Below are 57671 nucleotides of genomic sequence, written 5' to 3'. Positions count from 1 at the left end.
ATCGACGGTTTCGACCTTGTCGCACAGCAGGCGCGTCAGTCGTTTCACGTCGCGCATCGGCTGGGCCAGGCCGACGCGTATGGCCTCTATGCGGTTGTCAGTGCGGGTAAACAGCAGGTCCGCCTGTTTGACGCCCAGCCCCTTGCCTTCCAGCGCATCGCACAGCTGCCGGGCCAGCTTGCCGGTATAGCGGGCGATGGTTTCGGGCGCCCCGATCGGCTCGGCGAAAAGCCGCCTGACCTCTGTGACATCAGGCAGATCAACCGGGTCGATCGGCTCATCGAGGCGGCCAAACATCTGGTCGAGCCGCCGCCCAAGCATCGGGCCAAAGCGATGGATCAACGGCGCGCGTGGCTGCGCAACCAGGTCGCCGACGGTCTCGAAACCCAGAACGCGCAGGCTTTCGGCCATGCCGGACGGCAGCCGTAAAGCGCCGATCGGAAGCGACGGCAGGGCGCGTCCGCCCGTATCCTTCGGCAGGACCACAACGGGCTTGGAAATAAACCGCGCCAAGGCATGGGCAGCCCCCCAACTGTCCGCAACAGCGGCGCGCGCTTCAAAGCCCTTGTCGGCAAGCGCACGGATCAGCCCCTCCAGCAGGGCCGCTTCGCCGCCGTGCAGATGCGCCGCACCACTGATCTCCATGATAATGCCATTGGGCGGATCGGCAGCGACCAGCGGCGAATAGGTACGCAAGGCCCAGCGCGCCAGCGTTTCCAGGTCGGTCATATCCGCCACCAGATCGGCGTCATGGATGACGAGATCCGCGACCAGGACCTGCGCCTTGGCAACCGGCATGCCGATGTGTATGCCCAGGGCCTCTGCCGCGCGATCGGCCTCCAGCACGACGCGCCTGCGGCCATCCGAGCCTTTCAGGATCAGCGGAACCTCAGGAGGCAATACGTTGCGCCCTATCTGCCGCCGCAACCGGTCGGTGGACCAGCGGGGCAAATAGAGCGAGATGACCCTGGCCATCGCACGCCTCCACATCGAATTCAGCGGTTTCTCCGCCCTTGCAGCGCAGCAGTTGCAGCCGCCAGCGCGCCCGCCCGATCCCCGGTACGGGCAATGGCGCCGATGGCAGGGCCGTCACCCGCCAGCGCGTCATGGCCGCGGTCGGCAGTCCAAATTGCGCAGCCCCTTTTTCCGTGTCCCAACGCCGCACCATCAGGGCCAGGGTCCGCGCCCCTTCGGCGGCCAGTTGCAGCCGGCGCGACGCCATCATCGATAGGCGCGCCACCTCACCGACGACCGCGCCCAAGCCACCATGACGCAAAGCCTCCTCGCAGGCCGCCAGCACGCCCGTGTCGTCATCGGCTTCGACATGGATCACGCGTCCTGGCGAAAGGCCGCCCTGCGCCAGTCCGGGCGCGAACAGGTCGCCCTGTCTTGCACACCACATCACCAGACCTTCTGAACGCGCGGCAATACCGGCGGCAAACAGTCCCGCCACCGCGCCATCGACCGCCCCCCGGCCTGAGCCAGAAATTTCATGCAGGGCGCCCAGGGCCAGCCCGCCTTTTGGCAGGCGGCTGTCGATCGCCTCCAGCCCGAACGGCAGGATACCCGCGACGCGGCGGTGCCCTTCCAGCTTTGAGATGTGCTGGCGAAGCTGGTCTATGTCCGCAGGCAGCGTCTCGGGCATGGCTCTCATCCTTTTTATGCCGAATTCTTCGACATTATGTTCACTTTTTGTTCCATTTCGGACCGCGTGTCAATATCTCTGCGTTCGAGAATACGGAAATTGGCCGGTTGGCTCTTAACGAGGCGTCAGAAGCGCCTCGCCAATCGTGATACGTTCGCTCAGATGCGCCATGGCATCGTTCGGCAAAGCCTCGGCCCCATCATCGCGCAAAATGCCGCTTTCGGGAATCATCCGGTCAATGACCAGCGGACAGCCGCGATAGGTCTGCCCATGCATATCAAGGCACAGCTCTTCCAGCTGCTGAGTATCGAACTGCGCCGCGAAAGCCATCAGTTCCGCATAGTCATCCGCGGTTATATCGATTTCCAAGATCTCATGAGCTTCGCTATGCGCCTGGTTGATACCAGCATCCAGTCGTTCGAGAATGGCCATAATACCCTCCTGTGCTTATAGTAAAGGTAAGCCGCCCAGACTAAAGACGCTATATGGACCGGCGTGATCTAGCGGGCTGCCGCGATCAAAACCGCTTGATCGACAAGGTCTCGAAGGTCTGCTTCAGCGTCGTCGTCGAACGCTCGTAATCGGCCAGGGCCAGGGCAGCGATCAGGGCGTCGACGACGCAGAGCTGGGCGATGCGGCTGGTCATCGCCTCGGTGCGGAACAGGGTCTCGCGCGCCATGGTCGCCAGCACGACATCGGCATAGGACTGTATGGGCGAGCGGGCGAAGTTGGTGATCACCACCGTCCTAGCGCCGGCCGCCTTGGCCAGGCGCGTCGAGGTGACGGTTTCGTGCGTGGCGCCCGAGTGCGACACGGTCAGAACCGCGACATCCGGCCCTGTGCGCGAGGCGCTGATCGCCTGGACATGACTGTCGATGACCACCTTGGCGTCCAGCCCGATGCGCAGCATGCGGTAATGTGCGTCCTCGGCGATAGGCGCGGCCGAGCCTATGCCATAGATTTCGATACGTTTGGCGGCGCGGAAGATATCGACGGCCTGGCTTAAAGCGCCGGGATCGAGCACCGACAGCGTGTCGTGCAGCGCCTGGACACCGGCGTGGAAGATCTTCTGGCAAACCGTTTGGACATCATCGTCGCGATCGAGGTCTTCGTGAATGAACTGGACAGGTCTGACGGTTTCCTGCGCCAAGCTGAGCTTGAGTTGCTGAAACCCCGACAGACCCAGCTTGCGGCAGAAATTGATGACGCTGCCTTCGGATGACTCCGTGACTTCGGACAGTTCCGTAACCGACATCTGCACGACGCGGCCAGGCTGGGCGATGATGTAGTCGGCAATACGGCGCGCGCCCTTCGCCAGTCCGGCATAGGCAAGATGGATGCGGGCCAGGGCATTGTCGACCGGAGCGGGGCTGGGGGAGTCAGGAAGCGGTTTCAAGCAGGTATCGGATCAGAATATAGCCCGGTGGGAGGATACGGTTAGTTTGATTCCCGGCTGGGTGCGCATGAAACTTCGGTGACCGCCATTTCACAAAACCGCCGCGGAACTGTAGCGCACACGCCATGAGATGCGGTTCATATAGCGCAACTCAAAGTGAGGCAATTTCATTTTTATGAATTATAAAAACTGAGTAAATTTCATTAACGCGTCATTAATCTGGGACGATTCTGTCACAAGCCGTCTCTAGTTTCCCCAACCAGTCAGCCGTCCCCGACCTCCCAGGTGCGGCATGTGACATCATGGGGTAAGATCATGTTCTTGAAGTCAAAACGTTATCACGCGTCCCTGCTGGGGCTCGTGTCGCTGGGCTGCGGCCTGGCGGGCGGCGCCTTTGCCGACAATGCTGCCAACAACGCGGAGGCCGATGCCGAATCCGTCGTTACCGTCACCGGCAAGCGCTCGACCGCCTCGACCACGGCCAAGGAAATGTCGGCTTACGGCACCGAGGTTCAGGTCATCACCGCCGAACAGATCGACCAGTCGGGCTCGATCAACTTCGCCGAAGCCGCCCAGTTCCTGGTCAAGGGCGTCAATGTCGGCTATTCGCCCGATGAAGGCGAGTTCACCATCCGTCTCGATGGCGGCGGAGATCGCGACACCCTGGTGACGCTGGACGGCGTGCCGCTCTACGACCGTGGCCCGGCTCTGGAAAACATCTGGGGCGCCACGACGATCGATCCGCACATGATCGAGAATATCGAAGTCTATCGCGGCGGAAACAGCCTGTATTTCGGCTCGAACGGCGGCATCGGCGTCGTCAACGTCGTCACCAAGAAGCCGGACGGCACCCGCAAGGGTGAGTTCGGCGTCTCCTATGGCTCTTTCGCCACCCGCGAACTGTGGGGCAATTATTCCTTCGCGCTTGATGACGCCGGCAAGCACTCGTTGATGTTCTACGGCGCCATGCTGGCGACCGACGGCCCGCGCATTTTTGACCCGGCCAAGTTCACCGATAACGTCGCCCTCTCCGGCGGCATCCAAGACTATCCGCTCAACAAGAATGACATCGGCGCCAAGTACCTGTGGAAGATCGACGACAATACCGAGCTGCGCGCCAATGTCATCTACACCGAAAGCTGGTTCCAGGACGCCTTCCCGTCGGGTGAGAGCTATTCGCCGAACACCCTGCGCTACCCGATCGCCGACGTTTCCTTCACCAAGCGCTTCAGCGACAACGTCCTGATCGAAGCCTCGGCCTACTATTCCAACCCGGAACTGTGGAACGCCGAAGTCTATCCGGAAATCTGCAAGATTGCCGCCGGCTGCGTCGATCCGAACAACCCGACCAAGCCCCTGATCCCGCGCGGTGCGTGGACAGGCGCAGTCGAGCCGGCGCTCGGCCACGGCTTCGGCACGTCCAACCAGTTCCGCAGCGGCTTCAAGGAAACGGGCGCCACGGTCCGCACCACGCTCAACCTGAACCGTTATCTCGAACTCGTCGCCGGTGTCCAGTACGTCTCCTACGCCGACGACTCGGACCAACGATTCGCTACCCCGGACAACGACTCGACGACGACCGGCGTCTTTGTCGACTTCCACCCGAAGCTGCCGTTCAGCCCGCAGACCAACATCTCGGTCGCCATCCGCCAGGACTTCTCGGAAGCCTTCGACAGCAAGACGGTGTGGAAGTTCGGCTTCAAGCATCCGGTCGGCAACTTCTATGTCCGCGGCAACGGCGGCACCTCCTACAGCCTGCCGCAGACCAACGAACTGTACATCAACAACCCGCGTCCGCCGGAAACGGCGTCGTCCGTTCCTTACACGGTCATCGGCAACCCGTCGCTGCTGCCGGAAGAGACGCAGACCTACAATTTCGGTCTCGGCTATCGTCATGTCGCCGGCAGCCTGACAGTCTCGGGTGAAATCGGCGCCTTCGACACCGAAATCTCGAACCGCATCCGCACGACTTCGGGCCAGCCAATTACCATTGACGTCAACGGCACCCCGACCAAGGTCGACAGCTACTACAACGACACGGCCATCACCAAGATCAAGGGCCTGACCGCCGACGCCGACGTCAACATCGGCAGCCAGTGGTCGTTCGGCTTCTCGTACACGGCCCAGGACGCGGCGCCCGCCAGCGGCCCGCGCCAGGGCATCCAGATCAACGAAACACCGGAATGGTTCGTCATCGGCCGCCTGAACTGGGAATCGAAGGGCGGACGCATCAAGGCGCAACTGCTGTCGCGTACCCAGGGGCCTGAATGGTCGACAGGCGGTCCGGCTGAAAAGTTCCGCTACAACTTCGGTGACTACACCGTCGTCAACGGCACGCTGACCTACCTGGCCGGCAAGAACATGGAGCACCGCTTCCAGCTGCGCGTCGCCAACCTGTTCGACACCTACTATGCCGAACGCTACGGCTTCGGCAACAACCTGTACGGCCAGGCCTTCAACCGTGGTGAATACACGAATACGGACGACCGCTACTTCTACGGCTATCCGTTCGAAGGCAAGCCGCGCAGCTTCTACCTGACCTATTCGACGAAGTTCTAAGCTTCGTTGAACTCAGCGAGGGCCGGTTTCCCCAGCCGGTCCTCGCACCTTTTCCTCCTATCGCTCCCTCTAAAACCGAAGTCCGTCCGAAGGATATCCGACATGACGCAGACCGACCGCCGTTCCTTTCTGAGCCTGATGGGCGCGGGCGCCGCCATGGCCGCCACCCCGTTCGCCAGCGCCATTGCCCAGGCCGCCAGCCTGCCGGCCAAGCGCGTCACCGGCACCATCAAGGACGTGAAGCATATCGTCATCCTGATGCAGGAGAACCGGTCCTTCGACCACTATTTCGGCACGATGCGCGGCGTGCGCGGCTTCGGCGACCGCTTCCCGATCCCGATGAGCGCCGGCCCGGTCTGGCAGCAGTCGGACGGCCAGAAGGTCATCCCGCCCTACCACCTCGACACCCAGAAAACCAACGCCATTGCCGTGCCTGGGACGCCGCACAGCTTCTCAGACAGCCAGGCGGCCTGGAACCAGGGCAAGTTCGGCTTCTGGCCGAAGTACAAGAACCCCTATTCGATGGGCTATTACCAGCGCGATGACATCCCGTTCCAGTTCGCCCTGGCCGAAGCCTTCACCATCTGTGACCACTATCATTGCTCGATCACCACCGGCACCGACCCGAACCGCATCGTCTTCTGGTCGGGTTCGAACCACGATCCGAAGCTGCGCGCGCAGGGCATCAACGGCACCGAAGCCGATTCCGAGCCCAACAATATGCGCTGCTGGGTCAAGGGCGCCCTGCCCGAGCCCGGTTACCAGTACCAGGGCTCGGCGTTTCCGTGGCTGACGCTTCCGGACGTGCTGGAAAACGCCGGCGTGTCATGGCGCATCTACCAGGACCCGAACGACAACTGGACCGGCGCCATGCACGGCGGCCTGGCGTTCGAGAGCTTCCGCAATGCCAAGCCGGGCTCGCCCCTCTATGAAAAGGGCATGAGCCACTGGTCGCTGGAACAGCTTGCCGAGGACGTGAAGAACGACACCCTGCCAGCCGTGTCCTGGATCCTGCCGCCGAAGGAATGGTCGGAACATCCCGGCGCCTCGACGCCTTTGCAGGGCGCGGAATTCACCGCCGGCATTCTCAATGCCCTAACGGCCAATCCGGATGTCTGGGGCTCGACCGTTTTCTTCCAGACGTTTGACGAGAATGACGGCCTGTTCGACCACCTGCCGCCGTCGGCACCGCCCTCCTATGCGGCCGATGGCACGCTGATGGGCAAGTCGACGGTCGATCTGAAGGGCTTCTACTTCAACGATCCGCAGCGCAAGTTCCTCGACCCGTCCGACACGATCAGCGGCACCGTCCGCCCCTGGGGCCTGAGCGCGCGCGTGCCGATGTACGTCGTCTCGCCGTGGTCAAAAGGCGGCTGGGTGTCGTCGCAGGTCTTCGACCACACCTCGGTCGGCCAGTTCCTCGAAAAGCGTTTCGGCGTCACCGTGCCGGCGATCAGCCCATGGCACCGCGCGGTGTGCGGCGACCTGACCTCGGCGTTCGATTTCTCACACGTCGAAGACCCGGCCTTCCCCGGCCTGCCCGATGCCTCGGGTTCGGAAAAGGCCGTGCTGTCGCAGATCCACCGCAAACGGATCGAGCCGCCGGTAAAGCCGGAGCCTCTGGTGCAGGAAAAGGGTTCGCGTCTCTCGCGCGCCCTGCCCTATGCGCTCGACGTCAAGGCGGCCGTCAAGGCTGGCGCTATCGAACTAACCTTTGTCAACACGGGCACGGCGGGCGCGGTCTTCCACGTCTACGACCGCCTGAATTTGGAGGCCATTCCGCGCCGTTATACGGTCGAGGCGGACAAGACTTTGAGCGACAGCTTTGCCGGTGCACGCCACGACCTGTGGGTGCTGGGGCCGAACGGCTTCCACCGCGCCTTTGTCAGTCGTGCGGAAACGGCCGGGATCGAGGTCACGGCAACGACCAGCGCGACGCCGGCCGCGCTGACGATCCAGATGCGCAATCGCGGTTCGGCTTCGGTTACGCTCACGCTTGATGCAGAGGTCTATGGCCAGGGCGTGAAGACGGTAACGCTGGCTGCCGGCGCTTCGCAGAAAGCTGTGTTTGAGCTGAGTAAGCAGGGCAACTGGTACGATGTGACGGTAAGCAGCGAAGGCTTCGAACGCCGCTTTGCCGGACGTTTGGAAACCGGCGCCCACGGCATCAGCGACCCGGCGATGGCGGCTGTCAATGAGCCGACACCCGCCACAAAGCCGGAAATGCGCCTGCCGAAATTTTAGGCCAGCACTCCCCATAAAGTGAAGGGCAGAACGCCCTGGCGTTAACGAATCTTAAGGCGTCGTTCACCATACTGTCCGGCATGGAACAACTGGTGCACCTTGCCCGCAATGTCGACCCGATGCGCGTCTTCGGTCGGGTCGCCGTGGTCAACGGCCTGCTGATCGAAGCCAAGGGCGGCCTAAGCTATATGCAGGTCGGAGCGCGGTGCGAAATCATCCGTCGCCACGACACGCCCCTGCCCGTCGAAGTCGTCGGCTTCCGCGAGGACCGCGCCTTGATGATGCCCTTCGGCCCTGTCGAAGGCATCACGCCCGGGGCCGAAATCCGCATCTCCTCCGAAGGCGCCAAGGTCCACCCGACCACCGCGTGGCTGGGGCGCATCATCGATAGCTTCGGCGAACCGATCGACGGCTTCGGCCCCCTGCCCCAAGGTCCTGAAGGCTATCTCCTCAAGGCTTCGCCACCGTCCGCCCATTCGCGCCAGAAGGTTGGCGAACGCCTCAATCTCGGTGTCCGCGCCATGGACGTCTTCACCACCTGCTGCCGCGGCCAGCGTCTCGGCGTCTTCGCCGGTTCGGGCGTCGGCAAATCGGTCCTGCTGTCCATGCTGGCCAGAGAGGCCACCTGTGACGCCGTCGTCGTCGGCCTGATCGGCGAACGCGGCCGTGAAGTGCGCGAATTTGTCGAAGAAACGCTTGGCCCCGAAGGCCTCAGGCGCGCCATCGTCGTTGTCGCCACCTCGGACGAGCCGGCGCTGAAACGCCGCCAGGCGGCCTATATGACCCTGGCGCTATCCGAATATCTGCGCGACCAGGGCCTCGAAGTCCTGTGCTTGATGGACTCGGTGACGCGCTTCGCCATGGCCCAGCGCGAGATCGGGCTTGCGACCGGCGAGCCACCTACGACAAAGGGCTATACGCCGACCTGTTTTGCCGAACTGCCCAAGCTGCTGGAACGCGCCGGCCCGGGTCCGATCCTGGCCGACGGCACGCGCACCGGCCCGATCACCGGGCTTTTCACCGTGCTGGTGGACGGCGACGACCACAATGAGCCGATCGCCGACGCTGTGCGCGGTATTCTCGACGGCCATATCGTCATGAGCCGGGGTATTGCCGAACGCGGCCGCTTCCCGGCGATCGATGTGCTTAAAAGCATCAGCCGAACCATGCCCGACTGCCAGACCATCCCGGAACGCGAGATCGTCCGCCAGGCCCGCAAGGTCCTGTCAAGCTATACCAACATGGAAGAACTGATCCGCATCGGCGCCTATCGCACTGGCGCCGATCCGGACGTCGATCGCGCCATAATCCTTAACCCTGCCGTCGAAGATTTCCTGCGTCAGGGTAAGGACGAATACACACCTCTTGACGAGTCCTTTACACTTTTGGGTCAAATTTTGAGTCAGTCCTGATCGTCAGGATTAACCAGTTCCGAATGCATAGCATTCGGCAAGGGCGACCGCCCGCCGCGCATGCCTTAGAAGCGTCCTAACGCTTCTTGAGGACCGCGCGTAAAAAGTGAAGGGTACTGTTATGACCAAGTGGGCAAAGTCTCTGATCCGTCTCTCGACCTTCGAGGTTGAGACTCTGCAGAAACGCCTCGCCGAAGTCGTCACCCGCCGCACCCACATCGAAATGCGCGTTGCGACCCTGGATGCCGAGTTCGAGCTGGAATGCGTTCGCGCCTCGCAGGACGCCAGCCTGGCGCACGGCCTTAGCGCCTACAAGCACGGCTACAAGTTCCGCCGCGACACCGCCGTCGCCGAAATGGACCTGATCTCCCAGGAAGAAGCTGGCATCCGCGATTCCCTGAGCAACGCTTTCGAAGACCTGAAGAAGTTCGAGCACGTCGCCGAAGTCACCAAGCTGAAGCAGGTCGCCGCCGCCAAGCGCGTCGAAGACGCCATGCTGGACGAAGCGGCTTTGCGCATCGCCGGCAATGCCGCCAAGGCCCAGCGCCGCGCCTGATCATATGAAGCTCTCGCGGCGAAACCTCATCGCGGGCGCTTCGGCGCTCCTCGCCGCCCCTGCCTGCGCCAAACAGGACTATATTTCCATTCCGCCGCTGAAGTCGCTGCTGGCTACGCCCCTGGGCGTGGCCGTACGCGACCTGCAACTCGACGATCCGGAGTGGACGAAGCTGGCGACCACCCACTTTTCGCGCCTGACGGCCGAGTGGGAAAGCAAGATGGAATACGTGCTGAAGCCCGACGGCACGCTGCAATTCGACCGCGGCGATCGCCTGGCAAGGTTCGCCCGCGACAACGGCATGAAGGTCCACGGCCATACGCTGGTCTGGTACGAGCAGGACGGCGAGCCGTTCCAAAAGCTTAAAGGCAACCGCGAAGCGTTTCTCACCTTCTATGCCGACTATATCAACGCCGTCATGACGCGCTATCGCGGCGGCGCCACCGGCTGGGACGTCGTCAACGAGCCGATAAAGTTCGAGGGCGAAGGGCTGCGCGACTGCCTGTGGCGTCAGGTGCTGGGCGACGACTATATCGGCCTGGCGTTTGCCGCTGCCCATGAGGCCGATCCAGATGCTGTGCTGTTCGTCAACGAATACCATCTCGAACACCGGCCGGTGAAGCGCAAAACCCTGCTGAAACTGGTCGAAAACCTGCTGAAATCCGGCGCGCCGATTTCCGGTATTGGCACCCAGACGCACATCTCGGCCGACATCAAGCCCGGCATGATTACCGAGGCCATTCGCGACATTGCCTCGCTAGGCCTGAAGGTCCATGTGTCGGAAGTCGATATCGCCATTTCGGATTACAAGCTGGGTAGCATGGCCGAACCGCGCCTCGACCAGATCCGCGCGCTGGAAGAGATCGTCACCGCCTACAAGGCTATACCGGCCGGCCAGCAGTACGGGCTGACCTTCTGGGGCCTGCGTGATTCCGATTCGTGGATCAATGCACCGCGCGAAACCAATGGCCGCGACGAACCCTTGCTGTTCGACAAGCTGGGCCGGCCCAAACCTTTGACAGCAGCCCTGGCGAAGGTACTCGCCTAGCTATTCTTTTCGCGCTTTCTATCCAAAAACCGCTGCACACTTTTTGGAAAGCGCTTATTGCTCAGCTTTGCCGAAGCGCGGGCGGAAGAACGGGTCTTCCAGGATATTGCCGGTTTCCGGCTCGACACCTGCTGGAGCGTCCGACGACGGCACTTCGAAACGCAGGGGATCGGGACGCGCGGTCGCCGGCTGAACCGTAGACGCGGGTTGCGGTTGAGCCGCGGCCTCGGCCTGCGGCGCCATATAAGGCGATTGCGGCCGCGAAGCCGGGGCCGGTTCCAGCTTTTCCTGGTATTGGCGCAAGACTCGCAGGTCATCCGCGATGCTGAGCACCGCCATGTAGAATTCGCAGAAGGCGCGCCACAGCATGATGCCGATCAGGACCATCAGCCAGCTGACGATCAGCACGCCGAAGGACAGCAGCATGCCCCACATCGACGGGTCCTTGATCACCGAACCAACGGCAACGCCCAGGAACCCCATGGCGGCGATGAACAACAGACCAAGGCCCAGCCAGTAGACGATATGGACAATTGGGCGCGCGGTCAGCCGGTCGAAGGTCAGAAGCGTCCGCGTGATGTCCGAGGGCCGGGTGCTGCCGAATGCCTGACGGATGATCTTGCTCATGATGTCCCTAACCTGATCGTGTCGCGAAGCGTATTATACACGCAATTGCGCCAAAAAAACGAACTCTCACCGTCTGTTTCGTTCAAAAGGGACTTTGGCACAAAAATGTCAAGTCCTCGAAATCACACCTGTCCGACGGTCTTGAGCCTGACCTTCGGATGAATCTCGTTCTGGCTCATCACAACCGTGTTAGCGCGGAAACGCTCAACGATTGATCGCACAAACGGACGGATGTTTGGCGAGGTCAGCAGCACCGCCACTTCACCCGTCATCGACACGCGCTCAAAGGTGTCGCGCACCGTGCGGATAAATTCCTGCAGTGCCGACGGCGCCATGGTCAGTTGCCGGTCCTCGCCCTGGCCCACCAGCGACGAGGCAAAGGCATTTTCCCAGTCGTGCGACAGGGTGACGATCGGCAGCGAGTTGTCTTCGGAGCGGTTCTGCCAGCACAGCTGGCGCGCCAGGCGCGAACGGACGTGTTCGACCATATTTGTGATCGACTTGGTGTGGGCGGCGGCTTCGCCCAGGGCTTCCAGGATAGCCGGCAGGTCGCGGATCGACACGCGCTCCTTGAGCAGGGCCTGGAGTACGCGCTGGACCGTCGCCGTCGTCACGACGCTCGGGATCAGGTCTTCGGCCAGCTTCTTCTGGTCGGCCGGCAGGTCGCGCAAAAGCTTGGTCAATTCCGAATAGGACAACAGGTCCGCCATGTTGTCCTTGAGTATCTCGGTCAGGTGCGTGGTGATGACGGTCGCCGGATCGACGATGGTGTAGCCGAGGAAGGTCGCTTCTTCGCGCAGGTTCTGGTCGATCCAGGTCGCGGGCAGGCCAAAGGCCGGCTCCTTCATGTGCTCGCCCGGCAAATCCACCTGTCGCCCCGACGGGTCCATGGCCATCAGCGAACCGATACGGACCTCCCCCGAACCGGCTTCCATCTCCTTGATGCGCAGGCAGTAGCCCTGATTGGGCAGGCGCATATTGTCGAGGATGCGCACGGACGGCATGATGAAACCGTATTCCTGTGCCAGGGTCCGGCGCAGGGCCTTGATCTGGTCGGTCAGTTTGCGACCATCGAGGTCGTTGATGAGCCCGAGAAGACCCAGGCCCAGCTCCATCTTGACATCGTCGATGGCCAGCGCCGCCGAGATTGGTTCTTCTTCCGGCGGCAGGTTCTCCTGCTCTGTCGCTCTCATCTCCTCAGCCGTTGGCGGCGTGGGCTTGGTCCCCATCTTGTAGGCCAGGAAACCAGCGCCCAGCGCCACCGCCGCGAACGGCAGGATCGGCATGCCGGGAACGAGGCCGAGGACGCCCGAGGCTGCCGACACCATGCCCAGCGCCACCGGATTGGTTGCCAGCTGCGCGACCAGCGCCTTGTCGGCGGAACCGTCGACGCCGGCCTTCGAAACCAGGAAGCCCGCGGCCATCGAAATGATCAGCGCCGGGATCTGGGTGACCAGGCCGTCGCCGACCGTCAGTTCGATGTACTTCTGCGCCGCCTCACCAATGGGAAGTTGGTGGCTGAACATACCGATCAGGATACCGCCGACGATATTGATGGCAGTGATGACCAGGCCCGCCACGGCATCGCCGCGCACGAACTTCGAGGCACCGTCCATGGCGCCGAAGAAGCCTGATTCCTGCTCGACCTCCTTGCGGCGCCGCTTGGCTTCGTCGGTGTCGATCAGGCCCGACGACAGGTCGGCGTCGATAGCCATCTGCTTGCCCGGCATCGAGTCGAGGGTGAAGCGCGCGGCGACTTCGGCGATACGGCCCGAACCCTTGGTGATGACGACGAAGTTGATCAGGATGAAGATGGCGAACAGCACGATACCGATGATGAAGTTGCCTTGCATCAGCAGTTGACCGAACGCCTTGATGGTCGCGCCGGCAGCGGCCTCACCCTCATGGCCGTGGCTGAGGATCAGGCGGGTCGAGGCCACGTTCAGCGACAGGCGGAACATGGTGGTGACCAGCAGCACGGTCGGGAATGCCGAGAAATCCAGTGGCTTCTTGATCAGGATGGCGGTCATCAGGATCAGAATCGACGAGGTGATCGACAACGACAGCAGCACGTCGAGCATGATTGCCGGGATCGGGATGATCAGGAAGACGATGATCATAATGACGCCAAGCGCCATCACGACTTCACCGCGCTTCAGCCAGCCCATCACGTCATTGAAGGAAATCGCAGGTCCATTGCCCGCGGCCGCTGCAGCCACTTAGACGGCCTCCGGTAACACAAATTATGACTGGATTCGACACGGGCCTACGGCGCGGTCGCTAGGCAAAATTTACCCGGAAGGTGGTGAACAAGGTGTTAAGATGCGTGCATTCGCTGCATCGGGCAGCGCCAGCTTTCATCGACCTGACGACCGCTATATTGACGGGCCTCAGAAATCTCCCCGTGGCGGGCGACCATTGGATTGACCGAGCCGGAATAGGCGGCATCACGCTTAAGAATGGTCTCGCGCATAGTGTCGTAGCGGCCATCCTTGCGCAGGATTTCGAACTGGTCGTGGGCGTTGAAGACAAGGGCCGGCACTTCAAAGCGGCGCGAGGCGCGGCTGGAGTTTGGATGCAGTCCGACAACGAAAAAGGCTTCACCGCCGAAGCTCAGCGAGAAGCTGGCGTCTTCAGGGTCGGAACTGACGCGCGGATCGTAGGGCTGACCACGCGTGGCATCTATACCTTCAAGAGATTCAAGCCGCGTCCACAGCGCTTTTTCGAAGGCTTCCTCGCTCAAACTGTCGTGCATGTCGAACAGTACGATAAAGGTCTGAAACGGCTCAGGCGACTGTTTGAAACCTTGCGCAAAGTCGCGGATAGCTTCGTAAAGGGCGGCATCGTCACGGGGACAGCGGATATCTCCCGCGACAAAGAACTGCATCTGGTGCTTGGCGAGGGCCGACTTGGCGCCGACACAGGGGAAGTCTTTGGCACGGATATGGGATTCGAAACGTTCAATCAAAGCGCTTTGTGCGCGGGTCGTTTCTTCTAAAACCTGGGGTACGGGATACACGTTACGCTTCCTCTGCTGGGAAGCTGAACCTATCCACTTGTCGGTAAGATCGAACGATGTAAGCCAAGGTTGCCGGACAAGGAGCCCATAAGCCCGCTTGCTGGCTGGATATTTACTCAAATCCACATGGTTTCGAATGACTTGCGCCGCATTTACAGAACTGCTGAGGCTTCATATGCCGTCCTTACTTCGCTTTGCCTATGGTGGTGGGAGCTGTTCAGGAGACACCATGACCATCGAAATCCCGCCGCGCTCGGGCGCCGCCTTCAAACTCGCCAAGGGTCAGCGCCTGCGCGTTATCGATCCGAACGGCGAGCAGGTTTCGGATATGCTGGCCTTCAACGCCGATGACACTAATGAAGTGATATCCTCGGGCCGAACGCTTGATTACGCATCCAAGCTTTTCCTGAGCGTCGGCGACCCGCTCTATTCCAACCGCAGCAATGTCATGCTGAAGATCGTCGAGGACACGGTTGGCCGCCACGATTTCCTGCTGACGCCGTGCTCAGCCGACACGTTCCGCATCATCTATGGCGATGAACATCCGCACCACGGCTGTTTCGGCAACCTGTCGCACGCGCTGGAGCCGTATGGCATCCAGCCCGACCAGATCCCGATCGCCTTCAACATCTTCATGAACGTCCAGGTCAATGGCGAGACCGGCGAACTGCGCGTCGATCCGCCAATGAGCAAGGCCGGCGACCATATCCTCTTCGAAGCCGAGATGGATCTGATCGTGGCCCTGACGGCGTGTTCGGCGCTTCAGTCGAACAACTATGCGTTCAAGCCGATCCATTACCGGGTGGAAGAGGCGGAGCCAGTAGCTTAGCCTTCTTCGCCTCCCCTATTTATGGGGGAGGTGAATTTGAGCGCGTTTAGCGCTCAAAGACGGAAGGGGCCCAGCCGTAGATTAAGACGAACGCAGGAGATTGGCGTTGACCAAGAAGGCCCCGCCCACCGCCTTCGGCGGTCCCTTCGCTTGCGAAAGCTATACTGTCGCCGCGCTCACCCCATAAATGGGGAGGGCGAAGATCAATCTGCCTGTCTTGGTATCAGGCCGCGCTGGCACCCGATTGCGGCGCCGGAACGGACAGCCCGGCAGCCGAATATTCATTCAGCTTATTGCGCAGGGTCCGGATCGAGATGCCCAGAATATTCGCGGCATGCGTCCGGTTGCCGAAGCAGTGGCTGAGCGTATCCAGGATCAGCTTCTGTTCGACTTCGGCCACGGTCGATCCCACAAAGGTACGCGCGGCACTTTCCGCCGCCAGGCTGATACGGCCGACATAGTCGGAACCAATCGGCGCCACCGGATTGAGCGGTTGTCCATCCGGCAGGCGGATCGCTTCGGCGTCAATTTCCGAACCTGACGACAGCAGGACGGCACGGTGCATGGCATTTTCCAGCTCACGGACATTGCCCGGCCACGGATGGGCTTGAAGGCGGCGCTTGGCTTCCAGGCCAATCGGCTTCAGTGCAATGGCATTGGCTTCGGAGTACTTCTTGGCGAAATATTCCGACAGGGCCAGAATATCGGCTGGACGCTCACGCAGCGGCGGCACGGCAAGGTTGATGACGTTCAGGCGATAAAGCAGGTCTTCGCGGAAGGCGCCGTCCTTGACGGCCTGGACCAGGTTCCGGTTCGAAGTCGCCAGCACACGGATATTGACCGGCACCGGCTTGGCGCCGCCGACGCGGTCGATGACCCGCTCCTGCAGCGCACGCAGCAGCTTGGCCTGCAGACGCACATCCATTTCCGAGATTTCGTCGAGCAGAAGCGTGCCGCCGTCAGCCTCTTCGAACTTGCCGATACGGCGGGCCATGGCGCCGGTGAAGGCCCCCTTTTCGTGGCCAAACAGTTCCGATTCCAGCAGGTTGTCGGGAATGGCGGCGCAGTTGACGCTGATGAACGGCTTTTGGGCGCGGCGCGACTTTTCGTGCAGGTAGCGCGCCATGACTTCCTTACCGACACCGCTTTCGCCGGTGATCAGGATGGAGGCGTCGGACGCTGCCACCTGGTCGGCCAGCTTGACGACCGACTGCATGGCCGGGTCATTGGTGATCAACGGGCGGGCATCATCCGACACGGCGGCCAGCACGGCAGCGATCAGCTCGGCGTCGGGCGGCAAAGGAATGAATTCCTTGGCGCCGGCGGTGATCGCCTGGGCCGCCTTGCGCGGATCGGGATTGACGCCGCAGGCGACGATATGAACCGAGATATGCTCGCGCTCATTGGCCTCGATCAGGCCGGCGATATCCAGCTCGTAATCGACCATGAGCAGATCGGCGCCCTGCCCCTTGCGCAGGGCTTCGGTCGCCTGCGCCACGGTTTCGACGTGGGCGACCTTGGCGCCGGTGTCCATGGCCATCTTGACGGCGACCGATAACTGGCCGCTCAGCTTTCCAACGACTAAGAGCCTCATGATCCGGCGTCCTCGCTTTTGATGATTTCCGTCATGGTCACGCCCAGGCGGTCGTCCACGACCACCACTTCGCCGCGCGCCACAAGGCGGTTGTTGACATAGATATCGATGGCTTCCCCGACCTTGCGGTCCAGTTCCAGCACGCTGCCCTGACCGAGCTTGAGCAGCTGCGACACCGACATGTACGATTTTCCGAGCACGGCCGAGATGTTGACCGGCACGTCGAAGACAGGCGCCAGATCGGCGGCCGCCTTGTCGCCACCGTCGTCTTCCGTGAAGGACGGGCCGGCGCTTTCGTCAAAATCTTCCAAACCGAGATCGGCCATGGGAGTAAACCTTTACTGGAGCGATATGCCAAAACGACATATCGCGGGAAAAATCAGTGCGCCGCCCCTTGCGGGTTTGCGGCACGGGTAGCGTGATACGCCTCGGCTTCAAGCGCTTCGTGAAGCGCCTGGCTGAGCGTGTCGAAAACCTGTTGCGGGTCGAAGCTGGCGCGGCCATCGGACCAGACGATCTCAAACGCGCCCCTTGGCATTTGCGGCGTGTTGCGGAACTGGATCGCCCCGGCGAAGCCCGCCATGTGCGCGGCGTCCTCGGCTGCAGCCTTGATGGCCTCGTCAGGATCATTGGCCAGAAGCACCAGCCGCGTCGCCTTCTCGATTTCCATGCCCATGGTTTCGAGCGCAGCCTTGACCGGCGCCTGCGGAAAACGATCGAGCGCCTCGGCGGCGATCTTCTGGGCGCAGACGAGCGCCAGTTCGACGCTGGCCTGCTTGTGGGCGTGGATCGCCTGGGTCAGGCCGGACAAGCCCTGTTGGGCGCTGCCTGCCAGATCCTGAATCGCGGCGGTCTGCGCCATCTGGGCGCGCGCCATGGCCGAATTTTCGCCTTCGGCGTAGGCTTGAGCGCGGATGGCTTCGACCTCTTCGGGCGTGAAGGCCTTCTTTTCGCGCTTGGGCTGGGAGACAACATTGCCGCTGTCGCCGAAGACTGTGCCGAATTCGAACTTCTTGTGCTGGACGGAGGTCATGGGGCTCGCTCCGCCAAAGCAGAATGAAACAACGGAGCGAAGCGACTAGCGCCGTTGAGACGCGCAGCCTGCTTGGCGCCAGGCGAGCGAAAGCGAGCTGAACGCAAACTAGTAAATAAGCTCATCATCGCCCCCCTGACCGGCAAGCATGATTTCGCCCTTGGCCGCCAGGTCCTTGGCGATCTGGACCATCGACATCTGGGCGACGTCGACGTCCTTGAGGCGCACAGGGCCCATGCTTTCCATGTCGTCGCGCATGATCTTGGCGGCACGTTCGGACATGTTGGACATGAACATGTCGCGCAAGCTGTCCGACGCGCCCTTGAGCGCCAGGGCCAGCTGGTCCTTCTCGACCGCACGCAGCAGGGTCTGCACGCCACCCGGATCAAGCTTCGACAGGTCCTCAAACACAAACATCAGGGCGCGGATACGTTCAGCGGATTCGCGGTTGCGTTCTTCCAGGGCGGCGACGAAACGGCTTTCGGTCTGGCGATCGAAATTGTTGAAGATTTCGGCCATGAGCTCGTGGCTATCGCGCTTGGAGGTCCGCGCCAGGTTCGACATGAATTCGACGCGCAGGGTCTGCTCGATCTTGTCGAGGATTTCGCGCTGCACCGGCTCCATGCGCAGCATGCGCTGGACGCACTCCAGCGCGAAGTCTTCCGGCAGGGAGGACAGGACGCGCGCGGCATGGTCGGCCTTGATCTTGGACAGGACAACGGCGACGGTCTGCGGGTATTCATTCTTCAGATAGTTGGCCAGGACGCCTTCGTTGACGTTGCCCAGCTTGTCCCACATGGTCCGGCCGGCCGGACCGCGAATTTCCTCCATCAGGGATTCGACTTTTTCCGGCGGCAGGAAGTTGCCGAGCAGACGCTGGGTCTGCTCGAACGACCCCATGATGGTGCCGGAATTGCTCATGCCCGAGACGAATTCGACCAGCAGTTCTTCAACGACATTCGACGCCACCGTGCCGAGGCTCGACATCGCCTGGGAGATTTCCTTGATCTCTTCCTCGTCCATGGACTGCCACAAGGCGACGTGATCTTCGCCCAGCGCCAGCAGCACGACCGCGGCCTTTTCGACCCCGCTCAGGCGTTTCGGATCATCGATGACGTTCTTGCGTGCCATGCGTCAGCCTCAGGAATCGTGAAGCCAGGACCGGAGAATCGATACCGACTCTTCCGGATGGCGATCGACGAATTCCGACACCTTCTTGACCGACGAGGCCTTAACCTGACCTTCGATGCGGGCGATGTCGATGCGCGCCTCGGCCTCCGCCATGGGGGCCATGGCCGTGGATGCCGGGCCGGAGATTGCGGATGCCGGCGCACCTGGCGCGGCGCCTGCCATGGCGACCTGAGGCATGCCGGGCGCGGCACCCGCCATAGCCAGCTGTCCGCCATTGGCTGCCGAAAGGTAGGTGGTCGGGCCGGAATTGATGAACTTCATCAGTGGCTTGGCGACAAAGAACAGGGTCAGCAGCGCCACGATCAGCAAGACGGCGATTTCGGCGCCGCGCATGATGTCATTCTTGTCGAAGTCCATCAGCGGCGCCTTGGAGGCCTCGCCGCCGACCGTGCCGCCGATATCATGATTGAAGCGGACATTGACGACCTGGACCTGGTCGCCGCGCGCCTGGTCGTAGCCAATGGCGGCTTTCACCAGGGCGTCGATCTTTTGCATGTCCTCGGCCGAGCGCTTGGCATAGGCGTCGGGCGCCTTGCCGTCCTTGGAGGGCGTGACCAGGTCATCGACCGCGACCGAGACCGCCAGCTTGCGGATATCGCCGGGGCCGGTGACGGTCGTCGTCTTGGTGGTCGAGATTTCGTAATTGGTCGTTTCCGACGTCGTGCCCGACTGGGTGCCGCTGCCGGTTACGCCCGGGGTCTGGGCACCGCCGGGGATATTGGCGGCGGCGGTCGTCACGCCGTTCGGATCGGCTTCGGTCGAGCGGTCGTTCGATTCCTCAGTGCGGGTCGAGCGAACCACCTGGCCATCGGGATTGTATTCGACCGACTCACGCGTCGTCGAGGTCTTGTCGAGGTCAGCCGTGACCGTGACACGGGCCGCGCCGGAGCCGACGACACCTTCGACGATTTCCTTGACACGCTTGCGCAGGCCTTCTTCGACGTCGCTCTTGTGCGCCGCGCCTGCGCCGCTCATGGCCTCTTCTTCGCCGGCCGCAGCCAGCAGTCGGTTGCGGTCATCGACGACTGTTACCTTGTCAGGTTTCAGGTTCGGCACTGCGGAAGCGACCAGGTTGCGGATGGCGCGGACCTGTTCGGCATTGAAGTCGCCGCCCGTAATACCCAGCACGACGGAAGCGGTCGGCTGCTGTGCCACGTCGTCGAACAGCTCGCGCTTGGGCATGACCAGTAGCACGCGCGCCGAGGTAATGCCGCGAATGGACCTTATGGTTCGCGCCAGTTCGCCCTCCAGCGCCCGCTGGTTGTTCAGGTTCTGGACGAATTCGGTCTGGCCCAGCGCCGGAGCATTGTCGAAGATCTCATAGCCGACGCTGGCAGCGGTCGGCAGCCCCTTGGAGGCCAGCATCATGCGGGCATTGGCAACTTCGTCGCGATTGACCATGATGGTCGATCCGTCGCCCTTGACCTCGTGCTTGATCCCGGCCTGATCCAGCGCCAGGCTGATTTCACCTGCTTCCTTAAGGTCAAGGTTGGAGAAGAGCAGCGCCTTGGGCTGGGCGGCGAAATTAAGAAAGACCATGGCGAGGACACCGGCCACGCCGGCGGCGATGCCAAGGATGGTCATCAGGCGGCCGAGACCAAACTTCTGTAAACCTGAGAAAAACGAACCCACGCCGGCTCCATCACCATTATAAGCGAGGTTTCGACCTCACCGCACTAGGCAGTAATTTCCCAGTGGTGAGTTAATGCCCGCTTAATTTTCACGGCAATGTGAGGTGATTTTTAAGATTCGACTTTGATTATAAGCCTATAAAATAACAATGGTTTTAGAAATTTGGTTAAAGTCGGTTAACGAATGCATCCCGGGCGCTGGATGCCGGATGCGTGAACGCCTTTAGCGGACCTGAGCCAAAGCCCAGATCCGTTAAAAAGTGTCAGTCAATTCCCATCGAGATAACTCATCGGGATTTTTCCTGTAGCTTTCACACGCCGAGATGACACAGGGTCACCTCACGCGGGTAATCAGCGATATTGCTGAATGCGCGTCGTGCGCAGACCGGCCATGCCGTGGTTTTCGATCGCCTTCTGCCACGCCAGGAATTCCTCCGACGTGATATTATAGCGCTCGCATGCCTCGTCGAAGGTCAGAAGCCCTCCACGTACGGCAGCCACAACCTCCGCCTTGCGGCGGATAACCCAGCGCTCCGTTCCCGGAGGCGGCAGGTCGCCCAGTGTCAATTTAGCCCCAGTCGGACCAATCACGTATTTTTCGCCTTTACTATCGCGGCGTTGCTGTTCTTGAAGCATGGCATTTTGCCTTTACTACCATCACCATATCGATGAATGTAGCGCACCTCTCTCAACATCCGCTTAATCGCCATAGTAAATATGGCATTAATCTTTGCGAGGAAACCATATTAAACTTTCGTTTAACGTGATCTTGAGGATGCTTCTTTTTATTAACGCCGGTTAATGAGTGTAAACACATTGCGAAAAACAGAAATATATTTCGCAATACTCTTAAAGAGGTAGTTATTGCTTTATGCTTAACAGCTCCTGCAGCATTTGATCGGCGGTCGTAATGATACGCGACGATGCCGAATAGGCCCGCTGGGTGGTGATCAGGCTGGTAAACTCCTGTGACAGGTCGACCGTCGAAGCCTCCAGGCTGGCGGGGCTGAGCAGGCCGGTGCCGCCAAGGCCCGGCGTTTTCAGCGAATAGGTGCCGGAGTCGCGGCTGACCGTGTAGGCATTGCCCGACACCGGCGACAGACCGTTGGGGTTGATGAAGCTGGCCACCGCGACCTGAGCAATGTTGCGCGTGACGCCGTTGTCAAAGATGGCGGTCACCATGCCGTCTTCACCGACCTGGATCTTCGACAGGTTGCCGAAGGCCGTACCGTTCGAAGTCACCGACTGGGTCACCGAATCGTCGTCATATTGCGTCAGGCCCGACTTGGCGCCTGAGAACGCCATGGTAACGGTCTGGCCCGCGACACCGAGGGTCGAATCCCAGTGGGGCGTGGTGGTCGCCGCCGAGGCGCCGACAACCAGATCCGGCGAGAATGCGCCGGCCACACCGGTCGTCAGATTGACGCTGGTCGAGGCCGCTTCATCGAATTCACCCGAAGTCGTGAAGGCCAGGGTTCCACGCGCGATCTGGCCCAGGCCCCCTGTTGCAATGGTGTCGCCGGCGGCGTCGGCGATATTCGGCGACCAGATTTCGTAGGCCCAGGTATTGGCGCCGGTCTTGAGCAGCGACATGGTGACGGATTGCTGACCACCCTTGGAATCCGACACCGGGATGGAAATTTCAAAGTCGGGACGCGTACCGGGCGACGAACCTGATGACGGATCATAGACCGACATAGACGCCGTAGGATCGGTCGGGTCATAAGTCCCGGCCGTCACTGCGGTCGATACCGGCTGGCTGGATTTCAGGTTGCCGTTGAGAGCGACCTGGGTCGTCGCTTCGGCCGTACCACCGATGTTCGAGATATTGATCGGCTCCAGCTTGGTCAGGTCGGACGAGTCACTCGACACCGAGCCATCGGCGTTGACCGGCCAGCCCTGCAGATAAAAGCCCGCCGAGTTCTTGAGCTTGCCCGTCTTGTCCGCGACGAAAGAACCATCGCGTGTGAACAGGACGTTGCGCATGGCCGCGTCATCTTCCGGCGAACCCGATACGACGAAAAAGCCCTGACCGTCGATGCCAAGATCCAGACTGGAATTGGTCGCCGCCAGCTCACCCGTGGTCGAGATATTGTTGCGGAAGGCCGCGTTGACGCCACCGCTGTTAAAATGGCTGTTGGTCGTCGAACCGGTGACGATCGACTGAAAGTCGGTCGAAACGCGCTTGTAGGCCGTCGTGTTGACGTTGGCGATGTTGTTGGAGATGGTCGTAAGCGCAGCCGAATTGGCGGCGAGCCCCGTCACTCCGGTTTGCATGGCGCTGTTGATGCTCATGGGATTTCCTTCTGGAAGAAAGCTTGAATTTTTAAGAGACCTTGGTGACGGCGGACATCGGCACGCGGGTATTGCCGACCTTGAGCACGATGGTGCCGTCGATGTTTTCTGCAGACGAGACGACGCCGGACAGGCTGATCGAACTGTCGATCTTGGCACCGCTGGCCGTCTTGGCCTCGACCGTCAGGGTGTAGTTTCCTTCGGGGGCGGCCTTGCCGGCACTGTTCTTGCCGTCCCAGGCGAAAGTGTTGGTCCCCTTGGCCAGACCGGCGCTGGCGGCATCGCCGGTCCAGACCACCTTTCCTGTGGAATCGAGCACGCTTAGCTTGGCTGAACCGGCGGTCGTTCCCAGATCATAGTTCCAGCTGGCCGAACCATCCTTAAGTGTAGCGGCAGAGGTCGCCACCGACACCGATTTGCCGATATAGCTGACAGCGGCGTTCATCGATCCTGCGGAATTGTTGCTGGCGATCTGGGCCAGGTACTGGTTGCCCTTGAGCTGCTGCTCGACCGAGGAATATTGGACCAGCTGATTGGTCCACTGGGTCGTGTCCATGGGCGACAGTGGGTCCTGGTTGCGCACCTGAGCCGTCAGCAGGTTCAGGAAGGTCGAATAGTTGGTGCCCAGCGACGATGCATCGGTGATCGAATTGCTCGACTTGGACGTCTTCGACGGATCGATCGGCGTATAAGTGGCGGTATCAGAGATGGTGTATCCCATGTCAGGTCCTAAACGATCAGATTGAGCGCAAGCGTCGATGCGCCGGTACGCATGGCCTGCATGGCCGTATTGAGGGCGGCATTGAGGTCGCTGTCATCGGCGACCTTGTTGGCCGCCTGCAGCGCACGACTGGCCTGGCGAGCCTGCGACTGTTGCTGCTGGTCTTGCGCCAGCGCCGAACCGAAGCTGCCGCCGCCCCCTTGTGAAGAACTGTCGCGCGAGGAAAAGGACAGGCTATCCTTGTCGACCGACAGGCCGGCATCGGCCAGTTGCTGGCGCAGTTCGGGTTCGCTGGCGCCGAAGCTGGCGGCGGTAACGGGAGAATCGAAGGTCAGATGCGCGGTCGTCTTGCCGTCGCGGCCGATATGCAGCGCCACCTCGACCTTGCCGAGATCGGCGGGATAGAGCTCGATGGCGAACTTGGTCGAGCCTTGCTCCAGCTTCTTGCTGATCTGCATCGACAGGGCCGACAGCGTTTCCACGGCTGCCCTGGACATGTTCGACCCTGCCGTCGTGCTGGCGCCGGTGGCTGAATAGCTGCCCTGGGTGTCGCTGATCGCCTGCAGCGAGAAGGCTTGCGGCTGAGTGGAGGATTGCGCATCGGGCGCCGCAGCGCTGACGACGCGCGGATCGACGGCGGCCTGCGCCGGTTGTGAGTCCGCCCCCGTCACCGCATCGCGCACCTTGGCCAGCGCCGGCCTAGGGTCGGCCTTGGCGGCGGCGCGGACCGGTTCCGCGCTTGTCTTCGCGATCGCATCCATAGAGTCTTGGGGATCTGGGGTATCCGCCTCACCAGGGTCCTTGTCATTGCCGGCGGCCGCCGACAGCGGAGCGGACTTCTCCGGCTTGGCCTTCGAAGCCTTGGCATCGATGGCGATATCGGGTTGAGACAGTTCGGGAGCAGCCTCAGCGGTCCTGGCCTGCGGCTGAATCGCGGACGCGGCCACCATGGCCATCTGCGCGGCAATGGGCGCGGCTTCGGTGGACTGGGTATCGGCTTCCGGCAGCTCTTCCTCAGGCTCGGCGACCTCCAGGTCGTCCATAAATACGGCTGCGCTTAAATCGGCCTTGGCGACGGGCGAGGTGACGGCTTCGGGAGCCGGCGTTTCAGCGGCGATCTGCTGCAGCAGGATATCGAAGACGGACACCCCACCCTCAGGCAGGGCGCCCAAGGCCACGACCGACGCCGCATCCGCAGATGCGCCGACAGGTGTGGCGGCAGAATTGGCCGGCAAAGGTGCGGACAGCGACATGGGAACTCGCGCGAAACACTTGAGTGGCCCATCGCCGCATTTCGCAGCCGTCAGGACCTGGTTCAGGGCGACGCAGTTCTTGCGCAAACCAATCGCCATCCTGGTTGCAAACGCCGGGCCAGTTTTAACATATTGATTTTATTGATTTTAACCTATGCGCAGGCGGGCGATATTTGCCTGCCCGGCAGCCACGGCAGTCAAAACTTGCCGACTTTCCAAAGGGTTAATTGCAGTCCTGTCGGCGGCTTTATAATCGTGGCACGTGAATTGAAACCTTGATCGTCAGAACCGCAACCGGCCACAGGGCCAAAACTCTAAGTATATGAAAATGTTGAGTTTTAAAAATCGCAGACCAGGAAAGCCCCGGCAGGATTTGCCGGGCGCGATGCAGGCTTTGCCGAAACACGGTTGCTTAAAACTTAATTTGCTTTGTCGCGCATCTTATTCCGAAAACCGCTTCGCACTTTTCGGGATGCGCCTTGAGGATACTCAGCCATGTCGCTGAACTCGATCATGAATATCGGCGTGTCGGGCCTGATGACCGCGCAGGAGCAGTTGCGCGTCACCTCCGACAACATCTCGAACGTCAACACGCCGGGCTATATCCGCAAGCAGGCCAACCAGACCTCGGTCACGGTCGGCGGCAAGGGCGCGGGCGTATCCTCGGGCCAGATCACCCTGGCGGCCGACCGCTACCTGCAGCAGGCCTCGTTCAAGGCGTCCTCGGAAGCGGCGCAAAGCAGCGCCACCTATGACCTGCTCGACCAGATCCAGGCGCAGTTCGGCGACATCACCGACGAGAACAACCTGTTCAACCAGATGAACAGCGCCCTCACCTCGATGGCCAAGGCCGGCGAAACCCCCAGTTCCAGCGCCCTGCGCCAGGAGGTGGTGTCCAACCTGTCCGGTTTCCTGGCCGAAGGCGCACGCATCTCCGACAAGATCCAGCAGGTGCGCGCCGACGCCGACGCCCGCATCGCATCGGACGTCACCGCCATCAACGACCTGCTCAAGAACATCTCGAAGCTCAACGCCTCGATCTCGTCGGCGACCGTGGTCGGTGGCGACGCAACTGGCGCCCAGAGTGCCCAGACCGGCTATGTCGACCAGTTGTCCAAGCTGATCGACGTCAAGGTGACGCAGAATGAGAATGGCGGTGTGACCGTCCGCACCCAGAACGGCACCGTGCTGAGTGGCGACACCTACGCCACCCTGTCCTATCAGCCGACATCAAACGTGTCGGGGTCGACCGTATTCAACTCGATCATGATCAAGGGCGCTTCCGGCGAGACGCGCGACCTCGGTGACAGCATCACGTCGGGCGAGCTCAAGGGCCTGATCGAGATGCGCGACATTACCGCGCCGGCGATCAATGACCAGCTGAACCAGTATATGGCCAAGTTCGCCGAGCAGATGAATGCGGCGCATAACGATTCGTCGGCCGTCCCGGCCCCGACCTCTCTGACCGGAAAGAATTTGAGCCAATCCCAGGCCGAAGCGCTGACCGGCATGACCGGCACGACGAATATCGTCATGCTGGACTCAGCGGGCGCCATCGCCAGCCGGATGCAGATCGACTTCACGGCCAATACCTGGACACGCTATCCCGCCGCCGGCGCGCCCGTATCGGGCACGTTCGCCGATGCCAGCTTCGCCGCAGATATTCAGGCAGGTTCGGGCGGCGGCCTGGCGCTAAGCTTCGCGGGGGGCGCCCTGTCGGTCAATGCCGCAGGCACCACCGCCGGCATCGCCATCGCCGACCCGGCGACCGGCGGATCGAATAAGCTGGGCCAAGGCTTCTCGCAATATTTCGGCCTCAACGACATCATTTCGTCGTCACAAGCGACCAATAACCAGACAGGCCTGAGCGGCACGTCCGCTCACGGATTTGCGCTGGGCAGCAAGATGTCGCTCAGCATCAAGGGCGAAAATGGCTCGACGATCGCCGACATCGACTTCACCATCCCGGCGACGGGCGTCACCACCATGGACGACCTGCGGACGGCGCTGAACGACACAACGAATGGCGTCGGCCGCTACGGCACCTTCTCTCTGGACGGCAACGGCGCCCTGACCTTCAGTGGCTACGGCAGTCCGGCCAATACTTTAGGCGTATCGTCGGACAACACTTCACGCCTCGGCGGCGCCTCCTTCAGCACCTTTTTCGGCATAGGCGGCACATCCGGAAAAGTCGCCAGCGGCCTGGTGGTCAGCAATACTGTCAACGGCAATCCGGCCAAGATGGCGCTGGCCCAGGTAAACCTGTCGGCGACATCGCCCAACCCTGCCCTCGTCTCCGGCGACGGTTCGGGCGGCCTGGCCATGTCAGACATCGCCAATGCCTCTATCACCTTTCCGCGGGCTGGACTGAATGGCGGCGGCCCGTCGACGCTCGAACGCTACGCCTCGGACCTGGCCGGCCAGGTCGGCAATCTGGCGGCCAATGCCGAAACCAACAGGACGGCCTCAGAGGCCCTTCTGAAAGAGGCGACCAACCGCCGCTCCGCTACCGAAGGGGTCAACCTCGACGAGGAACTGATCAACCTTACCGTATACCAGCAGGCTTACGGCGCTTCCGGCCGCCTCATCCAGGCGGTCAAGGAAATGTACGACGTCCTGCTCAGCATGGGACGCTGATAGATGCGTATCTCGACCGGACAGATCTGGGGCAATGCGCTGGGCAACCTGATGGATGCCCAGACCCGCATGGCGAAAGCAAACGACCAGGTGTCGACCCAAAAGGTCGCCACCGACCTGATGGGACATGGTCGCGCCTCCGAAATCATCGCCGCGTATCAATCGTCGCTGGCGAAGTCGGAAGGCTATATCGAGGTCAACAAGACGGTGTCCGACCGGCTGGAAAGCCAGGACCTGGCTCTGACCACGGCCAGCGATTCCGCGGCCGGCGCCAAGGACGCCATCATGAATGCGCTGGCATCGGGCGAGGCCTCGGCCATGATGACCTCGCTGCAGGGCGCGTTTTCGTCAGCCCTGGACGGGCTGAATTACGTCCATAACGGCCAGTACCTGTTCGGCGGCGGCAATGATGACAACGCCCCGGTAACTGTCACCAGCATGTCCGGCCTGACCGCGCTCGGTTCGGTGTCCGCCGGTTTCCAGGATGGCGACATCAAGAAGTCGTCGCGCATCGACGCCCACACCACCATCCAGACGGGCATGCTGGCCTCGGACCTCGGCACCGCCCTGATGCAGACCTTCGCCGACATCCAGGCCTATAATGACAATCCCGCGACCGGCCCGTTCGGCGCGAACCTGACCGACGCCCAGAAAGCCTTCCTGACCACCAAGTCACAGGAATTCAATGCCCACTACGACAACCTGGTGCAGCAGACCTCGCTCAACGGTACCCTGCAGAACCGCGTCGACAACACCACCAAGTCTCTGGAAGGTCAGGTCAAGACCCTTTCGGGCCTGATCAGCGACCGCACCGACGTCGACCTGGCCAAGGCCTATACCGATCTGCAGATGGCGCAGGTCTCGGTCCAGGCCTCGGCCCAGGTACTCTCTACCCTCAACCAGACGTCTTTGCTCAACCTGCTGAAATAGTATTGTACTATCAGTAGTATAATTTGCATTTCTTTTCATTCTTGACGAAATGCGGCATCAAATGATACCGCTAACATAAACGCCCGCCCCGAGGCGTTCCCTCGTCAGGAAGGAAAACCCATGAACCGTTTTCAGAGTTTCGCCGGCCGCCTTCTGGCGTCGGCGGCACCCGTTGCCCTATTGTGCGCCCTCACCGTGGGCGTACCTGCCCAATCCGCCACACCTGAAGCCTGCGCCACAGCCGCCTGCGCCTATCTCGACCCATCGCAAAGCGTCGATGCCCGGGCCAAGGATCTGGTGTCACGCATGACGCTGGAAGAAAAGGCGCATCAACTGGGTCACACCGCCCCCGGAATTTCCCGTTTGGGCGTGCCTGAGTACAACTGGTGGAACGAAGGCCTGCACGGCGTCGCGCGCGCCGGCATCGCCACCGTCTTCCCGCAGGCGATCGGCATGGCGGCCTCGTGGAACCCGCCGCTGATGCAGGAGGTCGGCGATGTGGTCTCGACCGAATTCCGCGCCAAGTACAAGGAACGCGTCCATCCCGACGGCGGTACCGAATTCTATCGCGGCCTGACCGTGTGGTCGCCGAACATCAATATCTTCCGTGATCCGCGCTGGGGCCGTGGCCAGGAAACCTACGGCGAAGACCCCTACCTGACCAGCCGCATCGGCATTGCCTATATCAATGGCCTGCAAGGCAGCGATCCTAAATATTTCAAGACGATCGCCACCTCCAAGCACTTCGCCGTCCACTCGGGCCCCGAGTCGAACCGCCACAAGGAGGACGTCTATCCGTCGGCCTACGACCTGGAAGACACCTACCTGCCGGCCTTCCGCGCTACCGTGACCGAGGGCAAGGTCCAATCGATCATGTGCGTCTATAACGCCGTAAACGGCGTACCGGGCTGCGCCAGCGAATTCCTGATGGAAGAAAAGCTGCGCCAGGACTGGGGTTTCAAGGGCTATGTCGTGTCGGACTGCGGCGCCGCCGCCAACATCTACCGCGAAGACAGCCTGCATTATAAGAAGACGGCGCCAGAGGGCGTGGCCGCGGGCTTTACCGCCGGCATGGACCTGATCTGCGGCGACTATCGCAATCGCATGACGACCGAGCCGGAAAACATCGTCACGGCGGTCAAGACGGGCCTGCTGTCGCAAGCGGTCGTCGATCGCGCCCTGGAGCGCCTGTTTACCGCGCGCATCAAGCTTGGCATGTTCGACGCTCCTGCCGGCGTTTTCCCAGGCATTACGGCCAAGGACTATAACACGCCCGCACACCACGCCATGTCGCTGAAAATGGCCAAGGACTCGCTGGTCCTGCTCAAGAACGACGGCAATGTCCTGCCTTTGGCGGCCACGGCGAAAACCATCGCCGTTATCGGCCCGAATGCCGACAGCTACGACACCCTGGTCGGCAACTATTATGGCCGCCCCTCCAAGTCCGTCACCGTGCTCGACGGCATCCGCGCCCGCTTCCCGAACGCCAGGATCCTCCATACCGAAGGCACCGGCCTGGTCGGACCGGCCGAGGCGCCTGTGCCGGACGCGGTTTTAAGCACCGACATGAGTGGCAAGACCAAGGGTCTGAAGGCCGAGCACTTCAGCGGCCCGCGGTTCACAGGCACGGCTTCAACGCGCACAGAGCCCAATGCCACGGCCAGTTGGGTCGCCGAGGACAAGAACACCTCGGCACGCTGGACGGGCGTCATCGCCGCGCCCGAAAGCGGCGAGTACCGTTTCCGCTACGCCAGCGAGAACGGCTACAAGATCTGGGTCGGCGACAAACTGGTCGTCGACGAATGGGGCGTGGGCGACGCGCCGTCGATCGCCTCGGGCAAGATCACGCTTGAAGCCGGTAAAAAGTATCCAATCCGCGTCGAGGCCTTCCAGCGCGACGCCACGGGCGATCAGAAACTTGTCTGGAGCACGCCCAGCCAGAACGGCGATGATGCGGTGGCGCTGGCAAAGCAGGCCGACGTTGTGATCTTCGTCGGCGGCCTGTCGGCGCGCATCGAGGGCGAGGAGATGAAGGTCGAAGCAGCCGGGTTTGCCGGCGGCGACCGCACCAGCCTGGACCTGCCGGCGCCGCAACAAAAGCTGCTGGAGCGCATTCACGCCACGGGCAAGCCGACCGTTCTGGTGCTGATGAACGGCAGCGCCCTGTCGGTCAATTGGGCGGACCAGAACATCCCGGCCATTGTCGAGGCCTGGTATCCCGGCGCCGAGGGCGGCACGGCTGTTGCCGAACTGCTGGCGGGCGATTTCAGCCCAGCCGGCCGCCTGCCCGTCACCTTCTACAAGTCGGCCAGTGATCTGCCGGCGTTTGCAGACTACAGCATGAAGGGCCGGACCTATCGCTACTTCAAGGGAGACGTCCTCTACCCGTTCGGCCATGGCCTGAGCTACACCACCTTCGCCTACGACGCGCCCTCAACGTCAGCCAAGACGATCAAGGCTGGCGACAGCGTCCAGGCAAGTGTCAAGGTCAGCAATACCGGCCAGCGCGACAGCGATGAGGTTGTAGAACTGTATGTCAAGAAGCCGGGCGACGCCGCCAACCACACCCTGGCAGGCTTCAAGCGTATCCATCTCAAGGCCGGCGAAAGCCAGGCCGTGACGCTCGATCTCGACGCCCGCGCCCTGTCGCAGGTCGACGACAAGGGTGTGCGCAAGGTCGTGCCTGGCGCCTATAGCCTGTTCCTCGGCGGCGGCCAGCCCGGTCACGCCAAGACGGTTTCAACCCAGGTCTCGGTGACGGGTGAACAGGTTCTGCCAAAGTAAAGATAAATCCGCCCTCTTTTGTTAAGAGAGGGCGGACGTCTTTGGTTCGGATTGCGCCTTCTGTACGCCACCACACCACATCGGCATCATAGCCGCCGTCATACGCAGAGACAGATTGGCGTACATCTGCCAGACAAAAACCATAGGCATACTGAAATCCTCGTCGCTTATGGCCGCAGGGCGGGAGTTTCATCCTCACCCTCGTCATTTGAATTATTGCTGCCCGGCTGATCGTCAGGGTCTCCTTCGACATCGCTGACGGCGGAATTGACGGGCGCATTGTCATTATCTTCCAGCGGCAAGCGGGTATCGTCGATTTCACGGACAGGATCACCCGCCTCGGTCGACTGGTCACGCTGGCCGCGCGAACTGACGCGGTCAACAAAGGCGCGGGACGCATCGTCGAGCGGCCCTGGGGTTCTGGATTTCAAATCTTCGACGGGCATAACATCCTCCTTTGAACGCTTTGGCCGATTGTAGGCCACCCCATGTAAGGCCGCGCCGTGATCCATCCGGACGGCAATAAGGTTGTGATACGGCCTGGCCTAGCAATTCGCGCGCTTTTCCCTTATCTAGCGCGGATGCAAGCGTGCCCCGTACCCCTCATCCTCGACGCCGACCTCGACGCCGCCATCACCGCCACCCGCGATGCCGTTGGCCTGCCCCAGGGCGCGCGCGTCGTCGCTGCCATGTCCGGCGGCGTCGATTCGACCGTTGTCGCCGCCTTGCTCCACCAGGCGGGCTATGAGGTCATCGGCGTAACGCTTCAGCTTTATGACCACGGCGCCGCGCTGAAGAAGACCGGCGCGTGCTGCGCCGGCCAGGACATCCACGACGCGCGCATGGCTGCCGAAAAGATTGGCATCCCGCACTACGTGCTCGACTACGAAAGCCGTTTCCGCGATTCCGTCATCGAGGAATTCGCCGACAGCTATCTGCGTGGCGAAACGCCTGTGCCGTGCATTCGCTGTAACCAGACGGTCAAGTTCCGCGACCTGCTCGACGTCGCCCGCGACCTGGGCGCCGAAGCCATGGCGACCGGCCACTATGTCGAACGCGCCGACGATGGCGCGGTCGTTTCTTTACGCCGCGCCGCCGATCAATCGCGCGACCAGAGCTATTTCCTGTTCGCCACGACGCGCGACCAGCTCGAATTCCTGCGCTTCCCGCTGGCCGGCATCCCCAAGCCGCAGGTCCGCCATATCGCCGTACAGCTTGGTTTGAAGATCGCGCACAAGCCCGACAGCCAGGACATCTGCTTTGTGCCGGAAGGCAAGTACACCAACCTGATCGACAAGCTGCGCCCGCAAGGCCGCGAAAAGGGCAATATCCGTCACGTCGACGGCCGGGTACTGGGGACGCACGATGGCATCACCGGCTATACGATCGGCCAGCGCCGCGGGCTGAACATCGCTGTCGGCGAGCCCTTGTTCGTCATCAGGATCGCACCCGAGACACGTGAGATCATAGTCGGCCCGCGCGAGGCCTTGCTGACGCGGGGCCTGTCGCTGAAGGAAACCAACTGGCTGGGCGACGAAGCCGATCTCAATGCGGCTGCCACGGCGCGCAAAGCGGTGCTGGCGCGCGTGCGCTCGACACGGCCGCCTGTGCCGGCGCACATTGTCGGCACGGATGCCGGCATCGAGGTTGAATTCGTCGATCCTGAGGAAGGCGTGGCGCCGGGCCAGGCGTGCGTGCTTTACGACGCCGGCGATTCCGGCCGTGTCCTCGGTGGCGGCTTTATCGCCGCCACACGCAGCGCGCTCTGAGCTTTATAAAATCTCGGCGTAGATCTCGCCAAGGGTCCGTGCATCCGGATTACGCTTCAGCTGGACATCGCTGGGTGACACCGTGCCATTGCAATGGGCGCAATGGGTTACCGGCGCGATGACGTGGCCGCAGGCATTGTGCACCAGTTCGACCGACGGTGTTTCGTTGGTATAGATATACTTCGCGCCCCAGTCGGCCATATGCAGCATCAACGGGCGCAGTTCGCAGCCCTTTTCCGTCAGCACGTATTCAAAGCGGCGCGGCCGTTCGCAGTATAGTCTTTGTTCAAAGACGCCGTGGGCCACGAGATGCTTGAGGCGGGCGGCCAGCACATTGCGCGCCAGGCCAAGGTTTTCCTGCCACTGCTCAAAGCGCGATATGCCACGGAAGGCGTCGCGAATGATCAGCAGGGTCCAGGGTTCACCGATAATGTCCAGGCTGGCGGCGACCGTGCACCTTTGCCTGCTGTAGTCAGCTGAGCGTCCCATTATATCTAACTCGTACTTTCTTGTTCTAAGCGAAGGCTTTCCCGGCCACGCCTGTTGCGCGCAACATGCCGCATGCGCGCGAGAACCGCCAGTGGAAAATCGCCTGGTTGTCGCTTTATGACAGTTCGATCAAACCCAGAACATCGTTACGATTCACGATGTTACCGCAAACAAATTACCGGTTGACGGCATACAGTGCCGAGGCGACCCGCGCCATGTCCGCCTCATCCGAACGGACGAAATCCTGGGCAAACTGGCCATCCTGCCAATGCAGCAAAACGGAAATGCCGCCATCCATTGCCATGATCAGGCCGTCGGCATGCATCTGGATGGGCGCTTCGGTGCAGGCGCTGGCGAAGTTACCGCAGTCGACGGCATAGGCGCCGGCGGGCACGACGCGCAAGGCTGGCGCCGCCGAAGCATCGAAGCTGGTGACGCGCTGGTCATGGCCATCGGCCAGGCGGACATGGACGGCAATACGGCCGCTATCGGCTTCGTTGACCAGACGCAGAGAATCAGTACGGCCATCACCATCGAAATCGCCGTCGCGAAGGGCGAGCAGCGCATTACGTTGAACACGCAGGTCAGGCGAAAGTTGCGCGGCCTCAGCCAGGCCAGCCGTTGCGGCCAGAAGAACAGCCGCAAATCCAATCGCCAAACGTCCCTTGGTACCCACCGTCATCACCTGTTCCGTCTCTGCGTCTTGTCCTGAAAAAATACAGGATTAAGGTTTTCGTAACCCTATCTCGCAGGTTTGGTGCCAGATGTGCCAGATTCCGGGCTCATTTGGAATAATAATTTGTTAACCAGTTAAATTATTGAGATGACGGCGTTTTATCGGAGGCCGTTACCGCACCCTCCGCACTTGGACCGTTTGACGCCGGTCTTTCTTCGGCGATCCAGTTCAGGTCAAAGGTGCAGCAAGACGGCTTGGTGTGCGCCATCAGGGCGGTGATCAGTCCGGAACCAAGGCTTAGCAAAACCATGAGTCACTCCTCATTTTAATAATGAGAATAACTCGCAAATTCAATTTAGCAAGAGGCAGGGCTTCACATCTGCTGTGAATACCAGAGCGATATGCCGAAAGTGTCAGCGGTTTCGGCCAAATATCGCGACAAAGCAAAAACTACTGGGTCAGCAGGATCGCGCCTATAACCGCAGGATCGGCTTCGGGCTTGATTGGATTGCCGCGCGCGTCGAGATTGTCCCACTGGCTCTTGGCGATGAAGGTGAAGCTGTCACCGCTGACAAAGCCTTGCGTCGGTTGCGCCAGAAGCCGGTCTGAGCGCAGCAGAACCTCGACCGCCTTGACCTGCGTCCAGTCGTCCGACATGCGCAGCCGCAATATCCGGTTCGGCTTGAAACCCGTCTGGACGGCGATCAGGTCGCGGCCATAACGGGCCAGATAGGAGATACCCAACAGCGCCGCATCCGCAGGCGGGCTCAGCCGCGTCATCCCGCCCGACCCCAGGTCGACGCGATAAAGTCCCGACACGAAGTCGGCGACGATCAGCGAAGACGCATCTTCGCTTTCGGCCAGGCCACCAGGGGAATCCATATAGCCCTCCGGCACCAGGGGCTCTAACGTGCCGTCATAACCAGACAGGCGCAGGACCTCGCCGTGCTCGCTGTCGGTGACGTAGAGGTCGTCACGCCCGGCCAGCAGCTTGCCGAAACGCCGGCTCTTGGCACCGTCACTGAAAGCCTTGTCAACGACGCCGGTCTTGACGTCGATGACCACGACTTTCGAGCTTATCGCCTTCGCCTTGGGATCGAAGGTCTCAGTCTGGCGGCTGGCGGCGGTCGTGGCCCACAGCTTGCCGTCGCGCAAAGCCAGTCCGTAGGCCGCTACGCCCGGCCGGAAGGTCAGGACATCGCGCCCGCCCCCGGCAGAGACAGCCGTCACCGTGCCCGTCCGAATGCCGCTAACGAAGACTTCGCTGCCGTCGTCCGTCTGGGTCAGGCCCTCAGCCAGGATAAAGCCCGGCGAGTTCGAGACGACGCGCATTTCGCCGACGGGGCTTTCGTTCAGTTCCAGCAGGTCGTTGAGTTCCGCGTCCCAGACCTGGTTGAAGTCGGGATTTCGCGCCAGGTCCAGCACATAGCCGCGCTTAAGGTAGTCCTTGAGCGCCGCCTTGGCCTCGACCTTCTTGCGCTGCTTCATCGCTACCTGCGCCTTCAGCAGCAGGATCGACGGCGAATCCGGCAGGATGGCGCCGGCCTTGGTAAAGGCCGCCATGGCGCCGGTCGGATCGTTCTGGTCGAAAGCAGCCATGCCTTCGCCGCGATAGGTCTGAAACTGGCCGAGGTCCGATGACGGATCAACCGCATGCGCCGAGCCCGCCAAGAGGCCCGCCATCAGCAGAAAACCGATCGTGCGCCCACTCCGCCTGATATCACCTGGCCGCTTCATTTGCCGTCCTCGCTGTCCGGCCGGTTCATGACAAGCCGGATCGGCACGGCCGTCGTCGCTTTGACGGAACGCATGATAATGCGGCTTTCGACGCCCGACACCAGGTCCGACGCCAGAAGCTTGTCGCGCAGGAAGTCGTCATAGGCGTGCATGTCGCGCGTCATGACCCGCAGCATATAGTCTTCATGACCCGTGACTGTGACGCAAGACACCACCTCCGGCCAGTCGCCCAACCGCGCCTCGAAGGCTTCGAGATTGGCGCGCGACGGCAGGGACAGCTTGACGGCGGCGTAGACTTCGAAACCCAGGCCCAGCTTGTCAGCGTCGAGCAGGGTGACGCGCCGGCGAATGACGCCCAGGTCTTCCAACCGCTTGATGCGCCGCCAGCATGGCGACGGCGAAAGTCCGACACGCTCGGCCAGATCGGCCACCGACAGCGAAGCATCTTCCTGGATCAGATCGAGGATGCGTCCGTCCAGTTCATCAATCAGATCCGACAAAATATTCCCTCAACGCCACTCAGATAATCATATATCCTACATAATGGCGCGTCTCAGCGAAATATTCCACCCCTAACCGCCCATATCGTTCATTCAGCGTGCAAATTGCACGGGTTCCGGCCTTTACGAAAAATCCTTGCCCGAAACCTTGAAGAAGGCTTGAACAGGCCGACAGGATTGGCTATAGCCTCGCCTCCGCGAACGGCGTAGACCTTGATCCCCCGTTTGAATTCGGTTCGGTTGGGTAGCTCAGATGGTTAGAGCGGTGGATTCATAACCCACAGGTCGGCGGTTCGATCCCGCCTCCAACCACCAATTCTCTCTACTGTACTTCTGGAATCCCGGCAGGAACCTCACCAACATCGCCTCCGGCTATTGTGGCAAGTTCAGACCATACGACACACTGCACAGGCAACTGAGTGGTTTCGACTACCAGTGCGGTATCTATTATTACAGCGTCGGCGAATGCAAAAAAACGCAACTGGGATGATTACCGCACTTACAGCATCATCCCTGGCGGAGGCGGCAAGCGCTGGCGTCACCCCATGCTGCAATTCCAGGAAGGCGACATCGTCGCTGCTTTCATTGGCAAGGACGGGTATGTCGGCATCGGTCGCATTACCGCTGCCGACATACCCATCCGTCAAGTAATGACCGACGGGCATCCTCTTCTAAGCCTGCCACTCAAGTGTTAGGGAATGGGTCGATAGCGATGACGAGTGCGAATATGTTGCTCGAGTGGAATGGATCAAGACCGTTCCTCGCGGCCAAGGCAAATGGCAGCATAAATCCGGCCCGTATAGCGCCACCTTGGTTCGAGCTTCACTCGACGCGCAGCCCACGACGATACGTTTCCTAGAGCAGGAATTCGGAGTCGACCTCGGTCAGCTAGCGATCTAGCGGTGTCTCAAGCGCGCCAATTGCAGCAATGGAACGGAGGAAGTAGCACTTTAAAACATTTGGCCCGAAAGCGGAGGTCGGCCGCCACCTTTCAATCCGGGGGCCTCGGCATTATTTGACCGACTGAGGCCGAAACCCGGCATCACGACGATGTGACAAGGACGTTTTGTCGAAACAACTTTTTTGCACGTGCGAACGGCGTATAATGCGCGATGTCCGGAGCTGGACATCAGGGGAATACGGGCAAGGCCCTTACCGCAACACTTTTTCACCGAACATTGCCATGCTGAACGCAGCCGACTGAACTGTCCTGTCGCAAGACATCCACGTCCCTTCGCCGTGCGCGCCCACGTGGCGTTTGGAGGGGACATGACTTCCGCCGACATTGTGCGTACCTATATCAGCAAGATCACCGACGGCACCTTGCGCACGACGCAGAACATCTGCGCCGACGACCGCACGCACCTCGATTATCTTTATACACAGACCCGAACGGGTTTCCTGCAGATCCGCAGTACAGACCTCGTGAACAAGAGCGTCGAGGATTACAGGCAAATTGTCCTTGATGACGCGCACTGGACGCGGTTTCACGAGGAAAAGCTTGACCGCTACTTCGCCGAGGCCGTCGACCTGTCGCCGCGAGACGCATCAGGCGCCTTGACGCCGGAAAGCTTGATCCGCCTGTCGCTTGGCCGGCTTGAACGTCAATTCCCGGGCGGCCTCGCCAACGAGAGCGACGATGGTCAATTCGGCGATCAGGACGTTCGCGATCTGATCGCCGCCAAGGGCCTGGTCGTACACGCCAACCACGAATGGCTTAGCCGTGCGCGCCGCGAAAACGTCACCAAGCTGTATCGCCATGCGGTCATCAGCAGCGCCCTGACGCTCCTGTGGCTTTTCTGGCTGCTCATTTTCGGCAACCCGTTGGCTGCTACAGCCTGGCTGGCCCCCATGGCCACGACCCTGGCCTTGTGTTTTTCCGTCGCGGTCTTCCATGCGCGCAGCGTGTTTATTCGTCGCCGGCACCGCGCCCTGGCCGATCAGTTCAACGCCGCCACCAGACTGTCGTGCGCGACAGTTGCCAAGTGCGCGATCCTGCGTCAGGACCACCTCATCCACACCTGCCACGCCATGTTCGAGATCACCAATAACGGCAAGGAGGACTACTGGGCCGAAGGCCGCTTGCGGCGCTGGACCGAAGTCAATGAGAAGTGGTGCGAGCTGATCTTCTGGCTGAATGGACGCATCGCCGCCAATGCGAGCTTCGCTTTTCTGCGCACTAAGCTGATCGGCATGTCCCTCGAAGGATTAGTGGCCCAGGCGCGGTTTGCCGCTCTGACCCTCACAATTATCTGGAGCGCAGGATTGGGTGTGATTGCCTGTGCCGCCGTCACCGTCATAGCGATTGGCATTGGGCGGTGGCAGGTTGTGGGGAATGGCGCCATTCTTCTTGTCTATCTCGGCTACATGGTGTGGCAGGTTTTGCGGCTGCACCGGCTCATCCGTGGCGACGATACCCAGGAAGGCATTGAGGAGCTCATGACCACGGATTCGCTGCAGAAGATGAAGGGATATGCCGACGCCCGCCTGCATGCCGAAGTGGCGCATTTTATGAAGCGCGAAAAGCTGAAGCAGCTTTATGCCGAGCGCACGCGCCTCAATTCAGGCGTCATCCAGGACTCCGGATTGCCGTAAGCGTCAGCAAAAAGCCTGTTGTAATCCGAATTCACCGTGGAACCGCATTACGGGGACATGATTCATGCCGCCCTAGGGCTGTCGGCTATGAGCGGCACGATCGGCCACATTTCGATGTGTCCATTGCCTCAGGTGACCTTCTTATCCTGATTGGAATCTATCTGCCCAAAACCCGGCCGAACCGCGTCGTCGGGATCCGCGTTCCCTGGACACTGAATGAAGAGGAAACCTCGTATAAGACTCACCCCTTTGCAGGCCCGTTGTTTATGCTCGGCGATATCGCCGTCGTCTTTTCTGCGTCGTACGCTCCCCCCAAGATACCATCCACAGCGATCACCCCTGGATCGAAATGTTTATTTTGATGACCGTAATATTCGCTCAAGCATTCGTGCTGCGGTTGGTCTTCCGCAAACGCAAGAAGTCGCTTTCACGTGTATCGGGCGGCCGCTTACGCCCGTCACAGAAATAGAACTGCCAAGTTGGGAGTTTATAAAATGCGCCCCAAAGCGGACGCGCGGCCTATACAAAATCTATATGTGCCGTAGTCCCATCTATACACCAGCCATATGCCGAAGCGCTTAAACCCCGACCGTTCATTCTTGTCGATAACGGAGGGCTTTATGGCCATCGTCTATCTCATCGCCGCGACCGGGTTCTTTGCCCTGTGCCTGGCTTTTGCCGGTTTCGCCGACCGTTTGCGTGAGGGCGGCCAATGACCGCGCTCTATATCGCCTCAGCCATCGTTGTCGTGGCGCTCGCCGGTTACCTGATCGTCGCCCTGATCAAACCCGAACTGTTTCCTTAAAACTGGAATAGAAAAATGTTCCTCGGTATCACTCCCGCAGGCTGGCTTCAGCTTGCCCTGTTCATGGCCGCGCTGACGGCGCTGGCCGTGCCGCTCGGCGCCTATATGGCGCGCGTCCTGGCCGGTGAGCGCAACCTGCTCACGCCGGTCCTCAAGCCTATTGAAGGCTTTATCTACACCATGGGCGATGTCCGCCCCGACTTTGAGATGACGTGGAAGGACTACGCCACCGCCGTCATCCTGTTTTCTTTCGGCGGCTTTGTCCTCCTGTTCCTGCTCCTGCTGTTCCAAGGCATTTTGCCGCTCAATCCCCAAAGCATGGCCAACCTGATGCCTGACCTGGCGTTCAATACGGCGGTCAGCTTCGTCACCAACACCAACTGGCAATCCTATGGCGGCGAAGCGACACTCAGCTATTTCAGCCAGATGGTCGGCCTGACCGTGCAGAACTTCGTCTCGGCCGCCGTCGGCATCGCCGTGCTGGCGGCTTTGATCCGTGGCCTGACGCGTCAGACGACCGACACGCTCGGCAATTTCTGGGTCGATCTGGTTCGTGCCAATCTCTACATCCTGCTGCCGCTGTCGCTGATCGTCGCGGTTGCGTTGGGCTCGCAGGGCGTCATTCAGACGCTCGCGCCCTATGTCACGGCTAAGACGCTGGAGGGCGCCAATCAGACCATAGCGCTTGGACCTGTCGCTTCGCAGGAAGCGATCAAGATGCTGGGTACCAACGGTGGCGGCTTCTTCAACACCAATTCCGCCCATCCGTTCGAAAACCCGACACCGTTTTCCAATTTCATCGAAGTCCTGTCGATCCTGATCATCCCGGCGGCGCTGTGCTTCACCTTTGGCCGGATGATCGGTGACAAGCGCCAGGGCATCGCCATCTTCGCCGCCATGACCTTGGTCTTCGTGCCGCTGACGGCCGCCTGCATCGGGCTGGAACAGGCCGGCAATCCGCATCTGGTCGCGGCCGGTGCCGATACAGCCGCTAATATGGAGGGCAAGGAAACGCGTTTCGGCATCGCCAATTCCGCAATCTGGGCGACGGCGACGACGGCGGCTTCGAACGGCTCGGTCAATGCCATGCACGACAGCTTCACGCCGCTGGGCGGGATGATCCCGATGATCCTCATGAAGTTCGGCGAAGTCATCTATGGTGGCGTTGGCTCGGGGCTTTACGGCATGCTGGTCTTTGTCATCCTGACTGTCTTCATCGCCGGGCTGATGGTCGGGCGCACGCCGGAATATCTCGGCAAGAAGATCGGCGCCTTCGAAATCAAGATGGCGTCGATGGCGGTCCTCCTGCCGTGCGCCCTTGTGCTGGTCTGCACGGCTGTGGCGGTACTGACGCCGTGGGGCAGAGCCGGGATCTATAATCCGGGCGCGCAGGGTTTCTCGGAGGTCCTCTACGCCTTCACGTCGGCGGCCAACAATAACGGTTCGGCCTTTGCCGGGCTGGGCGCCAACACTCCCTTCTATAACAGCCTGCTGGGCCTATGCATGTTGTTCGGCCGCTTCTTCGTGCTGCTGCCAGTACTGGCCATCGCCGGTTCGCTGGCCGCCAAAAAGACGGTTCCAGCCTCCGCCGGTACGCTGCCCACCCATACGCCGCTGTTCGTCGTCTTCCTCGTCGGCGTCATCGTCCTCGTTGGCGTTCTGACCTACGCCCCGGCGCTCGCGCTGGGTCCGGTCATCGAACACCTGAACATGATCAAGGGCTAATTCAAATGTCCGCCACTACACAAACCTACAAAACAAACCTCGGACTGGCCGTGCTTCAGGCCGTCCAGCGCCTCGACCCGCGCTATCAGGTACGCAATCCGGTCATGTTCCTCGTCTGGGTCGGTTCGATCGTCACCACTCTTATCCTGGCAGTCATGCTGGCGGTTCCCGGTACGGTCATCGGCGGCGGCCAGCCCGTCTGGTTCGTCGGCCTGATCTGCTTCTGGCTATGGTTCACAGTCCTGTTCGCCAACTTCGCCGAGTCTCTCGCCGAAGGGCGCGGCAAGGCGCAGGCCGACAGCCTCAAGAAGGCCCGCCGCGATGTCGATGCCAAGAAGCTGGACAAGTCGGGCAAGCTGACCACGGTCGCGGCCAATACCTTGCGCAAGGGCGATACCGTCCGCATCGACGCGGGCGATGTCGTCCCCGCCGACGGCCAGGTCATCGAAGGTATTGCCAGCGTCGATGAAAGCGCCATCACGGGTGAGTCTGCCCCGGTCATCCGCGAATCCGGCGGCGATCGCGATGCGGTGACCGGTGGCACGTGGGTGCTGTCCGACTGGATCATCGTCCGTGTCACCGCCGATCCGGGCGAAAGCTTCCTCGACCGGATGATCGGCCTGGTCGAATCCGCCAAGCGCCAGAAGACGCCCAACGAAATCGCCTTGTCGATCCTGCTGGCCGCCCTGACCCTTATTTTCCTCCTGGCGTGTGCGACGCTCCTGCCGTTCTCGCTGTTCAGCGTCGAAAAGGCTGGTTCCGGAACGGTGATTTCCATCACCGTGCTGATCGCCCTGCTGGTGTGCCTGATCCCGACGACCATCGGCGGGCTTCTGTCGGCCATCGGCATTTCCGGTATGCAGCGCCTGATCAAGGCCAATGTCATCGCCACCTCCGGACGCGCGGTCGAAGCCGCGGGCGACGTCAATGTCCTGCTTCTCGACAAAACCGGCACGATCACTTTCGGCAACCGTCAGGCGGTCGAGTTTATCCCGGCGCCGAATGTCAGCGTGCAGCAACTGGCCGAAGCCGCTGAGTTGTCGTCGCTGGCCGACGAAACACCGGAAGGCCGCTCGATCGTTGCCCTGGCGCGCGGCCAGTACGGCCTGCCGGAGCGCTCGGCGTCCGACCTCAAGGCCGAGTTCATTCCGTTCTCGGCCGAACAGCGCGTATCAGGCATCGTCATCAACGAACGCCATATCCTCAAAGGCGCAGGTGACGCCATTGCCGGGTTGATCAACCTCAAGGGCGGGCTGGTTCCGGCTGAAGTTCAGGCCGCCGTGGACGGCATCGCCAAGAAGGGCGGCACGCCGCTCATGGTCGCTGAAGGTCCCAAGGTGCTGGGCGTCGTCTACCTCAAGGACATCGTCAAGCCGGACATCAAGACGCGGCTGGCCGAGCTGCGCAAGATGGGCATCAAGAGCGTCATGATCACCGGCGACAATCCGCTGACCGCCGCTGCGATTGCTTCGGAAGCCGGGGTCGATGACTTCGTCGCCCAGGCCACGCCGGAAACCAAGCTCAAATATATCCGCAAGATGCAGGAGGGCGGTGAGATGGTCGCCATGGTCGGCGACGGCACCAACGACGCCCCGGCCCTGGCTCAATCGGATGTCGCGGTGGCGATGAATTCCGGCACCCAAGCCGCGAAGGAAGCCGGAAACATGGTCGATCTCGACAGCGATCCGACCAAGCTGATTGAGATCGTCGAGATCGGCAAACAGCTTCTGATGACTCGCGGGGCGCTGACGACGTTCAGCATTTCGAACGACCTAGCCAAGTATTTCGCCATCATTCCGGCGGCCTTTGCCTCGACCTTCCCTGCGCTCGGCCTGCTGAACGTCATGGGCCTGTCGTCGCCGCTGAGCGCCATCCTGTCAGCGGTCATCTTCAATGCGCTGATCATCATCGCCCTGATCCCGCTGGCGCTAAAAGGCGTCAAGTATCGGGCGGAGTCGGCGTCCAACATGCTGACCCGGCATGCGTTGATCTATGGGCTTGGCGGGATCGTGGCGCCGTTCATTGGCATCAAGATTATCGACATGGGCCTGACGGCAGTCGGTCTGGTTTAGGAACTTCACAATGTCACTTATCAAACATATCCAACCCACCATCGTCTCTCTGGCCGTTTTCACCGTCCTGTTCGGTGGGCTCTATCCTCTGGCGACCACGGCCATCGTCCAGACCGCCTTTGCCAATCAGGCGCAAGGCTCGCTCATTCGGAACGGTGACATGGTTGTCGGATCGCGCCTGATCGGCCAGAATTTCAGCCAGCCTGAGTATCTGTGGGGCCGGCTGTCGGCCACCGCCGAAGCGCCCTACAATGCCGGCGCGTCTTCGGGCTCCAATCTGGGGGTTAACAATCCCGCCCTGATCGAAGCCGTAACCGCCCGTCGTGATGCGCTCAATGTTGCCGGGTCTGTGCCCGTCGATCTGCTGACCGCCTCGGGCTCCGGCCTTGACCCGCACATCAGCCCGGCCGCCGCTGCAATTCAGGCACCGCGTATCGCCGTCGCCCGCAATGTCCCTGAACAACGGGTGCGCGACGCCATTGATGCCTCTACCGAAGCTCCCGACTTCGGAGTCTTGGGCGAAGCCCGCGTCAATGTGCTAGAGGTCAATCTGAGACTCGACGGCAAGCTGAAGTGAACGCGGATTTTCCTCCAAAGGATGGGCGACCCGACCCGGACAAGCTGCTCGCCCTCGTCAGTGATGACGGGGGTGAAGCACGTGGCCGGCTGAAGATTTTCTTCGGCGCGTCGGCTGGCGTCGGCAAGACCTTCGCCATGCTGAGTGAAGCGCGGCGGCTGCACGCAGAAGGGCGCAATGTCGTCATCGGCGTGGCGGAACATCATAACCGCCCCGAAACCCTGGCCTTGATTACCGGCCTGCCGACTGTGCCGCTGAAGGTCATCGATCATCGCGGCGTTGTTGTACAGGAGTTCGACCTCGATGCGGCGCTGACCCTGCGGCCAGACCTGATCCTGATCGATGAATACGCGCATTCCAACGTTTCTTTGGCCAACGCGCCGGGATCACGCCACCCCAAGCGCTGGCAGGACATTGAGGAACTGCTCGACCACGGGATTGATGTCTACACGACACTTAATGTCCAGCACCTCGAAAGCCTCAATGACGTCGTCGCTCAATTGACCGGCGTTTGGGTCAAGGAGACCGTGCCCGACGCCACGTTCGACGCTGCGGATGAGATCGCGCTGATCGACATCCCACCCGAAGACTTGCTGCAACGGCTGGCGGACGGCAAGGTCTATGTCGCTGAAGGCGCGCATCAGCGGGCGGCGGACAACTTCTTCAAGAAGGGCAATCTCGGCCGTCTGCGTGAACTGGCGCTGCGTCGCGCCGCTGAACGTGTCGATGCGCAGAACGACGCCTTCAGCGCCGCCATGGGCCAGTCCGAAGCTGCCATCGGCGACAAGATACTGGTGCTGGTCGGCCCTGACCCGTTGTCGGCACGCCTGATCCGCCATACCAAGCGCATGGCCGATCGGTCGCGTGCCCCATGGTTTGCGCTTTATCTCCAGACCGACCGCCATGAAACCCTGTCGCCGAAGGCGCGGCTGAGGGTCGAACATCATCTGCGCCTGGCCGAAAAGCTCGGCGGGCGCGTGGTGCGCCTCAATTCCGGCCGCGCGGCCTCAACGATCCTGGGCTATGCCCGCCAGAACGGCTTTACCCGGCTGGTCCTGGGTCACAGCACACAGGCCTGGTGGCGCAAGCCCTTCGCACAGTCTCTGTCGCAAAAACTTATTGCACAAGGGGCCGGTCTGGAAATCACGACACTCAATGCCGACACGCCGCAGGAGCCTGGTCAGCGTCGCGAAGCCGTCGGGACGACCCTGTTTGCCGCCACGCCAAAGCAATACAGCCTGGCCGTTTTTATCGTCGCCGCCGGCACGCTACTGGGCCTGCCGTTTCGAGGCATGATCGATCCAGACAGCCTGATCATGGTCTACATGACCGGCGTCGTCGTCACGGCTGCCCGTTATGGCATCGGTCCGGCGGTGCTGGCTTCTGTCCTGTCGGTAGCAGCGTTCAACTGGTTCTTTGTTAAGCCCTACTACAGCTTCACCTTCGACAATATCAGCTATCTCCTGACCTTCGCAGTTATGCTGGTGACATCGCTGATCGTCGGTTCGCTGACGGCGCGGCTGTCGTTGCATGCCCGTCTGGCGCGAAAGGGCGAGGCCGAAACCCGCCTGCTTTACGACCTGTCGCGCGAACTGTCGTCCGTGCGTGGCGAGGTCGCCATGGGAGCGGCTGCGGCACGCCACCTTCAAGCCGCCTTCGATGTCGAGATGCGGCTATGGAGCGACAGCCGCCAGATTGCGGGCCAGGTTGACGACGACCCACGCGAACTGGGCGCCATGCACTGGGTGCAGTCGAATCGCCAGATCGCCGGGAGGCATACCGACACCCTGCCGTCAGCGTCGGGGCTTTATCTGCCACTACCTGCCGAACCGGGCGTGCTGTCGCTGACACCACGCGATCCGCAGCGCCAGTTTACCGGCGCCGAACGGCTGGTGTTCGAAACCGTCGCCAGTCTGATCGCTGGTGCGCTGCAACGGGCGCGTCAGGCGATCGAAGCTGAAACCGCCCGCGTCGAGACCGAGAATGAGAAACTGCGCAATGTCCTGCTGGCTTCACTGTCACATGACCTGAAAACACCGCTGACCGTCATGAATGGCGCGGTCGGCACGTTGCTGAAAATGCGCAAGAAACTGCCGCGTGAAGCGGTCGATGAACTGACTTCTTTGTGGGGGCACCTGACGCGCCTCCAAAAGTTTACAGCCAACCTGCTGCGCATGGCGGCTATCACTTCAGGCCAGCTCAAACTCAATTTCGAGCCTTATCTCATTCAGGAAATCGCCGGGGCCGCCATCGGCCGTATGGACGCACAGCGCGGCAATCGCCAGATACGCACGGTGACAAATGGCCAGCTCCCGATGGTCATGATCGACGGCGCATTGATCGAACAGGTGCTGATCAATCTGATGGAAAATGCCGTCACCCATACAGCGGACGACGGCGTCATCACCCTGACATTCGAAACGGACGCCGATCGTGTCCGCGTCAAGGTTAGCGACAATGGCCCAGGGCTGAAACCCGGCGAAGAAGACCAGATTTTCGAGAAGTTCCATACCGATGGTGGCCAGACCTCAGACCGCGCCGGTCACGGTACCGGCCTCGGGCTCGCCATCTGCAAGGGCATAGTTGAAGCGCATGGCGGCATGATCTACGCCAAGACGAATCCAACAGGCGGGGCCAGCTTTATCTTTACGCTTATGGTGGCTAAATGAGCGATATGACCACGGCTCTGCTCATTGAAGACGAAGGTGAAATCCGCCGTTACCTGCGTGCCACGCTGGAGGCCCAGGACTATGATGTGCTGGAGGCAGCAACCGCACGCGAAGGCCTGCAAAAACTGACGCTGAACCGTCCCGATGTCGTCATCCTTGACCTTGGCCTGCCGGATCAGGACGGCCAGGATTTTATACGCAGTGTCCGCGAATGGTCGCAAACGCCGATACTTGTCCTGTCGGCGCGCGAACAGGAAGCCGACAAGATCGAAGCGCTGGAAAACGGCGCCGATGACTACCTGACCAAGCCGTTTGCTCCTGGCGAACTGCTGGCGCGGATAAAGGTGGCCTTGCGCCATGCCGGTAGCAGGGCCGTCGCCGATGTGCCCCAAACCTATGAACACGATGGGCTAAAGGTCGATACCGACGCGCGGCGCGTATGGCTGGACGGCGAGGATGTCCACCTGACGCCTATCGAATACAAACTGCTGGCGATCCTGATCCAGAATGCCGGAAAGGTGCTGACGCACGCCCAACTTCTAAAGGCCGTCTGGAACCGCCACGCAAATGATCAGAACCATTATTTGCGCATCCACACACAGCACCTGCGGGAGAAACTAAAGGACGATCCTCTCAAGCCCCGCTTTATCCTGACAGAACCGGGTATCGGTTACAGATTTCGGGACTAGGAATTGCTGATTATGCCGATCGTGCCCGGCCCGTGCCACTATCGGAAATCGAACCAAGACGGTGGCGGTTTGGGATGTCCCTGTGGTTGAAGTATTTTGATGGTGGACGACGGGCCGACGTCGGATCGCAATGCCAGTGGAGCAGGTTCTGAAACATTGGCCGGGGCTGAGTGTCCGGTGAACCGTGCCGAACTCCGGCGCCCGAAAGGAACCCTTCAGGCGCCAGCGACAGGCCCACATGGGACGGTCAGAAGAAGCCTAGCTTACTTGGCGCATAGGACACCAGCAGGTTCTTGGTTTGCTGGTAGTGGTCCAGCATCATCTTGTGGGTTTCGCGACCGATGCCTGACTGCTTGTAACCGCCGAATGCGGCGTGGGCCGGGTAGGCATGATAGCAGTTGGTCCAGATGCGGCCGGCCTGGATGCCCCGGCCCGCGCGATAGGCCCGATTCATGTCACGCGACCACACCCCTGCACCCAGACCGTAGACCGTGTCGTTGGCGATTTCGATCGCTTCCTCGACCGTCTTGAAGGTCGTCACCGAAACAACCGGACCGAAAATCTCCTCCTGGAAAACGCGCATCTTGTTGTGGCCTTCAAAGATGGTCGGCTTGATGTAGTAGCCGTCGTCAAGGTCACCGCCCAGGCGATTGGCTTCGCCGCCGGTCAGCACCCTGGCTCCCTCCTCGCGGCCGATCTCAAGATAGCGTTGAATTTTGTCGAACTGTTCCTGCGACGCCTGGGCGCCGATCATGGTGCCCATATTAAGCGGATCGCCTTGGGTGATAGCTTCGACCCGCTTGACGGCGCGCTCCATGAAACGGTCATAGATCGATTCCTGGACCAGGGCTCTCGACGGACATGTGCAGACTTCGCCCTGGTTGAGGGCGAAGAAGGCAAATCCCTCCATGGCCTTGTCGAGGAAGTCGTCATCCTCGGCCATGACGTCGGCGAAGAAGATGTTCGGACTCTTACCGCCCAGTTCCAGGGTTATGTTGGTGACATTATCGGCAGCGTAGCGCATGATCTCCTTGCCCACCGCCGTCGAACCGGTAAAGGCGATCTTGGCGATGCGAGGGCTTTGCGCGAGGGGCTTGCCAGCTTCGAGTCCGGTCCCGGAGATGATGTTGAGGACGCCCGGCGGCAGGAGGTCCTGGATGATCTCAGCAACCACCAGGATCGAGGCGGGGGTCTGTTCCGCCGGCTTCAGCACAATGCAGTTACCCGCTGCGAGGGCTGGGGCCACCTTCCAGGCAGCCATCAGAATAGGAAAATTCCACGGGATGATCTGGCCGACCACGCCCAACGGTTCGTGGAAATGATAGGCGACCGTATCGTTATCCAATTCACCGATCGAGCCTTCCTGGGCGCGGATACAGCCGGCAAAATAGCGGAAATGGTCGATGGCGAGCGGAATGTCCGCAGCCGTGGTTTCACGCAGCGGCTTGCCGTTATCCCAGGTCTCGGCCTCGGCGATAAGCGACAGGTTGGCCTCTATGCGGTCGGCAATCTTCAGCAGAATATTGGAGCGTTCCGTGACCGAGGTCCGGCCCCAAGCATCCTTGGCGTTATGCGCAGCGTCGAGCGCCAGTTCAATATCTTCGACCGAGGAACGCGGCACTTCGCACAGTTTGCGCCCGTTAACGGGCGAGGTGTTGTCCATGTAGCGGCCGCGTACGGGCTCGATCCATTTCCCGCCGATATAGTTGCCGTAGCGCGTCTTGAACGGCGACTCGGCCGCGATGATTTGCTCGAACTTGGTCATAATATCCTCCTTGCAGGTGCGGGCTTGTTGCGGCCCTTGCCCCTGAAGCTGTGCCCGGGCGGAAAACCTGGCAATGCGCGCGAGGGCGTTAAGCCGCGCTGGAGACATGTTTTTTTGGCAGCTGGAGCGGGATTGTCGCGCGCCACGACAAGGGCGCACCACTGTGTCGCAAAGTGCGACACAGTGGCAGGGTGCGACTTCACATCTTGCGTGACCTGCCGCGAATAAACTTGTGTAGCAGGGGTAAAGGGCTTTTCCTGATGATAATAACGCATACAGGGAGCGGGGCTTGACTCAAAGCAACCCGTCACAGATCGAGCAGGCACGCGAAGTCTTCTTCGCCGGCAAGGGTTTGCCAGTCGAACAGATCAGCCATGCCATATTGCGCTCATGGATTCGCTGCGCCGACATGGGACTGGACGAACGCGCCACCCCGCACGTCGAGTCTCCAACGCGGACCGAATTGAAAAGCCTGCATGAGAGGCATGAGGCGTTGCGCCGGGTCTGCCTTCCGGAACTGGACGCCCTCTATGGCGAGGCGCGCGAAATTTCCGGCATCGTCATCCTGACCAATGCGCGCGGCGAGATTCTCGATGCCGTCGGGGACTCAAGCTTTGCCGACAAGGCCGCCCAGGTATCCTTGAGCCCGGGCGCCCTGTGGAGCGAGGACGGCACCGGCACCAATGCCATCGGCACCGCGATCGCCGAACGGCGCGCCGTCGCCGTCAACGGTGCCGAGCATTACTTCCGCGGCCACCAGAGCCTCAGTTGCGCCGCGACCCCAATCATCGACCCACGTGGCGCCACCATTGGTGTGCTGGATATTTCAACTCCAGCTTTGGCTTCCAGTGGCCACGTTCTGGGCCTGGTCCGGCTGGCGGTCGAACAGATCGAGCATCGCCTGTTTCGCGGCGGTTTCGACGGCTGCCAAACCTTGCGCTTCCAGACCGACCCCAATCTTCTGGGCGTGGCACGCGAAGGCATCCTGGTCCTGAAGGACGGAGTCATCGTCGCAGCCAACCGGCGCGGCCTGTCCCTGATCGGCCGCACCTGGGACGTCCTGGATCATATACATGTCGAAGAACTGTTCGACATCACGGCCGGGCGTCTGGCTCCGGGCCTGCTGCGCGGCCAGGACGGCCGCGAATTCCACACCGTGCTCGACGGCGAAACGGCGGGACCGTCCTTACCACTGGACCGGCCGCGCCTCGAAGAGGTGGAACTGTCGGCGATCCGCCAGGCCCTCGCCGTCCATAACGGCAGTGTCAGCGCAGCGGCCCGGCAGTTGGGAATTCATCGCAGCACCATCTACCGGCGCTTGGGTCAGGCCGAATGATCACCGAGGTCGCGGTCCTGCTGCTGGCCGTAGCTGGCACAGGCGCCTTCGCCACCGCAGCTTTCACGATCATTAAAAACTGTGGTTCGGTCCAGCCAGCGCCTATACTCAACCTGCGTGCTTGTTATCGAGGCGTCGTGCCACGGGCAGGGACTGGTCATCATTTTGGCGATGATTAGGCAGCATTGACTGAGGTCAAGGCAACTTCCTAAATTATCATATTGAACAGACGGCATCTGGTTTCCAACAGAGGTCATCCATGTCAAACACCATGAAAGCGGCCGTCGTTCGTACTTTTGGACGAACGCTGGCCATCGAGGATCTGCCAATTCCAGTCCCCGGTCCAGGCGAAGTCCTGGTAAAAGTGGCGGCCTGCGGCGTATGTCACACGGATCTTCATGCGGCGAACGGCGACTGGCCAATCAAGCCACAGCCGCCCTTTATCCCAGGACACGAGGTCGCCGGCGTCGTAGCCGGACTGGGACAGGGTGTTACAAACGTAAAGGAAGGTGACCGCGTAGGCGTTGCCTGGCTGCACGATGCCTGTCTGGATTGCGAATATTGTCAGACCGGCTGGGAAACGCTTTGCGAGCGCCAGCACAACACTGGCTACAGCTGCAATGGCGGCTTCGCAGAATACGTCATTGCAGCTGCGCCCTTCGTTGCACGCTTGCCAGCCAATGTCGATTTCGCAGCCATCGCCCCTATTCTTTGCGCCGGCGTCACGACATACAAAGGCTTGATTGAAACGGAAGCCCGACCGGGGGAATGGGTCGCGATTTCCGGCGTGGGAGGCCTAGGCCACGTCGCGGTACAGTATGCAAAAGCCATGGGCTTTCATGTCGCTGCGATCGATATCGCGCCGGACAAGCTTGACCTCGCCCGCACAAGCGGCGCGGATCTGGTTGTGGACGGCCGGTCGCAGGACGCCTTGTCCGACCTGGTCAGGACAACCGGCGGAGGGGTCCATGGCGTTCTTGTCACCGCCGTGTCGCCGACGGCCTTTTCGCAAGCCCTGGATATCGTTCGGCGCAAGGGAACCATCAGTCTCGTCGGCCTGCCGCCGGGCGCCTTCCCTCTTCCGATTTTTGACGTTGTCCTCAAGCGTATCACTGTCAGAGGATCGATCGTCGGAACGCGGCGTGATCTCGACGAGGCTTTGGCCTTCGCAGCTGAAGGCAAGATAACAGCAGAGATTACGAAGGCGCCGCTTGAGGATATAAACACTATTTTTTCCGCAATGACCGCCGGGAAAATAGACGGCCGGATGGTTCTGGACTTCTCAAGATAGAGGTGATGTTCCAATGGCTGGAAGGCGCGGTTCACACCGCGCTTTTTTTTCATAAGAAAAGCACGAACGGCAGACCGGAAAGTCCCGCAAAAAGGCTTAGTATCAATGGACGAGCGGCCCGCCACCCATTGCCCCCTCCGGCCGTCACGACCGCAATGCTCGCTTTAAGGATCGTGTTGAGCATGACGGGCATGGCAAGGATCAAGCCGGCGGTCATCCCTGGCACTGTCTCGGGCGGCAGCCCGCTCATCGTGATTATGGCAGAGTCGACGTCCACCATACCAGAGATGGCCAAGGCAACTGCGACCCCTGCCTCGCCAATCTCTTGCAGCAGCCAGCGCGCCAATACTGACAATCCGGCGACCAGACCCGCGAGAGCAAATGCCGGCTTTAGGTCGAAGGGGTTTCGCACCGGCACGGCAGACGACTTGGTCGCTGGCGCCGCGCGCGATTTCCACACGAGCCATGCCGCGTAAATGATGCCCGTGGCCGCGGGCGGTCCGATAATGATGACCAGGGATGAAAAGGCAAATGGAGCGAGTAATGCGGTCAGGATTAAAACGCGCAGGAACATGATCGCGGATGCAAGTGCGATCCCGGCGACGAGTATGTCCTCCTGGCCATCCTGTTTCTGAATGCGACTCGCCAGGGCCACGGTCACCGCGGTGGATGAGACAACGGCGCCGGCAGCGGATGTCGCCAGAACGCCACGCGATTCCCCAAGCCACTTCGATGCCAGGTAACCTGCGAACGACAGTCCTGATACCAGAACCACAACCATCCAGATGTGCCTGGGATTCCAGGCGCCGAAAGGTCCGTAATTTCCATCCGGCAGCAGGGGCAGGATGGCAAGACTGATTACTGCCAAGACGGCGATAGCCTGAACTTCGGCTTCGTTTAATCGCTCGACCCAGCCATGCAATTGTCGTCTTGATGACAGTAGAAGCGTCATCAGGGCCGCGCTGACGGAAGCGACGATCCCGGCACCAAAGCCCGCCAAAACCCCGATCGCCAAGGTCGCGACACCTGCGATCGTAGATGTCGCACTCATATCGTCCGTTGCATGGGTCTTGCGGATATAGCCAGCCAGCAAGGTCAACGCGGCTACGCCGCCGAGCACAACAGCCAGGCCGGGAGAGTGGTGCAACCAGATATAGCCTGTTAGGCCGCCGAGCAGTCCCAGAAGACCGAAGGTGCGAATCCCGGCGATGCGACTGCCGGCAAGCTCGCTTCGTTTGGACCAGCCCCGTTCGACGCCAATCAGGACACCGAGTGCAAGTGCCAGGAAGAGACCGGAAAACGGATGCAGGATGTTCGAGAGGAAAGCGGTCATTCGTCCAATATGCCTTGGCAAATGAGGTCACTCAGCGCGATGGCGTTCGATACGTGAGGTACAGTATCGGTGGATACGACGCGATCGAAAGTGCCTGCCAGTTCGGCATAGGCGTCGCCGGCAAAAACGGCATGCACTGCGATACAAACGAGGTTCGAGAACCCCTGGCCCTTTAGCCCATGAGCGGCCGCAATCATTGTACGGCCAGAGGATACGATATCGTCCGCCAGCACAGGCGTGTGGTGTTTCCAACGGGCAAGATCAGGAACGCGGACATCTACCTGCCTGTCTCCGGAGCGCAGCTTTTCGAGAACCACAAACGGAGCATCCGACGCAGACGCAATCTCGGAGGCCCATTGCCGGCTTTCATCGTCGGGGCCGACGATCAGAGGATTGGGTACATGCGCCGATATCCACCGGCCGATGAGCGGCGCGGCACGCAGCACACGATCGGGGATGGAATATATTTCTGATAGCGCGGCATAGCGGTGAAGATGCGGATCGACCGTCACAAGGTCGTCGAAATATTGCGAGATCCACGCAGCGAAGCATGCCGATGTCACCGCTTCCCCAGCTTTGAACGCCTTGTCCTGGCGCATATAGGCCAGGTACGGCGCGACTAAGGTGACTTTAGCCGCGCCGAGCTCGCGTGCCGTACGCGCAGCGAACAGGAGACTTGGTGCCTGGGGATCGGGATTTGCCAGGGTGCAGACGACAAACACATGGACGCCCAAAACGTCACCACATATCCGCACATAGGCCTCCCCGTCGGGGAAGCGCCGCCACTCAAGGGTGATCTCCTGTGCCGGTAGCTCGGACGCCAATTGCTTGGCCAGCACTTCATTGCCTGGCATCGCCAAAAACGCCCGCCTCATGCCTCCAGCTCCACGATATCCGGGTTCGCGCGTGCATACGCCAGGGCATAAGAAAGGTCCCCGGGTGATGCCGCATGGATCTCCAGGATTGGGTCCCCCGCCTGTACGTCGTCGCCAAGCCGCACGAGCATACGCAAACCAGCGACTTTCACGTCCGGAGCACCGGCGAGTTTGGCAAGCCGTGCGAGCTTCCGGTTGTTGATTTGTACCACCCGACCGCTATGCGCCACAGTTAAGGGCCAGCTCTGGGGTGCGACGGCTGGCGTTCTCATCCCGCCCTGGGCTTCGCAAATCGCCTGAAATTTTGCCCAGGCCCGTCCATCCGCCAAGGCCCCTTCGGCCATGCGAATACCTGCGCCGGTAGACGCCAGCCCGCCGATCTCCAGCGCGGCGCCGGCGAGAAGACAGGCACGCCTGCTCAGGTCCTGGGGGGCATCTCCGCGATTTTGTAGAACCGATAGAATGTCGAGGGCCTCGAGACAGGGCCCAATCCCCCGGCCCACCGGCTGCGCACCATCTGAGAGCAAGCATCGGACCGTGAGGCCAAACGTCTTGGCGACCGCCTCGAGCATCAGTGCCAATGTCTGGCCTGCCTCATCCGTCCTGACCTTCGCTGTCGGACCGACAGGTATGTCCAGGATGACATGGGTGGATCCCGCAGCAATCTTTTTGGACAGCACCGAAGCGATCAGCTGGCCTTCCGTGTCGATATCGAGGACACGCTCGACGCGGATGAAGACATCGTCTGCCGGGCTCAGGTTGACCGCTCGGCCCCAGACGACACACCCTCCTTCCCGCTCGACAACTTTCCGCATGGAGGCAAGGTCGAGATCGACCGGTGCCAGGGTCTCCATCGTATCGGCCGTTCCCGCAGGCGACGTGATAGCGCGTGAGGATGTCTTGGGCATGATAAGCCCGCATGCAGCGGCGATCGCGACGACGATCGGCGTCGTCCGGTTGCCGGGGAGCCCCCCTACAGAATGCTTATCGACCACAATGGGATGTGGCCAATGCAGGCGATCACCCGCGTCCACCATCACCTTCGTCAATGAGATGATTTCATTCAGGTCGAGCGGCAGGGCAGACGATGCGGTCAGAAAGGCGGCCAGATGTATGTCCGTATAACGTCCTGCCGACGCATCGTTGACAATACCGCGATAGGCGTCTTCGGTTAACCTCTGTCCGTGAATGCGACGCCTGACGGCCGACTGGGATTCCAGCGGCGGAGCGTGCCGGACGGTGACCGACGCACCGGCATGCACAGCCAGCCGCTGCCATAACGCTTCTGACAACCCCGCTTCGTTCTGCGCCAACCAGTCGCCTTCAACCTGATAAAGCGTTGCGTAGGCTTGCCGTCCGTCGGATGCGGTGATGACCACTTGGGCCCGGGCGTACAGCCCCTCGGCGTGACAGACGTGACAGTCCGTTCGCATCAGCACGATCGCTTCGTGTTGACTAACCAGACCCATGCGGCGCGCCTGCAGAACCTGCGGGTAGTTTTCCCCAGCCTCGAGTTCCTCCGTCACAATTCGTACCTGCGCAAAGGCTCAGATACGGTGCATTTCCAGCCGAGTTCGCCCTCTATGCGGGTACGCAGCGTCTCCGAAGCGTCTGCTTCCCCGTGCACGATAAACGTTCTGCGCGGCGGCTTTTGGAAACCACCAAGCCATCGCAGTATCTCGTCGGCGTCAGCGTGGGCCGATAGCATTGGAAGATTGGCAACCTCGGCCCGAATGGGAATCCACTGGCCATGGATCTTCACGTCTGTTGCCCCGCCCAGCAAAGCGGCGCCACGGGTCCCCGGCGCCTGAAAGCCAGAGAAAAGGATCGTGTTGCGCCGATCGGGACCATAGGCTTTCAGGTGATGCAAAACCCGTCCGCCGGTCGCCATTCCGCTTGCTGAGATGATGACCTTGGGTACGTGATTGGAACTGATGGCCTTCGAGGACTCGACATCACGGGTATATGTCGCCACGCGGCAGACCTCACGGCAAAGTTCGGCCGAAAGTTTCTGATCGTCGATATGGCGCGCAAGGAGATTGCTGGCGTCGATCGCCATCGGACTGTCGAGATAAATCGGTATGAGCGGGATACGTCCCGCGGCCTTCAACCGCCAAAGGTAATAGAGCATTGCCTGCGCACGCCCGACAGCAAACGCGGGAATGATTACCGATCCGCCACGCGCCGTAGTGCGATCAATAATTGCGCCCAAGGCCTCGACAGGATCGGTCGCCTCATGTTTGCGATTGCCATAAGTCGATTCGACGACGAGGTAATCCGCCCCGGAAACCGGTTCAGGCGCGGATAACATCGGGTCGTCATAGCGGCCGAGATCCCCGGAAAAGACGATGCGTTGACCGTTCCAGTCGATCTGGGCCGTCGCCGCGCCCAGTATGTGCCCCGCCGGCCGGAAAGTGAGACGTGCGCCTTTGGGCAAATCTATGGGTTTATGGAACTCGGCGGCCCGGAAATAGCCAAGACAACGCTCGGCGTCGTTTACGTCATATAGCGGCATGGCGGGACGGTGCTTGGAAAACCCGTGCCGGTTAGCGAACTCTGCGTCACTTTCCTGAATGTGGCCGCTGTCCCGCAACAGGATGTCGCACAGATCGATCGTGGCGTCCGTGGCATAGATGTGCCGGCGGAAACCATCCCGCACTAGGCGTGGCAGATATCCGGAATGATCCAGGTGAGCGTGGGTCAATACCACGGCGGAAATCTTATCCGGCGCGATGGCCAGCGGCTGCCAGTTCTGCTCTCTCAGGTGTTTCTGGCCCTGAAACAGACCGCAATCGATCAGTAATGAGGCGCCGTCCATTTCAAGGAGGTGCTTCGACCCGGTAACCGTTCCCGCACCGCCAAGGCTTGTCAAAGTGAACATTGTGCCCCCGTGTTCTATGGTTGGGAGCCACAGTTTCACAGCAGTCCGGGCATGTATTTGATTTCGAGCAAATTAGCGCTACACGTCTAATGAATCAGGTGATGGCGTATAACTTCAGCGACCGCTTCAGTCCGGTTGGCGGCACCCAGCTTTTTAGTCGCCGATTTGATGTATGACGTTACAGTTTTCGGCTTGTGTCCGGTGAACATGGCCGCTGCCTCCAGATTCAACCCCGCTGCGACGGCGCTTAAACAGCTGATTTCGCCGGAGCTTATCCAAGCAACTTATAATCCCACGGCGGATGACACTGGCGAGGTCGCAAAGGTGGTGAAATTCGCTACCGACATAACAACCGCTGTGGCCAGAAACTAAACAAAGAGGCCTTGAGTCGGCATATCGACGATGATCTGGGTTGTCCAACAGGTGGTAGGCACAGGCGGAGAATGTGTCCATCAATACAACCGAGGTCCGGCAACGCCTTGG

General features: G+C 61.0%; 51 protein-coding genes and 1 tRNA gene (2 of these 52 only partly in view). 23 read left to right on the top strand and 29 right to left on the bottom strand.

Going from position 1 to position 57671, the window contains the following annotated elements; all coding sequences use genetic code 11:
* From AC1DON_RS17090 to AC1DON_RS17075, 4 genes are all read right to left on the bottom strand, one after another.
* On the bottom strand, window positions 1-900 hold the 5' portion of the coding sequence (locus AC1DON_RS17090) for a DUF6504 family protein (protein ID WP_476936024.1). 543 nt of this gene lie to the left of the window's left edge; the window shows 900 of its 1443 coding nt (coding positions 1-900); the start codon lies at window positions 898-900; its stop codon lies beyond the left edge, outside the window.
* Window positions 890-1645, bottom strand: coding sequence for an ImuA family protein (locus tag AC1DON_RS17085; RefSeq protein WP_476936023.1), 756 nt, complete (start codon window positions 1643-1645; stop codon window positions 890-892). Before AC1DON_RS17085 ends, AC1DON_RS17090 begins: the two co-directional genes overlap by 11 nt.
* A gap of 114 nt (window positions 1646-1759) precedes the next feature.
* The gene (locus tag AC1DON_RS17080; protein WP_476936022.1) at window positions 1760-2077 is read right to left on the bottom strand and encodes a hypothetical protein; all 318 of its coding nucleotides are present in this window, start codon (window positions 2075-2077) and stop codon (window positions 1760-1762) included.
* A gap of 85 nt (window positions 2078-2162) precedes the next feature.
* Window positions 2163-3041: a MurR/RpiR family transcriptional regulator gene (locus tag AC1DON_RS17075; RefSeq protein ID WP_476936021.1), complete on the bottom strand. Its 879-nt coding sequence runs from the start codon at window positions 3039-3041 to the stop codon at window positions 2163-2165.
* A gap of 315 nt (window positions 3042-3356) precedes the next feature.
* On the opposite strand from AC1DON_RS17075, the gene AC1DON_RS17070 reads away from it, so the two are divergent.
* The 5 genes from AC1DON_RS17070 to AC1DON_RS17050 all read left to right on the top strand — a co-directional run bounded on the left by AC1DON_RS17070 (window position 3357) and on the right by AC1DON_RS17050 (window position 10860).
* Entirely contained in the window at window positions 3357-5600 is a 2244-nt protein-coding gene (locus tag AC1DON_RS17070) for a TonB-dependent receptor plug domain-containing protein (protein WP_476936020.1), read from the top strand.
* 102 nt (window positions 5601-5702) lie between these two features.
* Window positions 5703-7844, top strand: coding sequence for a phosphocholine-specific phospholipase C (locus AC1DON_RS17065; protein ID WP_476936019.1), 2142 nt, complete (start codon window positions 5703-5705; stop codon window positions 7842-7844).
* A gap of 80 nt (window positions 7845-7924) precedes the next feature.
* Window positions 7925-9256 carry a flagellar protein export ATPase FliI gene (gene fliI / locus AC1DON_RS17060; protein WP_476936018.1) on the top strand — a complete coding sequence of 444 codons (1332 nt, stop codon included), beginning with the start codon at window positions 7925-7927 and terminating at the stop codon, window positions 9254-9256.
* Between the two features lie 121 nt (window positions 9257-9377).
* A complete protein-coding gene (locus tag AC1DON_RS17055) occupies window positions 9378-9812 on the top strand; it encodes a flagellar export protein FliJ (RefSeq protein WP_476936017.1) in 435 nt (144 codons plus the stop codon).
* 4 nt (window positions 9813-9816) lie between these two features.
* The gene (locus AC1DON_RS17050) at window positions 9817-10860 is read left to right on the top strand and encodes an endo-1,4-beta-xylanase (protein ID WP_476936016.1); all 1044 of its coding nucleotides are present in this window, start codon (window positions 9817-9819) and stop codon (window positions 10858-10860) included.
* A 54-nt stretch (window positions 10861-10914) separates the two neighbouring features.
* On the opposite strand, the gene AC1DON_RS17045 is transcribed toward AC1DON_RS17050, so the two are convergent.
* The 3 genes from AC1DON_RS17045 to gntA all read right to left on the bottom strand — a co-directional run bounded on the left by AC1DON_RS17045 (window position 10915) and on the right by gntA (window position 14506).
* Window positions 10915-11487: a DUF4282 domain-containing protein gene (locus tag AC1DON_RS17045; protein WP_476936015.1), complete on the bottom strand. Its 573-nt coding sequence runs from the start codon at window positions 11485-11487 to the stop codon at window positions 10915-10917.
* A gap of 122 nt (window positions 11488-11609) precedes the next feature.
* Window positions 11610-13706 carry a flagellar biosynthesis protein FlhA gene (gene flhA, locus AC1DON_RS17040; RefSeq protein WP_476936014.1) on the bottom strand — a complete coding sequence of 699 codons (2097 nt, stop codon included), beginning with the start codon at window positions 13704-13706 and terminating at the stop codon, window positions 11610-11612.
* A gap of 98 nt (window positions 13707-13804) precedes the next feature.
* Window positions 13805-14506 (bottom strand): guanitoxin biosynthesis heme-dependent pre-guanitoxin N-hydroxylase GntA, encoded by a 702-nt coding sequence (gntA, locus tag AC1DON_RS17035; RefSeq protein WP_476936013.1) that lies wholly within the window; start codon window positions 14504-14506, stop codon window positions 13805-13807.
* 229 nt (window positions 14507-14735) lie between these two features.
* On the opposite strand from gntA, the gene AC1DON_RS17030 reads away from it, so the two are divergent.
* A complete protein-coding gene (locus AC1DON_RS17030) occupies window positions 14736-15335 on the top strand; it encodes a DUF1989 domain-containing protein (RefSeq protein WP_476936012.1) in 600 nt (199 codons plus the stop codon).
* Between the two features lie 223 nt (window positions 15336-15558).
* On the opposite strand, the gene flbD is transcribed toward AC1DON_RS17030, so the two are convergent.
* From flbD to AC1DON_RS16985, 9 genes are all read right to left on the bottom strand, one after another.
* On the bottom strand, window positions 15559-16929 hold the full coding sequence (gene flbD, locus AC1DON_RS17025; protein WP_476936011.1) for a sigma-54-dependent transcriptional regulator FlbD: 1371 nt from the start codon (window positions 16927-16929) through the stop codon (window positions 15559-15561).
* Entirely contained in the window at window positions 16926-17255 is a 330-nt protein-coding gene (gene fliN / locus AC1DON_RS17020; protein ID WP_476936010.1) for a flagellar motor switch protein FliN, read from the bottom strand. Before fliN ends, flbD begins: the two co-directional genes overlap by 4 nt.
* A gap of 53 nt (window positions 17256-17308) precedes the next feature.
* Window positions 17309-17962 carry a FliH/SctL family protein gene (locus AC1DON_RS17015; protein WP_476936009.1) on the bottom strand — a complete coding sequence of 218 codons (654 nt, stop codon included), beginning with the start codon at window positions 17960-17962 and terminating at the stop codon, window positions 17309-17311.
* A gap of 108 nt (window positions 17963-18070) precedes the next feature.
* Window positions 18071-19093 (bottom strand): flagellar motor switch protein FliG, encoded by a 1023-nt coding sequence (fliG, locus tag AC1DON_RS17010; protein ID WP_476936008.1) that lies wholly within the window; start codon window positions 19091-19093, stop codon window positions 18071-18073.
* Window positions 19094-19102: 9 nt separating this feature from the next.
* Window positions 19103-20785, bottom strand: coding sequence for a flagellar basal-body MS-ring/collar protein FliF (fliF, locus tag AC1DON_RS17005; RefSeq protein ID WP_476936007.1), 1683 nt, complete (start codon window positions 20783-20785; stop codon window positions 19103-19105).
* A 350-nt stretch (window positions 20786-21135) separates the two neighbouring features.
* Window positions 21136-21420, bottom strand: coding sequence for a CtrA inhibitor SciP (sciP, locus tag AC1DON_RS17000; protein WP_476936006.1), 285 nt, complete (start codon window positions 21418-21420; stop codon window positions 21136-21138).
* A 225-nt stretch (window positions 21421-21645) separates the two neighbouring features.
* Window positions 21646-23079 carry a flagellar hook-basal body complex protein gene (locus AC1DON_RS16995; protein ID WP_476936005.1) on the bottom strand — a complete coding sequence of 478 codons (1434 nt, stop codon included), beginning with the start codon at window positions 23077-23079 and terminating at the stop codon, window positions 21646-21648.
* 31 nt (window positions 23080-23110) lie between these two features.
* A complete protein-coding gene (locus AC1DON_RS16990) occupies window positions 23111-23800 on the bottom strand; it encodes a flagellar hook assembly protein FlgD (protein WP_476936004.1) in 690 nt (229 codons plus the stop codon).
* A gap of 8 nt (window positions 23801-23808) precedes the next feature.
* Window positions 23809-25152, bottom strand: a complete 1344-nt coding sequence (locus AC1DON_RS16985; RefSeq protein ID WP_476936003.1) for a flagellar hook-length control protein FliK — start codon at window positions 25150-25152, stop codon at window positions 23809-23811.
* Window positions 25153-25548: 396 nt separating this feature from the next.
* On the opposite strand from AC1DON_RS16985, the gene flgK reads away from it, so the two are divergent.
* The 3 genes from flgK (at window position 25549) to AC1DON_RS16970 (ending at window position 31404) form a co-directional block, all read left to right on the top strand.
* Window positions 25549-27690 (top strand): flagellar hook-associated protein FlgK, encoded by a 2142-nt coding sequence (gene flgK / locus AC1DON_RS16980; RefSeq protein ID WP_476936002.1) that lies wholly within the window; start codon window positions 25549-25551, stop codon window positions 27688-27690.
* Window positions 27691-27693: 3 nt separating this feature from the next.
* Entirely contained in the window at window positions 27694-28620 is a 927-nt protein-coding gene (locus AC1DON_RS16975) for a flagellin (protein WP_476936001.1), read from the top strand.
* A 120-nt stretch (window positions 28621-28740) separates the two neighbouring features.
* Window positions 28741-31404 carry a glycoside hydrolase family 3 C-terminal domain-containing protein gene (locus AC1DON_RS16970; protein ID WP_476936000.1) on the top strand — a complete coding sequence of 888 codons (2664 nt, stop codon included), beginning with the start codon at window positions 28741-28743 and terminating at the stop codon, window positions 31402-31404.
* Window positions 31405-31425: 21 nt separating this feature from the next.
* On the opposite strand, the gene AC1DON_RS16965 is transcribed toward AC1DON_RS16970, so the two are convergent.
* Together AC1DON_RS16965 and AC1DON_RS16960 are read right to left on the bottom strand one after the other, a co-directional pair.
* Window positions 31426-31554 (bottom strand): hypothetical protein, encoded by a 129-nt coding sequence (locus AC1DON_RS16965; RefSeq protein WP_476935999.1) that lies wholly within the window; start codon window positions 31552-31554, stop codon window positions 31426-31428.
* Between the two features lie 17 nt (window positions 31555-31571).
* A complete protein-coding gene (locus tag AC1DON_RS16960) occupies window positions 31572-31850 on the bottom strand; it encodes a hypothetical protein (RefSeq protein ID WP_476935998.1) in 279 nt (92 codons plus the stop codon).
* 135 nt (window positions 31851-31985) lie between these two features.
* Here AC1DON_RS16960 and mnmA point away from each other — a divergent pair, with 135 nt between their 5' ends.
* On the top strand, window positions 31986-33173 hold the full coding sequence (gene mnmA, locus AC1DON_RS16955; protein ID WP_476935997.1) for a tRNA 2-thiouridine(34) synthase MnmA: 1188 nt from the start codon (window positions 31986-31988) through the stop codon (window positions 33171-33173).
* A 3-nt stretch (window positions 33174-33176) separates the two neighbouring features.
* Here the strand turns inward: mnmA and AC1DON_RS16950 are convergent, their stop codons facing one another.
* The 5 genes from AC1DON_RS16950 to AC1DON_RS16930 all read right to left on the bottom strand — a co-directional run bounded on the left by AC1DON_RS16950 (window position 33177) and on the right by AC1DON_RS16930 (window position 36575).
* On the bottom strand, window positions 33177-33662 hold the full coding sequence (locus AC1DON_RS16950; protein ID WP_476935996.1) for a winged helix-turn-helix transcriptional regulator: 486 nt from the start codon (window positions 33660-33662) through the stop codon (window positions 33177-33179).
* A 175-nt stretch (window positions 33663-33837) separates the two neighbouring features.
* Window positions 33838-34344, bottom strand: coding sequence for a hypothetical protein (locus AC1DON_RS16945; protein WP_476935995.1), 507 nt, complete (start codon window positions 34342-34344; stop codon window positions 33838-33840).
* Between the two features lie 133 nt (window positions 34345-34477).
* Window positions 34478-34648, bottom strand: coding sequence for a hypothetical protein (locus tag AC1DON_RS16940; protein WP_476935994.1), 171 nt, complete (start codon window positions 34646-34648; stop codon window positions 34478-34480).
* A 140-nt stretch (window positions 34649-34788) separates the two neighbouring features.
* Window positions 34789-36075, bottom strand: a complete 1287-nt coding sequence (locus AC1DON_RS16935; RefSeq protein ID WP_476935993.1) for a tetratricopeptide repeat protein — start codon at window positions 36073-36075, stop codon at window positions 34789-34791.
* Entirely contained in the window at window positions 36072-36575 is a 504-nt protein-coding gene (locus AC1DON_RS16930; RefSeq protein WP_476935992.1) for an Lrp/AsnC family transcriptional regulator, read from the bottom strand. The genes AC1DON_RS16935 and AC1DON_RS16930 overlap by 4 nt, the downstream gene beginning before the upstream one ends.
* A gap of 238 nt (window positions 36576-36813) precedes the next feature.
* Here AC1DON_RS16930 and AC1DON_RS16925 point away from each other — a divergent pair.
* From AC1DON_RS16925 to AC1DON_RS16880, 10 genes are all read left to right on the top strand, one after another.
* Window positions 36814-36890: transfer RNA gene (locus AC1DON_RS16925), tRNA-Met, on the top strand.
* A gap of 104 nt (window positions 36891-36994) precedes the next feature.
* Window positions 36995-37270 carry a hypothetical protein gene (locus AC1DON_RS16920; protein ID WP_476935991.1) on the top strand — a complete coding sequence of 92 codons (276 nt, stop codon included), beginning with the start codon at window positions 36995-36997 and terminating at the stop codon, window positions 37268-37270.
* A 574-nt stretch (window positions 37271-37844) separates the two neighbouring features.
* Complete coding sequence (locus AC1DON_RS16915; protein WP_476935990.1) at window positions 37845-39170, top strand: hypothetical protein; 1326 nt, start codon at window positions 37845-37847, stop codon at window positions 39168-39170.
* A gap of 116 nt (window positions 39171-39286) precedes the next feature.
* Window positions 39287-39532, top strand: coding sequence for an SdpI family protein (locus AC1DON_RS16910; RefSeq protein WP_476935989.1), 246 nt, complete (start codon window positions 39287-39289; stop codon window positions 39530-39532).
* Between the two features lie 350 nt (window positions 39533-39882).
* On the top strand, window positions 39883-39975 hold the full coding sequence (kdpF, locus tag AC1DON_RS16905) for a K(+)-transporting ATPase subunit F (RefSeq protein WP_476935988.1): 93 nt from the start codon (window positions 39883-39885) through the stop codon (window positions 39973-39975).
* 15 nt (window positions 39976-39990) lie between these two features.
* On the top strand, window positions 39991-41700 hold the full coding sequence (kdpA, locus tag AC1DON_RS16900; RefSeq protein WP_476935987.1) for a potassium-transporting ATPase subunit KdpA: 1710 nt from the start codon (window positions 39991-39993) through the stop codon (window positions 41698-41700).
* 5 nt (window positions 41701-41705) lie between these two features.
* Window positions 41706-43772 (top strand): potassium-transporting ATPase subunit KdpB, encoded by a 2067-nt coding sequence (kdpB, locus tag AC1DON_RS16895; protein WP_476935986.1) that lies wholly within the window; start codon window positions 41706-41708, stop codon window positions 43770-43772.
* Between the two features lie 10 nt (window positions 43773-43782).
* Window positions 43783-44349 carry a potassium-transporting ATPase subunit KdpC gene (kdpC, locus tag AC1DON_RS16890; protein ID WP_476935985.1) on the top strand — a complete coding sequence of 189 codons (567 nt, stop codon included), beginning with the start codon at window positions 43783-43785 and terminating at the stop codon, window positions 44347-44349.
* Window positions 44346-47018, top strand: coding sequence for a DUF4118 domain-containing protein (locus AC1DON_RS16885; RefSeq protein ID WP_476935984.1), 2673 nt, complete (start codon window positions 44346-44348; stop codon window positions 47016-47018). Before kdpC ends, AC1DON_RS16885 begins: the two co-directional genes overlap by 4 nt.
* Window positions 47015-47707, top strand: a complete 693-nt coding sequence (locus AC1DON_RS16880) for a response regulator (RefSeq protein WP_476935983.1) — start codon at window positions 47015-47017, stop codon at window positions 47705-47707. Before AC1DON_RS16885 ends, AC1DON_RS16880 begins: the two co-directional genes overlap by 4 nt.
* Window positions 47708-47954: 247 nt before the next feature.
* On the opposite strand, the gene adh is transcribed toward AC1DON_RS16880, so the two are convergent.
* Window positions 47955-49472 carry an aldehyde dehydrogenase gene (adh, locus tag AC1DON_RS16875; protein ID WP_476935982.1) on the bottom strand — a complete coding sequence of 506 codons (1518 nt, stop codon included), beginning with the start codon at window positions 49470-49472 and terminating at the stop codon, window positions 47955-47957.
* A gap of 289 nt (window positions 49473-49761) precedes the next feature.
* Here adh and AC1DON_RS16870 point away from each other — a divergent pair, with 289 nt between their 5' ends.
* Together AC1DON_RS16870 and adhP are read left to right on the top strand one after the other, a co-directional pair.
* Window positions 49762-50808: a helix-turn-helix domain-containing protein gene (locus AC1DON_RS16870; RefSeq protein WP_476935981.1), complete on the top strand. Its 1047-nt coding sequence runs from the start codon at window positions 49762-49764 to the stop codon at window positions 50806-50808.
* A gap of 259 nt (window positions 50809-51067) precedes the next feature.
* A complete protein-coding gene (gene adhP / locus AC1DON_RS16865; RefSeq protein ID WP_476935980.1) occupies window positions 51068-52099 on the top strand; it encodes an alcohol dehydrogenase AdhP in 1032 nt (343 codons plus the stop codon).
* A 49-nt stretch (window positions 52100-52148) separates the two neighbouring features.
* Here adhP and AC1DON_RS16860 read toward each other — a convergent pair whose 3' ends face one another.
* The 5 genes from AC1DON_RS16860 to AC1DON_RS16840 all read right to left on the bottom strand — a co-directional run bounded on the left by AC1DON_RS16860 (window position 52149) and on the right by AC1DON_RS16840 (window position 57448).
* Window positions 52149-53432 carry an MgtC/SapB family protein gene (locus AC1DON_RS16860; RefSeq protein WP_476935979.1) on the bottom strand — a complete coding sequence of 428 codons (1284 nt, stop codon included), beginning with the start codon at window positions 53430-53432 and terminating at the stop codon, window positions 52149-52151.
* Complete coding sequence (locus tag AC1DON_RS16855) at window positions 53429-54307, bottom strand: ribose-phosphate pyrophosphokinase (RefSeq protein ID WP_476935978.1); 879 nt, start codon at window positions 54305-54307, stop codon at window positions 53429-53431. The genes AC1DON_RS16860 and AC1DON_RS16855 overlap by 4 nt, the downstream gene beginning before the upstream one ends.
* A complete protein-coding gene (locus AC1DON_RS16850) occupies window positions 54304-55833 on the bottom strand; it encodes a thymidine phosphorylase family protein (protein ID WP_476935977.1) in 1530 nt (509 codons plus the stop codon). Before AC1DON_RS16850 ends, AC1DON_RS16855 begins: the two co-directional genes overlap by 4 nt.
* Entirely contained in the window at window positions 55830-57188 is a 1359-nt protein-coding gene (locus AC1DON_RS16845; RefSeq protein WP_476935976.1) for an MBL fold metallo-hydrolase RNA specificity domain-containing protein, read from the bottom strand. The genes AC1DON_RS16850 and AC1DON_RS16845 overlap by 4 nt, the downstream gene beginning before the upstream one ends.
* An 86-nt stretch (window positions 57189-57274) precedes the next feature.
* Window positions 57275-57448, bottom strand: coding sequence for a LuxR C-terminal-related transcriptional regulator (locus AC1DON_RS16840; protein ID WP_476936189.1), 174 nt, complete (start codon window positions 57446-57448; stop codon window positions 57275-57277).
* Between the two features lie 185 nt (window positions 57449-57633).
* Between AC1DON_RS16840 and AC1DON_RS16835 the strand changes: the two genes are divergently transcribed.
* Window positions 57634-57671, top strand: the beginning of a protein-coding gene (locus tag AC1DON_RS16835) for a response regulator transcription factor (protein ID WP_476935975.1). Its footprint extends 196 nt past the window's final position; the window shows 38 of its 234 coding nt (coding positions 1-38); it begins with the start codon at window positions 57634-57636; its stop codon lies off the right edge, out of view.

Source organism: Asticcacaulis sp. P4_H10 (genome assembly GCF_056400965.1).
Note: the sequence above shows the minus strand (reverse complement) of the source record. Positions and strands in the feature narration are given on the sequence as shown.

Excerpts from the sequence above, each read along its gene's own strand:
- AC1DON_RS16855 (WP_476935978.1), bottom strand. The coding sequence starts at position 54,307 with ATGAGGCGGGCGTTTTTGGCGATGCCAGGCAATGAAGTGCTGGCCAAG.
- AC1DON_RS16995 (WP_476936005.1), bottom strand. The coding sequence starts at position 23,079 with ATGAGCATCAACAGCGCCATGCAAACCGGAGTGACGGGGCTCGCCGCC.
- AC1DON_RS17055 (WP_476936017.1), top strand. The coding sequence starts at position 9,378 with ATGACCAAGTGGGCAAAGTCTCTGATCCGTCTCTCGACCTTCGAGGTT.
- mnmA (WP_476935997.1), top strand. The coding sequence starts at position 31,986 with ATGCAAGCGTGCCCCGTACCCCTCATCCTCGACGCCGACCTCGACGCC.
- flbD (WP_476936011.1), bottom strand. The coding sequence starts at position 16,929 with ATGAGGCTCTTAGTCGTTGGAAAGCTGAGCGGCCAGTTATCGGTCGCC.
- AC1DON_RS17050 (WP_476936016.1), top strand. The coding sequence starts at position 9,817 with ATGAAGCTCTCGCGGCGAAACCTCATCGCGGGCGCTTCGGCGCTCCTC.
- kdpC (WP_476935985.1), top strand. The coding sequence starts at position 43,783 with ATGTCACTTATCAAACATATCCAACCCACCATCGTCTCTCTGGCCGTT.
- AC1DON_RS16880 (WP_476935983.1), top strand. The coding sequence starts at position 47,015 with ATGAGCGATATGACCACGGCTCTGCTCATTGAAGACGAAGGTGAAATC.
- fliN (WP_476936010.1), bottom strand. The coding sequence starts at position 17,255 with ATGGCCGATCTCGGTTTGGAAGATTTTGACGAAAGCGCCGGCCCGTCC.
- kdpF (WP_476935988.1), top strand. The coding sequence starts at position 39,883 with ATGACCGCGCTCTATATCGCCTCAGCCATCGTTGTCGTGGCGCTCGCC.
- AC1DON_RS16970 (WP_476936000.1), top strand. The coding sequence starts at position 28,741 with ATGAACCGTTTTCAGAGTTTCGCCGGCCGCCTTCTGGCGTCGGCGGCA.
- AC1DON_RS16975 (WP_476936001.1), top strand. The coding sequence starts at position 27,694 with ATGCGTATCTCGACCGGACAGATCTGGGGCAATGCGCTGGGCAACCTG.
- flgK (WP_476936002.1), top strand. The coding sequence starts at position 25,549 with ATGTCGCTGAACTCGATCATGAATATCGGCGTGTCGGGCCTGATGACC.
- sciP (WP_476936006.1), bottom strand. The coding sequence starts at position 21,420 with ATGCTTCAAGAACAGCAACGCCGCGATAGTAAAGGCGAAAAATACGTG.
- AC1DON_RS17015 (WP_476936009.1), bottom strand. The coding sequence starts at position 17,962 with ATGACCTCCGTCCAGCACAAGAAGTTCGAATTCGGCACAGTCTTCGGC.
- AC1DON_RS17085 (WP_476936023.1), bottom strand. The coding sequence starts at position 1,645 with ATGCCCGAGACGCTGCCTGCGGACATAGACCAGCTTCGCCAGCACATC.
- AC1DON_RS16845 (WP_476935976.1), bottom strand. The coding sequence starts at position 57,188 with ATGTTCACTTTGACAAGCCTTGGCGGTGCGGGAACGGTTACCGGGTCG.
- AC1DON_RS16915 (WP_476935990.1), top strand. The coding sequence starts at position 37,845 with ATGACTTCCGCCGACATTGTGCGTACCTATATCAGCAAGATCACCGAC.
- adh (WP_476935982.1), bottom strand. The coding sequence starts at position 49,472 with ATGACCAAGTTCGAGCAAATCATCGCGGCCGAGTCGCCGTTCAAGACG.
- AC1DON_RS17065 (WP_476936019.1), top strand. The coding sequence starts at position 5,703 with ATGACGCAGACCGACCGCCGTTCCTTTCTGAGCCTGATGGGCGCGGGC.
- AC1DON_RS17030 (WP_476936012.1), top strand. The coding sequence starts at position 14,736 with ATGACCATCGAAATCCCGCCGCGCTCGGGCGCCGCCTTCAAACTCGCC.
- AC1DON_RS16945 (WP_476935995.1), bottom strand. The coding sequence starts at position 34,344 with ATGACGGTGGGTACCAAGGGACGTTTGGCGATTGGATTTGCGGCTGTT.
- kdpA (WP_476935987.1), top strand. The coding sequence starts at position 39,991 with ATGTTCCTCGGTATCACTCCCGCAGGCTGGCTTCAGCTTGCCCTGTTC.
- fliG (WP_476936008.1), bottom strand. The coding sequence starts at position 19,093 with ATGGCACGCAAGAACGTCATCGATGATCCGAAACGCCTGAGCGGGGTC.
- adhP (WP_476935980.1), top strand. The coding sequence starts at position 51,068 with ATGTCAAACACCATGAAAGCGGCCGTCGTTCGTACTTTTGGACGAACG.
- fliI (WP_476936018.1), top strand. The coding sequence starts at position 7,925 with ATGGAACAACTGGTGCACCTTGCCCGCAATGTCGACCCGATGCGCGTC.
- AC1DON_RS16935 (WP_476935993.1), bottom strand. The coding sequence starts at position 36,075 with ATGAAGCGGCCAGGTGATATCAGGCGGAGTGGGCGCACGATCGGTTTT.
- AC1DON_RS16950 (WP_476935996.1), bottom strand. The coding sequence starts at position 33,662 with ATGGGACGCTCAGCTGACTACAGCAGGCAAAGGTGCACGGTCGCCGCC.
- AC1DON_RS16990 (WP_476936004.1), bottom strand. The coding sequence starts at position 23,800 with ATGGGATACACCATCTCTGATACCGCCACTTATACGCCGATCGATCCG.
- AC1DON_RS16965 (WP_476935999.1), bottom strand. The coding sequence starts at position 31,554 with ATGCCTATGGTTTTTGTCTGGCAGATGTACGCCAATCTGTCTCTGCGT.
- AC1DON_RS16940 (WP_476935994.1), bottom strand. The coding sequence starts at position 34,648 with ATGGTTTTGCTAAGCCTTGGTTCCGGACTGATCACCGCCCTGATGGCG.
- kdpB (WP_476935986.1), top strand. The coding sequence starts at position 41,706 with ATGTCCGCCACTACACAAACCTACAAAACAAACCTCGGACTGGCCGTG.
- AC1DON_RS17070 (WP_476936020.1), top strand. The coding sequence starts at position 3,357 with ATGTTCTTGAAGTCAAAACGTTATCACGCGTCCCTGCTGGGGCTCGTG.
- AC1DON_RS16985 (WP_476936003.1), bottom strand. The coding sequence starts at position 25,152 with ATGGCGATTGGTTTGCGCAAGAACTGCGTCGCCCTGAACCAGGTCCTG.
- AC1DON_RS16960 (WP_476935998.1), bottom strand. The coding sequence starts at position 31,850 with ATGCCCGTCGAAGATTTGAAATCCAGAACCCCAGGGCCGCTCGACGAT.
- AC1DON_RS16860 (WP_476935979.1), bottom strand. The coding sequence starts at position 53,432 with ATGACCGCTTTCCTCTCGAACATCCTGCATCCGTTTTCCGGTCTCTTC.
- AC1DON_RS17045 (WP_476936015.1), bottom strand. The coding sequence starts at position 11,487 with ATGAGCAAGATCATCCGTCAGGCATTCGGCAGCACCCGGCCCTCGGAC.
- AC1DON_RS17080 (WP_476936022.1), bottom strand. The coding sequence starts at position 2,077 with ATGGCCATTCTCGAACGACTGGATGCTGGTATCAACCAGGCGCATAGC.